This is a genomic window from Nocardia callitridis (assembly GCF_039543305.1).
In the GTDB taxonomy this organism is placed as follows: Bacteria; Actinomycetota; Actinomycetes; order Mycobacteriales; family Mycobacteriaceae; genus Nocardia; species Nocardia callitridis.
On sequence record NZ_BAABJM010000003.1, the window covers coordinates 520,665 to 573,545 of the forward strand.

General features: G+C 66.9%; 46 protein-coding genes. 34 read left to right on the top strand and 12 right to left on the bottom strand.

What is annotated here, in order from left to right; all coding sequences use genetic code 11:
- Nucleotides 1-139 precede the first annotated feature (139 nt).
- Complete coding sequence (locus ABEA50_RS20065) at nucleotides 140-2,500, bottom strand: MFS transporter (protein ID WP_345497088.1); 2,361 nt, start codon at nucleotides 2,498-2,500, stop codon at nucleotides 140-142.
- A 591-nt stretch (nucleotides 2,501-3,091) separates the two neighbouring features.
- Here ABEA50_RS20065 and pheS point away from each other — a divergent pair.
- The 9 genes from pheS to ABEA50_RS20110 all read left to right on the top strand — a co-directional run bounded on the left by pheS (nucleotide 3,092) and on the right by ABEA50_RS20110 (nucleotide 15,769).
- Nucleotides 3,092-4,159, top strand: a complete 1,068-nt coding sequence (pheS, locus tag ABEA50_RS20070; protein ID WP_345497089.1) for a phenylalanine--tRNA ligase subunit alpha — start codon at nucleotides 3,092-3,094, stop codon at nucleotides 4,157-4,159.
- A 33-nt stretch (nucleotides 4,160-4,192) separates the two neighbouring features.
- Nucleotides 4,193-6,694 carry a phenylalanine--tRNA ligase subunit beta gene (pheT, locus tag ABEA50_RS20075; RefSeq protein ID WP_345497090.1) on the top strand — a complete coding sequence of 834 codons (2,502 nt, stop codon included), beginning with the start codon at nucleotides 4,193-4,195 and terminating at the stop codon, nucleotides 6,692-6,694.
- 786 nt (nucleotides 6,695-7,480) lie between these two features.
- The gene (locus ABEA50_RS20080; protein ID WP_345497091.1) at nucleotides 7,481-8,263 is read left to right on the top strand and encodes an alpha/beta hydrolase; all 783 of its coding nucleotides are present in this window, start codon (nucleotides 7,481-7,483) and stop codon (nucleotides 8,261-8,263) included.
- Between the two features lie 32 nt (nucleotides 8,264-8,295).
- The gene (locus ABEA50_RS20085) at nucleotides 8,296-8,796 is read left to right on the top strand and encodes a PspA/IM30 family protein (RefSeq protein ID WP_345497092.1); all 501 of its coding nucleotides are present in this window, start codon (nucleotides 8,296-8,298) and stop codon (nucleotides 8,794-8,796) included.
- Nucleotides 8,780-9,865, top strand: coding sequence for a hypothetical protein (locus ABEA50_RS20090; protein WP_345497093.1), 1,086 nt, complete (start codon nucleotides 8,780-8,782; stop codon nucleotides 9,863-9,865). The genes ABEA50_RS20085 and ABEA50_RS20090 overlap by 17 nt, the downstream gene beginning before the upstream one ends.
- Before the next feature lie 235 nt (nucleotides 9,866-10,100).
- A complete protein-coding gene (locus ABEA50_RS20095) occupies nucleotides 10,101-10,517 on the top strand; it encodes a DoxX family protein (protein ID WP_345497094.1) in 417 nt (138 codons plus the stop codon).
- Between the two features lie 61 nt (nucleotides 10,518-10,578).
- Nucleotides 10,579-11,136 carry a sugar O-acetyltransferase gene (locus ABEA50_RS20100; protein ID WP_345497095.1) on the top strand — a complete coding sequence of 186 codons (558 nt, stop codon included), beginning with the start codon at nucleotides 10,579-10,581 and terminating at the stop codon, nucleotides 11,134-11,136.
- A gap of 69 nt (nucleotides 11,137-11,205) precedes the next feature.
- Entirely contained in the window at nucleotides 11,206-13,977 is a 2,772-nt protein-coding gene (ppc, locus tag ABEA50_RS20105) for a phosphoenolpyruvate carboxylase (RefSeq protein WP_345497096.1), read from the top strand.
- Between the two features lie 502 nt (nucleotides 13,978-14,479).
- Nucleotides 14,480-15,769, top strand: coding sequence for an alanine racemase (locus ABEA50_RS20110; protein ID WP_345497097.1), 1,290 nt, complete (start codon nucleotides 14,480-14,482; stop codon nucleotides 15,767-15,769).
- A gap of 311 nt (nucleotides 15,770-16,080) precedes the next feature.
- Here the strand turns inward: ABEA50_RS20110 and ABEA50_RS20115 are convergent, their stop codons facing one another.
- The gene (locus tag ABEA50_RS20115; protein ID WP_345497098.1) at nucleotides 16,081-16,740 is read right to left on the bottom strand and encodes a response regulator transcription factor; all 660 of its coding nucleotides are present in this window, start codon (nucleotides 16,738-16,740) and stop codon (nucleotides 16,081-16,083) included.
- A complete protein-coding gene (locus tag ABEA50_RS20120; protein WP_345497099.1) occupies nucleotides 16,737-17,750 on the bottom strand; it encodes a HAMP domain-containing sensor histidine kinase in 1,014 nt (337 codons plus the stop codon). Before ABEA50_RS20120 ends, ABEA50_RS20115 begins: the two co-directional genes overlap by 4 nt.
- Nucleotides 17,751-17,928: 178 nt before the next feature.
- Between ABEA50_RS20120 and ABEA50_RS20125 the strand changes: the two genes are divergently transcribed.
- The 3 genes from ABEA50_RS20125 to ABEA50_RS20135 are packed head-to-tail and all read left to right on the top strand — an operon-like array spanning nucleotide 17,929 to nucleotide 20,010.
- A complete protein-coding gene (locus tag ABEA50_RS20125; RefSeq protein WP_345497100.1) occupies nucleotides 17,929-18,201 on the top strand; it encodes a hypothetical protein in 273 nt (90 codons plus the stop codon).
- Nucleotides 18,201-18,698, top strand: a complete 498-nt coding sequence (locus ABEA50_RS20130) for a CBS domain-containing protein (protein ID WP_345497101.1) — start codon at nucleotides 18,201-18,203, stop codon at nucleotides 18,696-18,698. Before ABEA50_RS20125 ends, ABEA50_RS20130 begins: the two co-directional genes overlap by 1 nt.
- Before the next feature lie 28 nt (nucleotides 18,699-18,726).
- A complete protein-coding gene (locus tag ABEA50_RS20135) occupies nucleotides 18,727-20,010 on the top strand; it encodes an ArsB/NhaD family transporter (protein WP_345497102.1) in 1,284 nt (427 codons plus the stop codon).
- Here the strand turns inward: ABEA50_RS20135 and ABEA50_RS20140 are convergent.
- Nucleotides 19,986-21,005: a helix-turn-helix transcriptional regulator gene (locus ABEA50_RS20140; protein ID WP_345497103.1), complete on the bottom strand. Its 1,020-nt coding sequence runs from the start codon at nucleotides 21,003-21,005 to the stop codon at nucleotides 19,986-19,988. The genes ABEA50_RS20135 and ABEA50_RS20140 overlap by 25 nt on opposite strands.
- 63 nt (nucleotides 21,006-21,068) lie before the next feature.
- On the opposite strand from ABEA50_RS20140, the gene ABEA50_RS20145 reads away from it, so the two are divergent.
- On the top strand, nucleotides 21,069-21,560 hold the full coding sequence (locus tag ABEA50_RS20145) for a pyridoxamine 5'-phosphate oxidase family protein (protein WP_345497104.1): 492 nt from the start codon (nucleotides 21,069-21,071) through the stop codon (nucleotides 21,558-21,560).
- A gap of 95 nt (nucleotides 21,561-21,655) precedes the next feature.
- On the opposite strand, the gene ABEA50_RS20150 is transcribed toward ABEA50_RS20145, so the two are convergent.
- The gene (locus tag ABEA50_RS20150) at nucleotides 21,656-23,164 is read right to left on the bottom strand and encodes an FAD-dependent oxidoreductase (protein ID WP_345497105.1); all 1,509 of its coding nucleotides are present in this window, start codon (nucleotides 23,162-23,164) and stop codon (nucleotides 21,656-21,658) included.
- Nucleotides 23,165-23,258: 94 nt separating this feature from the next.
- Here ABEA50_RS20150 and ABEA50_RS20155 point away from each other — a divergent pair, with 94 nt between their 5' ends.
- The 14 genes from ABEA50_RS20155 (at nucleotide 23,259) to ABEA50_RS20220 (ending at nucleotide 37,137) form a co-directional block, all read left to right on the top strand.
- Complete coding sequence (locus ABEA50_RS20155; RefSeq protein ID WP_345497106.1) at nucleotides 23,259-23,912, top strand: TetR/AcrR family transcriptional regulator C-terminal domain-containing protein; 654 nt, start codon at nucleotides 23,259-23,261, stop codon at nucleotides 23,910-23,912.
- Nucleotides 23,913-24,027: 115 nt separating this feature from the next.
- A complete protein-coding gene (gene argC / locus ABEA50_RS20160) occupies nucleotides 24,028-25,086 on the top strand; it encodes an N-acetyl-gamma-glutamyl-phosphate reductase (protein ID WP_345497107.1) in 1,059 nt (352 codons plus the stop codon).
- A complete protein-coding gene (gene argJ, locus ABEA50_RS20165) occupies nucleotides 25,083-26,300 on the top strand; it encodes a bifunctional glutamate N-acetyltransferase/amino-acid acetyltransferase ArgJ (protein WP_345497108.1) in 1,218 nt (405 codons plus the stop codon). The genes argC and argJ overlap by 4 nt, the downstream gene beginning before the upstream one ends.
- Nucleotides 26,297-27,220: an acetylglutamate kinase gene (gene argB, locus ABEA50_RS20170; protein ID WP_345497109.1), complete on the top strand. Its 924-nt coding sequence runs from the start codon at nucleotides 26,297-26,299 to the stop codon at nucleotides 27,218-27,220. The genes argJ and argB overlap by 4 nt, the downstream gene beginning before the upstream one ends.
- A complete protein-coding gene (locus tag ABEA50_RS20175; RefSeq protein ID WP_345497110.1) occupies nucleotides 27,217-28,428 on the top strand; it encodes an acetylornithine transaminase in 1,212 nt (403 codons plus the stop codon). Before argB ends, ABEA50_RS20175 begins: the two co-directional genes overlap by 4 nt.
- Nucleotides 28,425-29,378: an ornithine carbamoyltransferase gene (gene argF, locus ABEA50_RS20180; protein WP_345497111.1), complete on the top strand. Its 954-nt coding sequence runs from the start codon at nucleotides 28,425-28,427 to the stop codon at nucleotides 29,376-29,378. Before ABEA50_RS20175 ends, argF begins: the two co-directional genes overlap by 4 nt.
- 79 nt (nucleotides 29,379-29,457) lie before the next feature.
- Nucleotides 29,458-29,973, top strand: a complete 516-nt coding sequence (locus ABEA50_RS20185) for an arginine repressor (RefSeq protein WP_345497112.1) — start codon at nucleotides 29,458-29,460, stop codon at nucleotides 29,971-29,973.
- Nucleotides 29,974-30,147: 174 nt separating this feature from the next.
- Nucleotides 30,148-31,350, top strand: coding sequence for an argininosuccinate synthase (locus ABEA50_RS20190; RefSeq protein ID WP_345497113.1), 1,203 nt, complete (start codon nucleotides 30,148-30,150; stop codon nucleotides 31,348-31,350).
- Between the two features lie 62 nt (nucleotides 31,351-31,412).
- Nucleotides 31,413-32,333: an SAM-dependent methyltransferase gene (locus ABEA50_RS20195; RefSeq protein ID WP_345497114.1), complete on the top strand. Its 921-nt coding sequence runs from the start codon at nucleotides 31,413-31,415 to the stop codon at nucleotides 32,331-32,333.
- The gene (gene argH, locus ABEA50_RS20200; protein ID WP_345497115.1) at nucleotides 32,330-33,751 is read left to right on the top strand and encodes an argininosuccinate lyase; all 1,422 of its coding nucleotides are present in this window, start codon (nucleotides 32,330-32,332) and stop codon (nucleotides 33,749-33,751) included. The genes ABEA50_RS20195 and argH overlap by 4 nt, the downstream gene beginning before the upstream one ends.
- A 16-nt stretch (nucleotides 33,752-33,767) precedes the next feature.
- On the top strand, nucleotides 33,768-34,094 hold the full coding sequence (locus ABEA50_RS20205; RefSeq protein ID WP_425577667.1) for a DMT family transporter: 327 nt from the start codon (nucleotides 33,768-33,770) through the stop codon (nucleotides 34,092-34,094).
- A 160-nt stretch (nucleotides 34,095-34,254) separates the two neighbouring features.
- Nucleotides 34,255-35,061 (top strand): ATP-binding cassette domain-containing protein, encoded by an 807-nt coding sequence (locus ABEA50_RS20210; RefSeq protein WP_345497117.1) that lies wholly within the window; start codon nucleotides 34,255-34,257, stop codon nucleotides 35,059-35,061.
- Entirely contained in the window at nucleotides 35,058-36,098 is a 1,041-nt protein-coding gene (locus ABEA50_RS20215) for an ABC transporter permease (protein ID WP_345497118.1), read from the top strand. The genes ABEA50_RS20210 and ABEA50_RS20215 overlap by 4 nt, the downstream gene beginning before the upstream one ends.
- A gap of 64 nt (nucleotides 36,099-36,162) precedes the next feature.
- Complete coding sequence (locus tag ABEA50_RS20220; RefSeq protein WP_345497119.1) at nucleotides 36,163-37,137, top strand: ABC transporter substrate-binding protein; 975 nt, start codon at nucleotides 36,163-36,165, stop codon at nucleotides 37,135-37,137.
- Nucleotides 37,138-37,204: 67 nt separating this feature from the next.
- Here the strand turns inward: ABEA50_RS20220 and ABEA50_RS20225 are convergent, their stop codons facing one another.
- Nucleotides 37,205-37,555, bottom strand: coding sequence for a hypothetical protein (locus tag ABEA50_RS20225; RefSeq protein ID WP_345497120.1), 351 nt, complete (start codon nucleotides 37,553-37,555; stop codon nucleotides 37,205-37,207).
- Nucleotides 37,556-37,754: 199 nt separating this feature from the next.
- The gene (gene idi / locus ABEA50_RS20230) at nucleotides 37,755-38,315 is read right to left on the bottom strand and encodes an isopentenyl-diphosphate Delta-isomerase (RefSeq protein WP_345497121.1); all 561 of its coding nucleotides are present in this window, start codon (nucleotides 38,313-38,315) and stop codon (nucleotides 37,755-37,757) included.
- 221 nt (nucleotides 38,316-38,536) lie between these two features.
- Here idi and ABEA50_RS20235 point away from each other — a divergent pair, with 221 nt between their 5' ends.
- Nucleotides 38,537-41,488: an AMP-binding protein gene (locus tag ABEA50_RS20235; RefSeq protein WP_345497122.1), complete on the top strand. Its 2,952-nt coding sequence runs from the start codon at nucleotides 38,537-38,539 to the stop codon at nucleotides 41,486-41,488.
- Between the two features lie 509 nt (nucleotides 41,489-41,997).
- On the opposite strand, the gene rffA is transcribed toward ABEA50_RS20235, so the two are convergent.
- A complete protein-coding gene (rffA, locus tag ABEA50_RS20245) occupies nucleotides 41,998-43,137 on the bottom strand; it encodes a dTDP-4-amino-4,6-dideoxygalactose transaminase (protein ID WP_345497123.1) in 1,140 nt (379 codons plus the stop codon).
- Nucleotides 43,134-44,261 (bottom strand): glycosyltransferase, encoded by a 1,128-nt coding sequence (locus ABEA50_RS20250; RefSeq protein WP_345497124.1) that lies wholly within the window; start codon nucleotides 44,259-44,261, stop codon nucleotides 43,134-43,136. The genes rffA and ABEA50_RS20250 overlap by 4 nt, the downstream gene beginning before the upstream one ends.
- 181 nt (nucleotides 44,262-44,442) lie before the next feature.
- Here ABEA50_RS20250 and ABEA50_RS20255 point away from each other — a divergent pair, with 181 nt between their 5' ends.
- The 3 genes from ABEA50_RS20255 to ABEA50_RS20265 are packed head-to-tail and all read left to right on the top strand — an operon-like array spanning nucleotide 44,443 to nucleotide 47,421.
- Nucleotides 44,443-46,683, top strand: a complete 2,241-nt coding sequence (locus ABEA50_RS20255) for a hypothetical protein (RefSeq protein WP_425577677.1) — start codon at nucleotides 44,443-44,445, stop codon at nucleotides 46,681-46,683.
- Entirely contained in the window at nucleotides 46,680-47,180 is a 501-nt protein-coding gene (locus ABEA50_RS20260) for a GtrA family protein (RefSeq protein ID WP_345497126.1), read from the top strand. Before ABEA50_RS20255 ends, ABEA50_RS20260 begins: the two co-directional genes overlap by 4 nt.
- Nucleotides 47,181-47,190: 10 nt before the next feature.
- The gene (locus ABEA50_RS20265; protein WP_345497127.1) at nucleotides 47,191-47,421 is read left to right on the top strand and encodes a Trm112 family protein; all 231 of its coding nucleotides are present in this window, start codon (nucleotides 47,191-47,193) and stop codon (nucleotides 47,419-47,421) included.
- On the opposite strand, the gene ABEA50_RS20270 is transcribed toward ABEA50_RS20265, so the two are convergent.
- From ABEA50_RS20270 to ABEA50_RS20280, 3 genes are read right to left on the bottom strand one after another with little or no spacing between them, the layout of a single operon-like run.
- Nucleotides 47,422-48,063, bottom strand: a complete 642-nt coding sequence (locus tag ABEA50_RS20270; protein WP_345497128.1) for a TetR/AcrR family transcriptional regulator — start codon at nucleotides 48,061-48,063, stop codon at nucleotides 47,422-47,424. It lies immediately after the preceding gene.
- On the bottom strand, nucleotides 48,060-48,848 hold the full coding sequence (locus tag ABEA50_RS20275; protein ID WP_345497129.1) for an ABC transporter permease: 789 nt from the start codon (nucleotides 48,846-48,848) through the stop codon (nucleotides 48,060-48,062). Before ABEA50_RS20275 ends, ABEA50_RS20270 begins: the two co-directional genes overlap by 4 nt.
- On the bottom strand, nucleotides 48,845-49,570 hold the full coding sequence (locus tag ABEA50_RS20280) for an ABC transporter ATP-binding protein (RefSeq protein ID WP_345497130.1): 726 nt from the start codon (nucleotides 49,568-49,570) through the stop codon (nucleotides 48,845-48,847). The genes ABEA50_RS20275 and ABEA50_RS20280 overlap by 4 nt, the downstream gene beginning before the upstream one ends.
- Before the next feature lie 209 nt (nucleotides 49,571-49,779).
- On the opposite strand from ABEA50_RS20280, the gene ABEA50_RS20285 reads away from it, so the two are divergent.
- The 3 genes from ABEA50_RS20285 (at nucleotide 49,780) to tyrS (ending at nucleotide 52,365) form a co-directional block, all read left to right on the top strand.
- Nucleotides 49,780-50,409, top strand: coding sequence for a DNA-3-methyladenine glycosylase (locus ABEA50_RS20285; protein WP_425577678.1), 630 nt, complete (start codon nucleotides 49,780-49,782; stop codon nucleotides 50,407-50,409).
- A gap of 88 nt (nucleotides 50,410-50,497) precedes the next feature.
- Nucleotides 50,498-50,917, top strand: coding sequence for a DoxX family protein (locus ABEA50_RS20290; protein ID WP_345497131.1), 420 nt, complete (start codon nucleotides 50,498-50,500; stop codon nucleotides 50,915-50,917).
- Between the two features lie 152 nt (nucleotides 50,918-51,069).
- A complete protein-coding gene (gene tyrS / locus ABEA50_RS20295) occupies nucleotides 51,070-52,365 on the top strand; it encodes a tyrosine--tRNA ligase (RefSeq protein WP_345497132.1) in 1,296 nt (431 codons plus the stop codon).
- Nucleotides 52,366-52,881: the final 516 nt, after the last annotated feature.

The window sequence follows — 52,881 nt, forward strand, 5'->3', positions numbered from 1 at the left end:
GAGTCCACTGTGGGTCATGACCAGCTCTCGGCGGTGAAGTCAAGGTGGCAGGTGCTCTGACCGGTATCGGAGCGGGTGCTGCGAATCGTGGGCGCCGGGATGACCCCGGCGCCCACGATTCGTCTACTCGCTCGATTACCTACTCGTCCGTGTGCGTCAATTCGATGACGTGATCGTCGGTCGGTTCGGTTCCCAGGCTGACCGCGGTGGTCTTCGCCGGGTAGCCGGAGGCGATCACGGTGTAGTCGCCGATACCGAGGTCGGCGAACGCGTAGGCGCCGTCGTCGCCGGTGAGGGTGCTGTCGACGACCGTTCCGGAGGAATCGACGAGTGTGACGCGGGCATCTTGGAGCGGACCGTAGGGGGTACGGACCATGCCGCGTAGTCGTGCGCTGCGGGGTAGCCGCACGTCCAGGTGGGTGACGCCGTTGCCGTTGATCTCGGTGGGCAGCGCCACCGGCTGGTAACCGGCGGCATTGACGGCCACCGTCACCGGGCCGGGGATCAGCTCGGTCAGCGCGTATTCGCCATTGCTCTTGGAGGCGCCCGCGGCGAGAACGTCACCGCGGCTGTCGGTGACGATCACCAGGGCATCCGCGACGGGTGTGCGGTCGTCGGCGCGCACCGTTCCCGCCAGCCCGCTCATCCCGCTGAGCTGGATATCGTGCGCCAGCGGTTGCGCGCCGACGGTAACCGGCGCGGCCTGTGGCTGGAACCCTTCCGCGGAGGCGATGAGCACGTACGCGCCGGGGTTCGGTGCGTCCAGGGCGTATCGGCCGTCCGGGCGTGCGATGGCCCTGCCGATCTGTCGACCCGCGGGTGAGATCAGGGTGAGTGCGGCGCGGGGGACGGGCGCGCCCGCCGACCGCACGTGTCCGTGCACCATGATTCCCTCGGCCACGAATTCCTCCGGTATCAGTCCCGAGGCGTCTTCGGCCAAGGCCGCCCGCGAAATCGCCGGGGTCACAACGGGATCGAGTGTCGATTCTGCCACCGGTGTCTCGTCGGTAGACAACGAGGTGCGCAGGGCAACCTCCTTGATGAACAGCGTCAACAGGAAGCCGAGCAGGGCGATCGGGGCCGCGATCAGGAAGATATCGGCAACGCCGTGCCCGTAGGCGCTCTCGACGATGGTGCGCACCGGTCCAGGAAGGGCCGCGACGTCGGGGATACCGCCACCACCGAGGCTCTTCGCGGCATCGGGACCGAGCCGGCCGATGTCCTCGCTGATGTGGTTCTGCACCCGCGTCGCCATGACCGCGCCGAGCGCGGAGACGCCGATCGCGCCGCCGAGGCTGCGGAAGAACGTGACCAGCGAGCTGGCCGCGCCGAGATCGCTCGGTGGTACCTGATTCTGCGTGCAGAGCACCAGGTTCTGCATCGTCATACCGATGCCGAGGCCCATCAGCGCCATGAAGATCGCGACGTGCCAGTACGGGGTGTCGTAGCGAATGGTGCCGAGCAGGCCGAGCCCGGCGGTCACCAGTGCGGTGCCACCGACCAGCCAGCTCTTCCAGCGACCGGTACGGGTGATGATCTGCCCGGAGACCGTGGAGGAGATGAACAGTCCACCGATCATCGGGATCGTCATGAACCCGGACATCGTCGGGGACTGTCCGCGAGCCAGCTGGAAGTACTGGCTGAAGAACACGGTGCCGCTGAACATCGCCACACCGACGAACAGCGAGGCCGCCGAGGCGAGGCTGATGGTGCGGTTGGCGAACAGCCGCATCGGCACGATGGGTTCGGCGGCACGGAGTTCGACGAGGACGAACGAGACGGCAAGCACGACGGTGCCGACCAGCATGACGGCGGTCTGCCAGGAGATCCACTCGTATTTGTCGCCGGCGAAGGTGACCCAGAGCAGGAGCAGACATACCGAGGCGGTGACCAGGAACGAGCCGAGCCAGTCGATCTTCACCTCACGCTTGATCACCGGCAGTCGCAACGTCTTCTGCAAGACGACCAGCGCGATGAGCGCGAACGGCACGCCGACGTAGAAGCACCAGCGCCAGCCGAGCCAGCTGGTATCGGTGATGACGCCGCCGAGCAGCGGTCCGCCCACGGTGGCGACGGCGAACACGGCGCCGAGGTAGCCGCTGTAGCGGCCGCGTTCGCGCGGCGCGATCATGGCCGCCATCACGATCTGTGCCAGCGCGGACAGGCCGCCGACGCCGATGCCCTGGACGACGCGGCAGGCGATGAGCATCCCGGCGTTCTGGGAAAGGCCCGCCACGATCGAGCCGGCCATGTAGATGACCAGCGCGATCTGGACGAGGGCCTTCTTGCTGTAGAGGTCGGCGAGCTTTCCCCAGATCGGGGTCGCGGCCGTCATGGCGAGCAGCGTGGCGGTGACGACCCAGGTGTAGGCCGATTGTCCGCCGCCGAGCGTGCCGATGATCTTCGGCAGCGCGTTGGTCACGATGGTCGAGGAGAGGATCGCGACGAACATGCCGAGCAGCAGGCCGGAGAGTGCCTCCATGATTTGCCGGTGTGTCATCGGGGCAGCCTCGGCTGCCGCCTCCGGTGCCCGCGAGCTCTCGTTCGCAGTGATTGTCATTGGTCTCTTTCTGGGGGCGGCGTCCGGTGGTGGGGGTCAGCGGCGCTGTGGCCGCGTCCGGACGGCGCTAGGGATAATTACAAAGTAAGTTGGTTAACGAAACTAACTATAACGCCGAGATATTTCCGCGTGCAGGCGTAGCGCCGGTGCGCTCGGTCACAGACGTGCATACGGCGGGCGGTTCGGGGAAACTCGGCCGTGCCGAATATGTGCGGTATGCCCCACGGTGGAAGCGGGTTCTCGGCTCCGCGCGGAGTCGTGACCCCCGGTTCGGGAGGACCGGGTGCTGCTGTCGGAGTCCAGGTCTGCGCGGCGTGCGGGGTTGTGGTCGGTGTTAATCGAGGTGAATCGGCCCTGCCACATCCCATAGGATTCGTACTGTTCGGTGAACACATGCGATATTGCGTACAGAACACCGTGGTGTCCGCCGCCGTGAACACGGTCGGCCGGGCATCACGAGCAGCCCATTCCTAGAACGCTGTGGGTCGATCCTCATCGGCCCTCGAATCGAACAGGGAGCGACGAACCATCGTGGCCGACGACAAGGAAACCGCCGCTGTCGAGCAGACCTCCGCGCCGACCGAGGAGGCACTCGCGGCCGCCGCGGGCGCCGCCGAGAAGGCGTTTGCCGCCGCCGAGGACCTCGATGCGCTCGCTGTCGCCAAGACCGAGCACCTCGGTGGCAAGGCGCCGATCGCCTTGGCGCAACGGTCGCTGGGCAGTTTGCCCAAGGCGGAGAAGGCCGACGCGGGTAAGCGGGTGAACGTCGCGCGGTCGCGGGTGTCGGAGGCATTCGACGCGCGCCGCGCCGCGCTGCTTGCCGAGCGGGACGCGGCGGTGCTGGTCGCGGAGGCCATCGACGTGACGTTGCCCGCCCACCGGGCGCCCGTCGGTGCGCGCCACCCGCTCACGGTGCTGTCCGAGCAGGTCGCCGACGTGTTCGTCGCGATGGGCTGGGAGGTCGCTGAAGGTCCCGAGGTGGAGACCGAGCACTTCAACTTCGACGCGCTGAACTTCCTGCCCGATCACCCCGCGCGCACCATGCAGGACACCTTCCACATCGCCCCGGAGGGTTCGCGCCAGGTGCTGCGCACCCACACTTCGCCGGTGCAGGTGCGTTCGTTGCTGGCACGTGAGCTGCCTATTTACGTGGTGTGCCCCGGGCGCACGTTCCGCACCGACGAGCTGGACGCCACCCACACGCCGGTGTTCTCCCAGGTGGAAGGCTTGGCCGTGGACAAGGGGCTCACCATGGCGAACCTGCGCGGCACCCTGGACGCGTTCGCGCGGGCGCTGTTCGGCCCGGAGACCCGAACCCGTATGCGGCCCAACTATTTCCCGTTCACCGAGCCGTCGGCCGAGGTCGACGTGTGGTTCCCGGACAAGAAGGGCGGCGCGGGCTGGGTCGAGTGGGGCGGCTGCGGCATGGTGAATCCGAAGGTGCTGATCGCCAGCGGGATCGATCCCGAGGCGTACAGCGGGTTCGCGTTCGGTATGGGTATCGAGCGGACGTTGCAGTTCCGCAATGGCATCCCGGACATGCGCGACATCATGGAAGGCGACGTTCGTTTCACGTTGCCCTTCGGCATCCGGTCCTGACCTCACCCTTCGAGCGAGAGAGCGAAACGTCAAGTGCGAGTAGCGCAGTCCTGGCTGACCGAGAGCATCCAGCGCACCACACCGGGGTGGTCGGTGACCGCCGAGGAACTCGACGCGGGATTCGTCCGCGTCGGGCTAGAGGTCGAGGAAGTCGAGAAGCTGGCGCGCGTCGGCGGCGACATCGAGAAGCCGTTGGTGGTGGGCAGGGTCGCCGAGATCACCGAGCTGACCGAGTTCAAGAAGCCGATCCGGTTCTGCAAGGTCGACGTCGGTAATCCCGAGCCGCAGGAAATCGTCTGCGGCGCCACCAATTTCGCCGTCGGCGACCTCGTGGTGGTGGTGTTGCCCGGTGGTGTGCTGCCCGGCGGGTTCGCGATCTCCTCGCGCAAGACCTACGGGCACGTGTCCAACGGGATGATCTGCTCGGTCGCCGAACTCGGCATCGGCAAGGACCATTCCGGCATCCTCGTGCTGGAACCGGGCGCCGCCGAGCCGGGCGCGGACGCGAACGAGCTGCTCGGCCTCGACGACACGATCATCGAGCTGAACATCACCCCGGACCGGGGCTACTGCTTCTCGGTGCGCGGATTGACCCGCGAGCTGGCGTGCGGATTCGACCTCGACTACGCCGACCCCGCAGTACGCACCTTGCCCGACGACGAGCAGGACGCATGGTCGGTCCGGGTGGACGACAGCGCGCAGTGCACGCGGTTCGGTGCGCGCAGGGTCACCGGGATCGATCCGAAGGCGGTGAGTCCGTGGTGGTTGCAGCGCAGGCTGTTGCTGGCCGGGGTGCGACCGATCTCGCCCGCCGTCGACGTCACCAATTACGTGATGCTCGAACTCGGTCAGCCGTTGCACGCCTTCGACGCCGCCAAGCTCAGCGGTGACCTGGTGGTGCGCACTGCCGAAAAGGGGGAGACGCTGCGGACGCTCGACGACACCGAGCGTCGGCTCGACGTCGAGGACGTGGTGATCGCCGACGACTCCGGCGTGGTCTCGCTGGCGGGCGTGATGGGTGGTGCGAGCACCGAGGTCGGTGCCGAGACCACCGATATCGTGCTAGAGGCGGCCGTGTGGAACCCGCTGCGGGTGTATCGGACCTCGCGGCGACACAGGCTGTCTTCGGAGGCGGGACGACGTTACGAGCGGGTGGTCGACCCCGAGATCAATGTGGCCGCGCTGGACCGTGCCGCCACCCTGCTCGCCGAGATCGCCGGTGGCACAGTGGCTTCGGCATTGACCGACATTCGTGCGCAACTGCCGCCGACCCCCGCGATCCGCATGGACATCGACCTGGCCGACCGGGTGGCCGGCGTGGTCTACCCGACCGGCACCTCGGCGCGACGGCTGTCGCAGATCGGGTGTTCGGTCGAGGTCGCGGTGAGCGACAGCGGGCACGCGCAGCTCGAGGTCACCCCGCCGAGCTGGCGTCCCGATCTCGCGCAGCCCGCGGACCTGGTGGAGGAAGTGCTGCGGTTGGAGGGGCTGGAGCAGATCCCCTCGGTGCTGCCCACCGCACCGGCCGGACGCGGTTTGAGTGCTGAGCAGCGGCGCCGCCGCGCGGTGAGCCGGGCGCTGGCCTTCGCCGGTGGGGTGGAAGTGCCGCCGCCGGTGTTCCTGCCGCCGGGCGTGTTCGACACCTGGGGTCTGGACGCCGACGATCCGCGCCGCGTCACCACCCGTGTGCTCAACCCGCTCGATTCCGAACGTCCCGAGCTGGCCACGACCTTGCTGCCCGGTCTGTTGGAGGTGGCGGGCCGCAATATCTCGCGTGGCGCGCGTGATCTCACCCTCTACGGCGTCGCACAGGTGGTGCTGCCGGGACCGAATGTGCGTCCGGTAGCGGAGTTGCCGGTGGATCGGCGGCCGACCGACGAGCAGATCGCGGAACTGGTCGATTCGTTGCCCGCGCAGCCGGTGCATGTCGCCGCTGTGCTCACCGGTCGCCACGAGCCGCGCGGACCGTGGGGGCAGGGGCGCCAGGTCGAGGCCGCCGACGCCTTCGCGCTCGCCGACGATGTCGCCGCCGCCGCGGGCGTGGTGCTCGAACGCCGCGCCGCCGCGTACCTGCCGTGGCATCCCGGCCGTTGCGCCGAACTCGTCGTCGACGGCGCTGTCGTCGGTTACGCGGGTGAGCTGCATCCCGCGGTGTTGGAGCGCTCCGGTCTTCCGCCGCGTACCTGCGCGGTCGAGCTCGACCTCGACGCCTTGCCGTTGCGGGAACCGCGTTTGTCGCCGACGGTGTCGCCGTTCCCCGCGGTCTTGCAGGACGTGTCGGTGAGCGTCGAGCATTCGGTGCCCGCCGTCTCGGTGGAGCAGGCGCTGCGCTCGGGTGGCGGCGACCTGCTGGAAGACATCGCACTGTTCGACGTCTACGAGGGCGCGCAGGCAGGTGAGGGACGTAAATCCCTCACCTACGCCCTGCGTTTCCGCGCCCCCGACCGCACACTCACCGAGGACGAGGCCAGCAGCGCACGCGACGCCGCGGTCGCCGCCGCTTCCGATGCGGTAGGTGCGGTACTGCGCGGATAGCTCACGCGGACAAGGCATTCGAGCCTGCTCGGTATCTCCGGGTGGGCTCGATGTTTCGTCGCCCGCCGTTCGGCTGAGATGCCGGTCAGTCGTGCGCGCGATGCTGCGGGTGATAAGCGGGGGCTAGGAACTCCTCGCTGTGTTTTTCGCGGCTGGCGCCGCGTGGTTCGGCCGGAGAGTCCCGTTGCCCGAGTACCTATTTCTTGCTCCTGCGTCGCCTACGAAACGGGCACTCAGCAGCGAGACAGCCGCGAATTTACCGTGCCGGTCTCGCTTCGCTCGGAACAAGTGTTTGGGCGGCTCGGATGTTTGGTGTGGTGGGGCGGTGACGGTTTCACCGCGGCAGGGCGGCGATGGGCCGGGGGATCTGGCGCGGTGCGAGTTCGCGTACGGATTCGAGACGCCCACGGTGTCCTCGGGTGTCGGCATGACGTGGACCAGGATGAGCCTGGTGGCCCACGACAAGAATGTGCGAGCACGCTGGCCGATCGACAAGTGGATTCGAGGCCGTTACCCTCCGCTGGCGCGGCCTGTGCCACGCCGCAGCAGTGATCCGAGGCGACACCTGGTCCGGCGGATGCTTCGAGCTGTGAACGTTCGATTCGTGGCGCGGTGCGATCATCATCGCCGGTGAGCTCGCCGAGCTCTCCCCGTACAGCTGTCGCGCGTGCTCCCATCCAGCGCATCGCACTCGTGCATCCGGAGCGCGAGCTCCGACCACGGTGGATCGGGCGGTCGCACGACCGGCAACGTGCGATGACCGCTACCAGCGGGTAGAACAATGTCATGCGACACCCTGCCGCTCCGATTCTGAACGCGCTGGCCTATCTCCCCGAGCGGCAGCTCACCCAGACGCCCGCGTCGCTCGGCCTCGACTACACCGAGCTGTCGATCGATACCGACGACGGGGAAACGTTGCACGGCTGGTGGGTTCGGGCACCGCGTTCGATCGGGCACATCCTGTTCACGCACGGCAACGGCGGCAATATCGGTGATCGGATCGTGCTGTACGCGCTGCTCACCAAGGCCGGGTTCGACGTACTCACCTTCGACTACCGCGGCTACGGGCGCAGCACCGGACGGCCGAGCGAACACGGCACCTATCGCGACGCTCGTGCGGCCCGACGGGCACTGCTCGACCAGCAGGGGGTGGACCCGGATCGTGTGCTGTACCTGGGTAAGTCACTCGGCGGTGGGGTGGCCTTGGAATTGGCGCAGGAGTACCCGCCCGCCGGGTTGATGCTGATGTCCACCTTCACCGGTATTCGCGACGCGGCGCGCTCGATCTATCCGTTCCTGCCCGCACCGCTCGTGCCGAACGCCTATCCCAGCGAGCGCAGGATTCGCGCACTGCACGTGCCGGTGCTGATCATGCACGGCGATCAGGACGACCTGCTACCGCTGCGGCACGCGCAACGGTTGTTCGCGGCGGCCAACGAGCCCAAGCGGCTGGTGGTGTTCCCCGGCGCCACGCACAACGACGTGATCATGGTCGGTGGCAACACGTGGTTCGAACTGGTGCGGGACTGGGCTTCCGACGTGTTGCGCGGCGTGCGGCGACAGTCATGACCGGCACCCGCGATGCTGCGTAGCCTGGCGGTATGACGGAAAGCAGCGGGATCGGGGGACAGCTCGCGGGGCTGACGGACGGGGAACTGGTGGCGGTGCTGCTCGCGGCGACGGCGGGACGTCCCACCTTCGCCCCGGTGCGTACGGCCCTACTCGGGCTCGCCGAGGTCGGTGATGCGGTGCCCGGCGACATTGTGACTCCGGACACCAACCCGGTCGTGCGAGAAGTGCCGCCGCCATCGACAGCGGTATCCGGGCAGGTCGACGCGGCTACGCCGGTGCCGGGATCGCTGTCCGACGGCGCGGTGCCCACGGATTTCTCCCCTTCCGGCGTTCCTACTTTCGAGTCAGTTCGCGATAAGGTCGGACAGCGTTTCGGCACCGCGCAAGGGATGGACGAACTCGACCGGCAGACCAGGGCGGGCCGCAGCGTCGATGAACAATGGGAGGCGCGCGAGCAAGCCGCGCGCGAGCGCCTGGATCGGATACGGAAATCGTTGCGCGACGACGAATCCGGTGATCACCGACGGTGAATTCGCGCCGGGCGCCCCGCACTACGAACGCGATGGGTGGACGGCGATGGGTCAGGCGCAGGAGATCGCCGAGCGATTACTCGATGCTCAGGTGCGATTCGTGCTGGCGGAGGTGAGTGGTGACCGACTCACCGAGGTAGTGGCGCGCGATACCGAAGCCGTTCTCGCGGTTGCCGATACCTTGGTCTTCGGCGAGATCGTGCGGGTCGAGCAGGCCAAGCAGACCGTGACGGTGATCGTCGATCTGATCGGCGGCAGTCCGGTATTCGCGGATATGGCCGGGGTGTTCGCCGACGCGATCTACGACCGTATCGCCGCCGACAACGACTACCGCCTCGGCGACGTGGTCGACCGCGAGCCGGTGGAGGCCCTGCTGGAGAAGATTCTCGGCATGCACCAGGCCCAGGAGCGCATTCTGGATCGGCTCACCGAGAGTCCGTTGGTGGCGACGGTCGCGTCGAAATTCGTCGACAAGTTGCTCAACGATTTCGTGCAGGCCAATCGGGAACGTGCCGAGAAGATACCCGGTGTTTCCTCGCTGATGTCGATCGGACAGTCCGCTGCCAACCGCGCGAAGAAGGCCGCCGACGGCACTTTTGTCGGCGACCTCGCGGGCAAGGGGGCGATGTTCGCGCTCAAGCGCACCAACAACGCGATTCGCGAGATGCTGCGCGACGCGCCGGTACACGCCGCGGCGATGGAATTCTGGGACTTGCACGCCGACGAGCCGGTCAGCGGGCTTCGCGATTATCTGAGCGGCAAAGACCTCAACGAACTGGTTCTGCTCTGCTACGAAATCGCTGTCACCACAAGGGAAAAGGAATACTTCGGCGTACTGCTGGACGAGTGCGTCGAGGTGTTCTTCCACAAGTACGGCGAGTACACGCTCGCGGCACTGCTGCCAGAACTCGGTCTCACCGGCGACGATATCGGCGCCGAAATTCTGCGCTACGGTCCTGCGGTGATCGAGGGTGCCAAACGCAACGGTGTGCTCGCCGGATTGATCCGCGAACGTCTCGAGCCGTTCTTCCTTTCCGAGGAAGTCCTCGGGATTCTGGCCGCCGAGTAAATATCGGCGACCGCGGCGAATCGGCGGCACGGGTGCGCCCGGCTGTCGGTCACCAGAACAACTCCGGCTATAGCGCGCGCGATCGGCCCACCGATCTCAGGAACACCGGATACGCGAGGGTGTCGACTGGTGTGGCGTCGGCTCACCGGCGTCGAAGGGAACGCTCACGGAATGAGTGCTGACGTTCCCGTCGTGGTGTCGCCATCGCGCTCGCCGTCGTGCCTAGGCTGACGGCATGGGTATCCGTGAACTCGAAACTCCGCCGAGCACACCTGCACGGACCGTGGCGCGCTACCTGCTGTCGGCCGTGCTGGTGTTCGCCGGTGCGAGCCATTTGTGCTGGGCGCGTGCGGCCTTTCAGGCGCAGGTGCCGGATTGGGTGCCGTTGGACAAGGACGGCGTCGTGATGGCCTCCGGTGGGGTCGAGATCATGCTCGGCGCCGGGCTCGCCGGTGTTCGCCGCGACCGGGTGCTGCTCGGCCGGATCGCCGCCCTGTTCTTCGTCGCGGTCTTTCCGGGAAATTTCGCGCAGTGGCAAGGGCAGCGGTCGGCGTTCGGGTTGGATACCGATCGAAAGCGTTTCGTTCGGCTGCTCTTTCAGCCGGTGTTGGTGGCGTGGGCGCTGAAATCCACGGGCGTGCCGAGGAAATAGCGCACCCGGACCCGCCGTCGCGCCTGGGCGATACGAAGAACCCGGCCACTAATCTCGTGCTATGAGTGTCGACAAGGAGCGAATGCTGGCGGGCGAGCTGTATCGGGACAATGCCGGCGACCTGATCGCGGAGCGTCATCGCGCCCAGCGATTGTGCGCGGAGTTCAATCAGAGCGACCCGGAGGCCACCGAGCGGCGCACGGCACTGCTGCGCGAGTTGCTCGGCGGGCTGGGGGAGGGGTCGTGGATCATGCCCCGCTTCCAGTGCGATTACGGCTATCTCATCGAGATCGGCGCGAACTCCTTCCTCAATTATGACGCGATCCTGCTCGACTGCGCGCCGATCGTGATCGGCGACGACGTATCGATCGGCCCGCGCTGTCAGTTGCTCACCGCGTTGCATCCGCTGGCCGAGCACGAGTTGCGCAGGCAGCGGTGGGAATCGGCCGCGCCGATTCGGATCGGTGACAACGTCTGGTTCGGCGGGGGCGTGATCGTGTGCCCCGGGGTGACGGTCGGCGAGGACACGGTGGTGGGTGCGGGCAGCGTGGTGACCCGTGACCTACCCGCGCGGGTGTTCGCGGCGGGCAATCCGGCGCGGGTGATCCGCGAAATCTGAGCCCGCGCCGCGACACGGTGTGTTCGGTGTCGCATACCCATGTGGGCTCGGCGGCAATACTGTCTGATCATGGGCGAATCGACGAGCGAGACGCAACAAGAGGCCATTCGACCGCTGCGCGACGATATTCGGTTTCTCGGCGGTGTGCTCGGCGAGGCCATCCGTGATCATGAGGGTCCCGAGGTGTTCGACCTGATCGAGCGGGTGCGCATCGAGGCGTTCCGGGTGCGGCGCGAAGAGGTCGACCGCAGTGCCGTCGCGGAGATTCTCGACGGGATCGACATCACCACGGCGCTGCCGCTGATCCGTGCGTTCAGTTATTTTGTCCTGCTGGCCAACCTCGCGGAGGATCTCCAGCGCGACCGTCGGCGCGCCGCGCACGAGGCCGCGGGTGAACCGCCGCAGGATTCGTCGCTCGCGGCGACCTATCGCAAGCTGGATGCCGCGGAGTTGGCGGACACGGAGGTGGCCGAGTTGCTCACCGACGCCTTGGTGTCGCCGGTGATCACCGCGCACCCGACCGAGACCCGACGCAGGACGGTGTTCGACGGCCAGACGAGGATTACCGAGCTGATGCGGTTACGTCAGCATTATGGCGAAAACGACCGTGCGCGCGCCGACCTGGAGTCACAGATCCGTCGACAGGTGCTCGGGCTGTGGCGGACCGCGTTGATCCGGTTGGCGCGCTTGCGTATTCAGGACGAGATCTCGGTCGGCTTGCGGTACTACGAGATCACCCTGTTCGAGGTGATCCCGGCGATCAACGCGCAGGTACGCGCCGCGCTGCGATCGCGATGGCCGGGCGCGCGATTGTTGCCGCGCCCCATCCTGCGACCCGGCTCCTGGATCGGCGGCGACCGCGACGGAAACCCGTATGTGACCGCGGAGGTGGTGGGCCTGGCGACCCGGCAAGCGGCCGGCGTCGCATTCGGACGATACCTGCGCGAATTGGTGGAGTTGGAGAAGACACTCGCCTTGTCGTCGCGGCTCGTCGCGGTGACACCGCAGGTGACCGCGTTGGCCGAGGCCGACTATCTCGATCCCACCGCGCACCCCGACGAGCCGTATCGGCGTGCGTTGCAGGCTGTTCGGGCGCGGCTGTCGGCGACGGCGGCGCAGGCGCTCGGCGAAGCGATACCGCACACACTCGACCTGAATGCCGCGCCGTATCCGACGCCGCAGGCGGTGCTGGACGATCTCGACGCGGTGGATGCCTCGTTGCGCGCCAGCGGCGACGATCTGCTCGCCGACGATCGCCTCGCGTCCTTGCGCTACGCGGTGGAGACCTTCGGTTTCCATCTCCAGGGTCTGGACATGCGGCAGAACTCCGAGGTGCACGAGCAGGTGGTCGCGGAACTGCTCGCATGGGCGGACGTGCATCCCGACTACGCGAGCCTGCCGGAGGACGAGCGGGTGCGGCTGCTCTCGGCCGAACTCGGCACGCGGCGCCCGCTGCTCGGCCCACACGCGCGCCTCGGCGAGACCGCGAGCAAGGAACTCGACATCGTCCGTGCCGCACGGGACGCGGTGCAGACCTTCGGCGCCGAGGCGGTGCCGAACTACATCATCAGCATGTGTACCTCGGTCAGCGACATGTTGGAGGCCGCGCTGCTGCTGAAGGAGGGTGGTCTGCTCGATCCCGGTGCGCCCGAAGGCGGTCCGAGTTGTTCGGTCGCGGTGGTGCCGTTGTTCGAGACGATCGAGGATCTGGCCGCGGGTGCGTCGACTTTGGCCGCGGCACTGCGGGTTCCGGTGTATCAGCAGTTGGTGGCCGCGCAGGGGATGCGGCAGGAAGTGATGCTCGGGTACTCCGATTCCAACAAGGACGGCGGCTACCTCACCGCGAACTGGGCGTTGTATCGGGCGGAGCTGGAGCTGGTGGACGTCGCGCGCGCGGCGGGAATTCGGCTGCGGCTGTTCCATGGTCGCGGCGGCACCGTCGGTCGTGGCGGTGGGCGCAGTTACGACGCGATCCTCGCGCAGCCGGTGGGTGCGGTGCGCGGTGCGCTGCGGTTGACCGAGCAGGGTGAGGTGATCGCCGCCAAGTACGCCGAACCCGGTGCGGCACACCGTAATCTGGAATCACTGATCGCCGGTACCTTGGAATCGACATTGCTCGACGTCGAAGGGCTCGGCCCCGATGCGGACGCCTCCTACGAATTGATGGACGAGTTGTCGAGGCGCGCGCGTGCCGCGTACTCCCAGTTGGTGCACGAGACACCGGGTTTCGTCGAATACTTCCGGCAGTCGACGCCGGTCGCTGAGGTCGGCGACCTGAATATCGGTAGTCGGCCCGCCTCGCGGAAGCCGACGAATTCGGTCGGTGACCTGCGCGCCATCCCGTGGGTGATGTCGTGGAGTCAGGCGCGGGTGATGCTGCCCGGCTGGTACGGCACCGGCACCGCGTTGCAGGAGTGGGTCGGTGGTGACGCCGACCGACTCGCGACCCTGACCGAGCTCTACCACCGGTGGCCGTTCTTCCGTACGGTGCTGTCGAACCTCGCCCAGGTGATGGCCAAGAGCGACCTCGACATCGCCGCCCGGTACGCCGACCTGGTCGAGGACACGGCGTTGCGGGACACGATCTTCGGGATGATCCGCGCCGAACACGAACGCACCGCGCGCATGCACGCGGCGATCACCGGCAACGATCAGCTACTCGCCGACAACCCCTCACTGGCCGAGTCGATCCACAACCGGTTCCCGTATCTGGAGCCGTTGAACCAGATGCAGGTCGCGTTGCTGCGCAGATTGCGTGGTGGCGACGACTCGGAACTGGTGAAACGCGGAATCCTGTTGACCATGAACGGTTTGGCGACGGCCCTGCGCAACTCCGGGTAGTTCGCGGACGCACGCTGGGCGGAGTTGATCGCACACGCTCACGGATGCGACCCTGCTGGACGCGCTGTGGGGGAGTTGATCGCGCGCGCTTTGGGACACACGACTCTGCCGGACTCGCCGCCTGATCAGCGTGTTTCTCGAACCGGCTGGTTTGCTCCGCCGCTGCGGGAGTGCGGGCGTGCGAACCGCGCTTGCGGATGCGCGTGCGTGCGGGGGCGACTCATGGGCGCCGTGTTCTGGTGTCGCGCACGCTGTTCGGGCACCGCACCCGGTTTCGGCGCAGGTTCCCGGCCCGTCGAAGTCGAATTCCGTGGCGGCTCGGCCGCGCGACACCGTCGAACCCCTTCGCGTGGCCAGAACGAAGGGTGCGGGTCGCCGCTCGGCCACCCGCCGATGATCGACACCGACCTGCGCTGCGACCGCACCGCCGACCAAAAGCTCGATGACCGACGGGCGAGGTGCATGCTGGTGTGGCAGTCGATGAGCACGGGAAAGGTACACGGTGATCGATCACGACGCGGTGGCGGCATTGGCGGAGCGTGGCATCGGGCCGGAACACAAGAGTGTGCCACCGCGGGCTTGGGGGCTGACGATCCGTGAATTCCTGGACACCGCACCGCTTTTAGCCGAGTTCCAGACGCCGGTGCTCACCCTCGACCGCGCGGCGCTCGAGTCGAATCTGCATGCGATGGCGGGGTGGGCCAGCGCGGCGGGTGTGGCGTTGGCGCCGCACGGCAAAACCAGCATGGCGCCCGCGCTGTGGGCACGACAATTGGCGGCGGGTGCGTGGGGGATCACCGTGGCGACGGTGTGGCAGGCGCAGGTGGCGCGCGCGTTCGGGGTGCGTCGGATTTTGCTGGCCAACGAGGTGGTGGATCCGGTCGCCTTGGGGTGGGTGGCGGCGCAGGCGGCGCGCGACCCGGAGTTCGACCTCGTGTGCTGGGCCGACAGCGTCGAAACGGTCGAGACGATGGATCGGCACCTGGCCGCGGCACCGGGCGATCACCGGGTCGGCGTGCTGGTCGAACTCGGTGGCTCGCCGGGGCGCACGGGTGCCCGCACGGTCGGGCAAGGCCACGGCGTCGCCGCGGCGATCGGTCGGTCGCGGCGGCTGCGGTTGGCGGGCGTCGGCGGGTACGAAGGTGTGCTCGCGCACGATCGGATGGCATCGTCGCTCACGACAGTGCGGGACTACCTCGCCGACCTCGCCCGCCTGCATCGTGAATTATGCGCTGCGGGAGCGTATTCCGAGGAAGCGATCGTCACCGCGGGTGGCAGTTCCTTCCCCGACCTCGTCGTCGAGCATCTCGGCGAGCTCACGAAAGAACAAGGTGCGCAAGGCATGACGACCACCGTAGTGCTTCGTTCGGGCGCCTATCTGATTCACGACGACGGCTTCTACGCCGAGACCTCCCCGCTGTCGACCTCGCGGCGGTGGCCGCTGCGCTCGGCGATGCACGGGTGGGCACGCGTCGTGTCCCGGCCGGAGCCCGAACTGGCGTTACTGGACGCGGGCAAACGCGACGTTCCCTATGACTATGACCTTCCGACTCCGCAGCGCGCGGACGGCCGAGCACTCGGCGCGCCCGCCTCGATCGCCGCGCTCAACGATCAGCATGCCTATCTCCGACTGCCGCACGCGGAACCGACGGAGCTACCGGTCGGCGCCGTGGTGCGCCTCGGACTGTCGCATCCGTGTACCGCCTTCGACAAGTGGCGGCTGATCCCGGTGATCGACGACGCCGACGCGCCGTCGCCGCGCGTTGTCGACCTGGTACACACCTTCTTCTGAGCGAGGCGGCGAACGCGGTCGTGCACCGCCTCGACCCGAAGCCTCGCTAGGACACGCGGTCTGGGTCGTTGTCGACCGTGTCGGCGCTCGAGTCGGGGTCTCGGCAGGGCCTGCCGCGGTCGATGATCCGCTCGCAGGTCGACGCCGGGCACCCGTGCTCAGGAAGTCGCGCGTGACGGACGCGACGGATCGACATCGGCTTCCTTGCGAACGGGCACGCTCGCGATTTCGGGCGCGAAATCGCGAAATAGCCGGTGCGAGAAGACTCCCCGCGAATGCCGGTGCGGGGATGCGGCCGCGGGCCGAGCCGGTCAGGGTTCGATCAAACCCGCCCGAATCGCGAAGCGCGTCAAGGCGAGTCGGTCGCGTAAACCCAACTTCTGCAACACATTCGCCCGATGACGGTCCACGGTCTTGATGCTGATCACCAGGTCGGCGGCGATTTCCTTGGACGAGTGGCCCTCGGCGACCAGTTTCACGATCTCCTCCTCGCGCGGAGTCAACACGTTGGGCGGCAGCGGGTCACCGTGGCGGGCCCGCTGTAACCAATCCCGGATCAACGAGTTGACCGCGCCGGGATAGAGATAGGACCGCCCGTTCAACGTCGCGCGGCATGCTTCGAGCAGGTCGCGGTCGGCCACCGACTTGAGCACATATCCGGACGCGCCGACGCGCAGCGATTCGAAGAAATACTGTTCGTTGTCGTACATCGACAGCATCAGGATCCGCACGTCCGGGTGGTCGCGGTTGATTTCGCGCGCCGCCTGGATACCGGTCATCCTCGGCATGGCGATATCGAGGATGGCCAGGTCGACGGCGGTGTCGGCCAGTTGCTGCACCGCCTCGTGGCCGTTGGCGGCTTCGGCGACGACGGTCAGATCGGGTTCGGCGTCGATGATCATGCGTAGGCCCGAACGGACGAGGGCGTGATCGTCGGCCAGCAGGATGCGGGCGGGTGCCGCACTTGTCACGGAATGCTCCCTGGGTCGCGCTGCGGGATGGTCAAACAGATGTCGGTGCCGTGGCCGGGTGGGGAGCGGATCACCAGGGTGGCATCGACCAGCAGCGCGCGCTCGCGCATGCCACGGATCCCCGCGCCGTCATCGCTGACGCCGCCGCGACCGTCGTCGCGTACCCGCAGCAGCAACATGTCGGCGTGCGCACGCAGGGTCAGCACGACCTGGCTGGCCTCGGCGTGCCGAATGATGTTGGTCAGTCCCTCCTGCGCGACGCGGTAGCAGACCAACTCGACCTCGGGTGCCAACCGAGGCAGGTTCCGATCGACCTCGCGGGTCACGGGAATCCCTGTGGTACTGGAGAACTCGCTGCACAGCGCGCTCAGCGCGCTGAACAATCCGAGATCATCGAGCACGTCGGGGCGCAGCCGTCGCGCGATCACCCGCACCTCGTCGAGGCATCCACGCACCGTTTCCTGGGCGTCGTGCAGCACGTCGGCGACGTCCTCGGGCGCGCGGTCGGCGACCCGTTTCATCGACAGCAACGCCACCGTGAGACTTTGGCCGATCTCGTCGTGGAGTTCGCGCGCGATGCGGCGGCGCTCGCCCTCCTGCGCGGCCAACGCCGACGCGCTCGCCGCGGTGCGCTCGGAGGCCAGGCGGTCGACCATCGCGTTGAACGTATCGATCAGTCGGGCCAGGTCACCGTTGCCGCGTCCGGTGAGGCGACCGCTGCGCCGCAGCGGGTCGACGCGATGCATCGAGGCGATCAGCTCGTCCAACGGCGCAAGGCTCGACCGCAACAGCAGCGCGTTCGCGGCGAGGATGACCGCGAGACCGACCAGCAGGACCGGTATCTCGGTGACCCGTACCCGCGACGACACGGTCGCGGGGGACACCGCGAGGACCAGGGTGCCCAGGGTGAACACGAGCCCGTTGATGAGGAAGATCCGAAGGAACAGCGCATCGGCCGGCGTCCGCGCGTGTCGCCGGAACAGGCCGATGCCACTCGCGGGACGGTCCATCCCCTCAGTCTGACTGTTTCCCCCGGTCGAGTCCATGGGGCCTGTCACCCATTCTGTGACCCGTCCACTACATAGTGCGTGCCCTCGGAGATGGGTATTCGCGCCGATAGTAAGGAACGCCCGCGACGCCAAGACTGGGAAGCGACAGCGGATGGCTGCTGCGGGAGGAGTACACGGCATGGAAATCAACCGGACGACAGTGCCCGGCACAGCCGAGGTGCACCATCTCCTCGCCCGTGGTGGCGCCAGGCTCGCCGTGGTCACCGCGCGCGACGGCGACAAGCAGATCCTCGTCTACGACCGCGGACACGACGAACCGAGCCGGACGATTGTCCTGGAGCAGGACGAGGCCGATCAGCTGGCCCAAATCCTGCACAGCGCACCGATGTCCGACCGGGTCGCGCGGCTGGAGCGTCGCGTCCACCAACTCGCCGGCGAAGGGAGCCGGTGATGACAACCACCCGACAGCAGGCCCAACAGGACCGAGACATGCAAGCACGCGAGATCGCGATCCAACTGCCGACGGTGCACATCGGCGACCCCGTGGCCAAGGCCATGCGTTTGATGGTGGTGAATCGGCTACCCGGCATGATCGTCGTCGACGACAGAGACCGCCCGCTGGCGGTGCTGCCTGGCACGCAGGTCCTGCGGCTGGCCATCCCGAGTTCGTACCAGAACGATCCCGCGTTGGTGCGCACCATCGATGAACTCCACGCGGAGCTGTTCTGGTACGAGCCGGGCCGGATGACGGTGGGCGATTGCCTGCCGGATCTCACCGCTAAACCCACCACCGTGCGCCCGGATGCCACGTTGCTGGAGCTCGCCACGGTGATGTCGCAGCGCCACAGCCCGCTCGTCGCGGTTGTCGACGAGAATCGGGTGCTGCTCGGTGCGGTCACCCTGGAGCGATTGTTGATCAGTTTGGCGGTGGTGGGACTAGAGGACTGATCGCCAGCGGTACACGGCGTCGGAACTGATGAATCAAATACTTGCCCTGGCCATTTTCGTCGGCGCGTTCTTCCTGATTGCCACAGAACGCGCCAACAAAGTAAAAGTCGTCCTGATCGCCGCAGCGCTCATGATGGTGCTCGGCTTCGCCCCGGGCGAGGACGTCTTCTACTCCGCCCACAAAGGCATCGACTGGAACGTCATCTTCCTGCTGCTCGGGATGATGATCATCGTCGGTGTCATCAAGCAGACCGGATTGTTCGACTTCCTCGCCATCTGGGCGGCCAAGCGATCCAAAGGAAACCCGTTCCGCCTGATGGTGATGCTGATGGTGATCACCGGCGTCGCGTCACCGCTGCTGGACAATGTCACGATCATCATGCTGGTAGCGCCGGTCACCCTCGTGATCTGCGACCGGCTCGGCCTTGCCGCGCAACCCTTCCTCATCGCCGAGGTGCTCGCCTCGAATATCGGTGGCGCGGCCACACTGGTCGGCGATCCGCCGAACATCATCATCGGTAGCCGAGCGGGCCTGAGCTTCAACGACTTCCTGATCAATATGGCGCCCGCGGTCGCGGCGATCTTCGTCCTGTTCGTGATCAGCACGCGCTGGTTGTTCCGTGCGCATCTGCGGCACAATTCCGAGCAGGTGCACACGGTGATGGCGTTGCAGGAACGTCGAGCCATCACCGATCCGAGGCTGCTCACCCGGTCGTTGTTGGTACTCGGCGCGGTCGTCACCGGCTTCGGGCTGCATTCGTTGCTGCATATCGCGCCCTCGATCATCGCGTTGCTCGGTGCCGGTGCGATGGTGCTCGTGTCGGATCTGGACATCGGTGAGGTCCTACGCGAGGTGGAATGGGCGACGCTGGTCTTCTTCATGGGCCTGTTCGTCATGGTGTCGGGACTGGTGCACACCGGCGTGATCGATCGGCTCGGCGCAGCCGCGGTCTCGGCCTTCGGTGACAATCCGCTATTCGCCGCGGCCACCTTGGTATTCGGTTCGGCCGTGGTCGCCGCGTTCATCGACAACATTCCCTATACGACAACGATGGCACCCGTCGTCGAGGGTCTCGTCGAGCAGACCGCGGACCCGGGCCAGGGCAAGGCGCTGTGGTGGTCGTTCGCCTTCGGCGCCGACTTCAGCGGCAATGGCACCGCGGTCGCCGCGAGCGCCAATGTCGTCGCGCTCGATATCGCGAAGCGAGCGGGTCATCGAATCACGTTCTGGCAGTTCACCAAGTACGGCATCATCGTCACCGCTTTCAGCAGCGTCCTGGCCTTCGCCTACGTGTGGCTGCGGTATTTCTGAGCGCTCGGGTGCGGGTGGTCGGGGTGGCCCTGCGCGTATCGCGCGTGCATGGCCGCGGCGGTGGCGGCCAGCTGGGCGCGCAGCTCGGCCGGGGCCAGTACCTCGATGAACTCACCGAGCGGGAGGATCGCGGTGGTCAGGACCTCGTAGGACTCCGAGGGCACGGTGAGTTCGACCCAGCCGTGCTCGTCGGGTTCGGTCGCGGAGTCCATCGCCTCGGCGACGGCGGCGGGGTCGAGTGTGATCCGCAGGAGCCGAAGGTGCGAGGTGGCGACGCGACAGCGCGCGCGGACCAGGAGCATGGCCCGGGCGAATTCGTCCGCCGCGTGTTGCCAATGCGATGTCAGGTCGAAATCGCCTGGGCGGTGGAAGGTTTCGCCGGTCGACTCGACGGAGAGAATGCGTCCGGCACGGTAGGAGCGGATGCTCGTGCCGTCGCGAGCGACGAGATACCAGGTGCCCGCCTTCAGTACCAGGCCGAGTGGATCGAGTGTTCGCTCGACGATCTTGTCGCGGCGGTCGTAGCGCAGACGCAGCGTGCGGTCGTGCCACAGTGCCTGCGCGACCGCGGCGAGGGCAGGTGTCTCGTCGGGTCGGCGAAACCAGCCCGGTGCGTCGAGGTGCACCCGCTCGGCGATCCTGGTCGCCCGACCGCGCAATTCCGGCGGCAAGGCCGCGAGCACCTTGAGTTGCGCCGTGGCCAGCACGGTACCGAGTCCGAGATCGGCGGCGGCAGCGGGTAATCCGCCGAGGAGAACAGCATCGGCTTCCGCCGTGGTCATGCCGGTCAGGCGAGTGCGATACCCGTCGACGAGTCGGATACCGCCCGCATGACCCGGCGCGCTGTAGATCGGAACACCCGCCGCCGACAGTGCCTCCACGTCCCGGTACACCGTGCGCACCGACACCTCGAGCTGTCGCGCGAGCTCGGGTCCGGTGCTGTTGCCGCGCGTCTGCAACAGCAACAGCAACTGCACCAATCGACTCGCACGCACATTTCGAAGGCTAGCCGTGGAACCTGACAGAAGGTGGCAGGTTTTGCTTCTACCGTCGTTCCCATGACCTCTTGGAGTCGATTCACCGAAGAAGCGCCCAGCGTCGCCACCGTCTTCACCCGCAGGCATCGGGCGGCCGGGAATCTCTGCCTACTCGCTACCTTGCGCGCCGACGGGTCACCCCGCATCAGCCCGGTCGAGCCGATGATTTTCGACGGCGCGTTACTGATCGTCGGCATGCCGCACACGCGGAAGTTCGACGACCTCGCCCGCGACCACCGCTTCTGCCTACACACCGCGACGGTCGACACGCAGGTCGGTGACGGCGACGCCAAACTCTTCGGCACCGTCACCGATGTCACCGACAAGCGCGTCCACGACCAGTTCACCCACAAGCTGTTCGAGGAACGGGGTTTGGACTTCCGCGAGGAGGAATTCGACCACTTCTTCGTCGCCGACCTCACCGGCGCCTCCAGCGTGGAGGTCGCCGACGGGCACATGGATGTCACGGTCTGGAAGCCGGGCGAGGGAGAACGGGTGGTGCGCAAACACTGACCATCGCCTGGTCCCCGCCGCGCACCGCCTGCGCGGCGGAAAACCGTGAACAGCCGCACGGTGTTCCGTTCCGAACGAGTCCGATCAGTGCTGGTTCAGGCGATCGCGCGGTCGCGAACCGCCGTGGCGGCCGGTCCGAACCACCTGGTCAGCAGGTCGGTCAGGTCGGTGGTGACCTCGTCGTTCGTCGCCCAGGCGACGTAACCGTCGGGGCGGATGAGCACCGCACGGGGCTGCGGGATGTCTCCGAGGTCGGGGATCGTCCAATGCTCGGTCTCGGTCTCGGCGTGCCTGACGTCGAGGCGATCGGTCCACCCACGAACCGAGGGGGCATCGGTGTCACCGAGGACGAGCAAGACCGGGCGAGCGTGTCGCAAGAGCGCGTGCACCGTGGTGTCGCCCTCGTCCGTGCTGAGATCGGCGTCGGGCACGCGGCGCCCGGCAAGTGGGTGCTCGCTTTCGGTGGGGTAACGGATATCGAGGGCGGTGACCATCAGGCCGAGATGGTGGCGCACCTGGTCCACCTCGAGCAGTTCGCGCATGGTGTCGCGCAGGGCGTCGGTGTGCACGCCGGGGCGCATCAACGCGGTCTGTGCGCGGGTGTTGTGCAGCACCCGCGTGGCGACCGGATAGCGTTCGGCCGCATAGGACTCCAGGAGAGCATCGGCGGCGTCGGCACGGAGCGCAGCCGCCAGTTTCCAGCCGAGATTCACCGCGTCCTGCACGCCGAGGTTCAGGCCCTGACCGCCGGCGGGGAAGTGGATGTGCGCGGCGTCGCCCGCGAGGAAGACGCGGCCTTCGCGATAGCGGTCGGCCTGGCGGGCGGCGTCGCCGAAGTGCGATACCCAGCGCGGGCTGTGCATACCGAAGTCGGTGCCCGCGACCTCGGTGAAGTGGTCACGGAAGGCCGCGAAGGTCAGTTCGGTGTTCCGGTCGAGAACGAGGTCGTGGCGTTGCACGAGCAGTCGATACCAGCCGGGTTGGAACTGGATGGCGGAGAAATCACCTGGCCCGTTGCGCTGGGCGAAGATCCTGTCGGTGGGCGGATCGGCGAGTTCGACGTCGGCGAGCATGCCGGTCATGGTCGCGTCGGTGCCGTCGAATCCGATGCCGACGAGCTTGCGGACGGTGCTGCGCCCACCGTCGCAGCCGACGAGATATGCGGCGCGGATGCGGCGGGTTCCGTGCGGTTGTTCGACGGTCACCTCGACCCCGTCGGTGTCCTGCTCGACTGCGACGACCGGTGAGCTCCATGCCACGTCGACACCCAATTCCGTGACACTGCTTTCCAATTCGGCCTCGAGGACGGATTGCAGCACGGTCAGTGCGTAGGGGCGGCGGGTGGCGAGGTCGCTGAAGTCCATCCGCAGCCCGCCGAAGTGTCCCGCCGGTAGGGGGTTGCCGCGTTCATGGATGCGGTCGAGGAGTCCGCGCTGGTCGAGCACCTCCATGGTGCGTGCGTGAATGCCGCCCGCCCGGGACTCGCCGGTTCGGCCGGGCAACCGGTCCAGCAGTGTCACGCGAATTCCGGCGGTGCGCAGTTCGTAGGCCAGCATCAGCCCGGTCGGACCGGCGCCCGCGATCACCACATCGGTTGTTTCCATGTCCATCCCCTTAACGATGTTCTATTCAATTTAACAGTGTTAAGTGCAGCAGAACGTTGTTAAGGTGTCAAGGTCTCGAACTGGAGAGGTGACGATGAAGCTCGATGCCGACGCCATCGCCGAGGCCGCCCTCGGCTTGTTGGACGAGGTCGGCCTGGACGGCCTGACCATGCGCAAGGTGGCCGCCGTGCTGAACGTGCAGGCACCCGCGCTGTACTGGCACGTCAAGAACAAGCGGGAACTACTCGATGTGATGGCTCGCGCGCTCTTCGTCGCCGCGATGGCCGACGTGGAGGCGCCCAGGCGCGACGAGGACTGGCGGGAGTGGATGTGTGCCATCGCCGCGCGGCTGCGTCGCGCGATGCTGCGGTATCGAGACGGCGCGCGGGTGCTGGCGGGCACCTACGTGAATGAAGAAGTGGTATGGCGGTCAATAGAATTGACCCTGCGCACGATGGAAGACGCCGGTTTCACGACCGAGCAGGCGGCGCGGGTTTTCCCGATCACGCTGCACTACACCATCGGTTTCGTCATCGAGGAGCAGACGCGTGGCGGCGAAGAATATCCCGACGGCAACCCCTATGTGCCCGAACGCATCGCGGCGCGGGTCGACGGTGTGCGTTTCCCGCGCGCCGCGCGCCTGTCCACGAACCTGTCCACCCTCGCGGACTTCGACGGCGAATTCGACTACGGGTTGCGGGTGATCATGGCCGGTATCGTCGCTACCAGGGGTGACGACGTGGAGTGATCGGAGCGAATCGAGCCTCGTCCACGGGACTACTTCGCCGGTCGGGGTCGGAGGTGTCGGCGCGAATCACCCCCGACCTATGAATGAGATTGCACAGTCATGCATAATAAATCGCATGGTTGATTCCTCGAACGAGACGACCGTGCGGGTCGCGGTGGCAGGTGCCAGCGGGTACGCGGGCGGTGAGGTATTGCGTCTGCTGTTGGGGCATCCGGCGTACCGAACCGGGCGCCTCGTCATCGGGGCGCTCACCGCGGGGTCGAACGCGGGTAGCACGCTGGGTGCGGTCCAGCCGCAATTGCTGCCGTTGGCGGATCGAGTGCTCGGGCCGACGACCGTCGAGGAACTGGCGGGACACGACGTCGTCTTCCTCGGCCTGCCACACGGGCAGTCCGCCGCGCTGGCTCGCGAACTGCCCGAGTCGACGGTGATCGTCGACTGCGGCGCCGACTTCCGGCTGACCGACGCCGAGGCATGGCAGAAGTACTACGGCGGCACGCACGCGGGCAGTTGGCCCTACGGTCTGCCCGAGTTGCCCGGTGCGCGCGAACGGTTGCGTGGCGCGCGGCGCATCGCGGTGCCCGGCTGCTACCCGACCGTCGCCAGCCTCGCGCTCGCCCCGGCGGTGGCCGCGGGCATCGTCGAACCGAAGGTGAACGTGGTAGCGGTCACCGGCACCTCGGGCGCCGGACGCAAACTCGATGTCGGATTGCTCGGTTCCGAGGTGATGGGCTCGGTGCGTGCCTACAACATCGCGGGTGCGCACCGACACACCCCCGAGATCGCCCAGAATTTGAAAGCCATAGGCGGACAGGACGTCTCGGTGTCGTTCACGCCGGTCCTCGCGCCGATGCCGCGCGGCATCCTGGCCACATGCACCGCGCCGACAACGGTCGATTCCGCGCAGGCGAGGGCGGTGTACGAAAAGGCGTACGCCGACGAGCCGTTCGTGCACCTGCTGCCGGAAGGCGTACTGCCGCAAACCGGTTCGGTCGTCGGCTCGAACGCGGTGACCTTGCAGGTCGCGGTGGACAGCGACGCCGGGCAACTCGTGGCGATCGGCGCGATCGACAACCTCACCAAGGGCACCGCGGGTGCCGCGATCCAATCGATGAACCTGGCCATCGGATTCGACGAGGCCGCAGGACTTTCCACCGTAGGAGTGGCACCGTGACGACAACCGAGACCAACGGCGGCAACCTGGTGCGCAACCAAGGCGTGACCGGACCCCTCGGCTTCCGTGCCGCCGGCGTCGCCGCCGGGATCAAGGCCAGCGGAAAGCTCGATCTGGCACTGGTTTTCAACGAGGGCCCGGAATACGCCGCCGCGGGTGTGTTCACCCGCAACAAGGTGAAGGCCGCTCCAGTGCTGTGGTCACAGCAGGTACTCACCGGACAACGACTGCGCGCGGTCGTCCTCAATTCCGGCGGCGCGAACGCGTGCACCGGGCCCGCGGGATTCCAGGACACCCACGAAACCGCCGAGAAACTCGCCGCCGAGCTGAGTAACTGGGGCACCGAGACCGGTGCCGGTGAGGTCGCGGTCTGCTCCACCGGGCTGATCGGTGACCGACTGCCGATGGACAAGCTGCGCGCGGGCATCACCGAGATCGTGCACGACATGGGCGGCGGGCTGTCCGGTGGCCTCGATGCCGCGCACGCCATCATGACCACCGATACCGTGCCCAAAGAGGCCGCGTTCCACCACAAGAACAAATGGAACGTCGGGGGCATGGCCAAGGGGGCTGGCATGCTCGCGCCGTCGCTGGCCACCATGCTCGTCGTGCTCACCACCGACGCGCTGGTCACCCCCGACCAACTGGATCAGGCACTGCGCAAGGCGACGAGCCGGACCTTCGACCGCCTCGACGTCGACGGTTCCTGCTCCACCAACGACACCGTGCTCTTGCTGGCCAACGGCGCCAGCGAGGTCACCCCGAGCCAGGCCGAATTCGACGCCGCCGTCTTCGCCGTGTGCGACGACCTCGCCGCGCAGTTGATGGCCGATGCCGAAGGCGTCACCAAGCGGGTGCTGATCACCGTTACCGGCGCGCTGGACGAGGACGAGGCGCTGGCCGCCGCACGCACCGTCGCTCGTGACAGCCTGGTCAAGACCGCGCTGTTCGGCTCCGACCCCAACTGGGGCCGGGTGCTGGCCGCGGTGGGCATGGCGCCGGTCTCGCTCGAGCCGAACCGAATCTCGGTGTCGTTCAACGGTCATCCGGTCTGTGTCGACGGTGTCGGCCTGCCGGAGGCGCGTGCGATCGACCTGTCCGGTGCCGATATCGAGGTGCGGGTCGACCTGGCCGTCGGCACTGCGACGGCGACCATCCGCACCACCGATCTCTCGCACGGATACGTCGAAGAGAATTCGGCCTACAGCTCATGACCCACCAACTCGCACAAGAACTCTCGGCACTGGACAAGGCGCACGTGCTGGCCGACGCACTGCCGTGGCTGCAACGATTCCGCGACACGATCGTCGTGGTGAAGTACGGCGGCAACGCCATGATCGACCCGGAACTCAAGCGCGCCTTCGCCGCCGACATGGCGTTCCTGCGCACCGTCGGCGTGCATCCCGTTGTGGTGCACGGTGGCGGACCGCAGATCAGCGCCATGCTGAAGAAGCTCGGCATGGAAGGTGAGTTCCGCGGTGGTTTCCGCGTCACCACCCCCGAGGTGCTCGATGTGGTGCGCATGGTGCTGTTCGGTCAGGTCGGTCGCGAGTTGGTCGGTCTGATCAACGCGCACGGCCCGTACGCCGTCGGCACGACCGGCGAGGACGCGGGGCTGTTCACCGCGACCCGGCGCACGGTCGACGTCGACGGTGCGCCGACCGATATCGGCCTGGTCGGGGACGTCACCGCGGTGAACCCCGCCGCGGTGCTCGACCTGATCGGCGCGGGCAGGATCCCCGTGGTATCGACCATCGCCCCCGACGTCGACGGCGTGGTGCACAACATCAACGCCGACACCGCCGCCGCCGCACTGGCCGCGGAGATCGGCGCGGAGAAGCTGGTCGTGCTCACCGACGTCGAGGGCTTGTACACCGACTGGCCGGATCGTTCGTCGCTGGCCAGCAGGATCGACACCGACGCACTCGCGAAGTTGCTGCCGAGCCTGGATACGGGCATGGTGCCCAAGATGGAAGCCTGCCTGCGTGCCGTGCTCGGCGGGGTCCCGACCGCGCACGTGATCGACGGTCGGGTGCCGCACGCGGTGTTGCTGGAACTGTTCACCGGAGAAGGGATCGGAACGATGGTGACGCCCGCCCCGATCCCCGAGACACGGAACGGAACGAAACAATGAGCTCAGTCGAACAACTGCGGCAGCGGTGGACGGCCGCGATGATGAACAACTACGGCACCCCCACGCTCGCCCTGGTGCGCGGCGCCGGTGCGGTCGTCTACGACGCCGACGAGAACCGCTATGTCGATTTCCTCGGTGGCATCGCCGTCAACAGTCTCGGCCACGCCCACCCCGCGGTGCTCGAGGCGGTCACCCAACAGTTGGGGACGCTCGGGCACGTGTCGAACCTGTATGTCAGCGAACCGACGGTCGAGCTGGCCGAGCGGTTGCTCGCGCATTTCGGCGACGGGGACGACACCGGCCGCGCGTTCTTCTGCAATTCCGGCACCGAGGCCGTGGAGGCCGCGTTCAAGATCGCGCGACTGACCGGTCGGCGCAAGATCATCGCCTGCTCGGACGCCTTCCACGGTCGCACGATGGGTGCGCTGGCGCTCACCGGCCAGGAACCGAAGCGGGCGCCGTTCGAGCCGCTGCCCGCCGGTGTCGTGCACGTCCCCTACGGCGATGCCGAGGCGCTGGCCGCTGCGGTGGACGAGGACACCGCAGCGGTGTTCCTCGAGCCGATGATGGGCGAAAGTGGCGTCGTCGTCCCGCCTTTCGACTACCTCGCCAAGGCCAGGGAGATCACCACCCGCCACGGCGCGCTGTTGATCCTCGACGAGGTGCAGACCGGTATCGGGCGGACGGGAACGTTCTACGCGCACCAGGCTTCCGGCATCGTGCCGGACGCGATCACCCTGGCCAAGGGGCTCGGTGGCGGCCTGCCGATCGGCGCCGTCCTCGCCAACGGCCACGCCGCGCAACTGTTGCAACCCGGCCTGCACGGCACCACCTTCGGCGGCAATCCGGTCTGCGCGGCGGCCGCGCTCGCCGTGCTGCGCACGATCGACGAGCAAGATCTGCTCGCGCACGTCGAGTCGGTCGGCAAGCGGCTGGCCGACGGTATCGAGTTGTTGGAGCACCCGTTGGTCGATCACGTGCGCGGTGCCGGCCTGCTGCTGGGCGTCGTGCTCACCGACGACGTCGCACCTCGGGTGGAGGCGCGGGCGCGTGCGGCGGGTTACCTGGTGAACCCGGCCAAGCCCCACGTGATTCGACTCGCCCCACCCCTGATTCTCACCGAGACCCAGGCCGACAACTTCGTCAACGATCTGCCGGAGATCCTCGACGGCGCGGCCGACGACGCGAAGGAGGCCGCGGCACAATGACGTCCGCATCGCCACTACGGCATTTCCTGCGGGACGACGATGTCACCCCCGCCGAGCAGGCCGAAATCCTCGCCCTGGCAGCCGAACTCAAGCGTGCTCCGTTCTCGCACCGCCCGTTGGCCGGTCCGCGCGGGGTCGGGGTGATCTTCGAGAAGAACTCCACCCGCACCAGGTTCTCCTTCGAACTCGGCATCGCCCAGTTGGGCGGCCACGCGGTGGTGGTGGACGGCCGCAACACCCAACTCGGCCGCGAAGAAACCCTCGGCGATACCGGGCGGGTGCTCTCGCGCTACGTCGATGCCGTCGTGTGGCGCACCTTCGAACAGCATCGGCTCGACGAGATGGCGGCTGCCGCCACGGTTCCCGTCGTCAACGCGCTGTCCAACGAGTTCCATCCGTGCCAGGTGCTCGCCGATCTGCAGACGCTCACCGAGCGGCTCGGCGACCTGTCCGGGCGGGCACTGAGCTACTTCGGCGACGGCGCGAACAATATGGCGCATTCGTTGCTGCTCGGCGGCGTCACCGCGGGAATGAATGTCACCATCGCCGCGCCACCGGGTTTCGAGCCGCTGCCGTGGGTGGTGGAGGCGGCCCGCAAGCGTGCCGCCGAGACCGGTGCCACCGTGCTGTTCACCGACGATCCGGTCGCGGCGGCCACGGGCGCCGATGCGCTGGTCACCGACACCTGGACCTCGATGGGTCAGGAAGGCGACGGCCTCGACCGCGTCGGCCCGTTCCGTCCGTTCCGGTTGAACGCCGAGCTCGTGTCCCATGCTCGCCCGGAAGTGGTTGTGCTGCATTGCCTTCCCGCGCACCGTGGTGAGGAGATCACCGACGAGGTGCTCGACGGCCCGCGCAGCGCGGTGTGGGACGAGGCGGAGAACCGGCTGCACGCGCAGAAAGCTCTGCTGGCGTGGTTGCTGGGCGCGCGGGCGGGAGACAGCGCATGACCCCGTTGTTCGCGGCGCGGACCACGCGGCGTCGCGGCGATGCCGCGCAGGCCCGATCGCGACGAACGCTGGTGCGACGATGAGTGTCACGCGTGCGGACACCGAGAAGACCGGTCCCGCCATCGCCCGCACCCGTGCGGGCCGACAGTCGCGCATCGTGCAGTTGTTGTCCGCCAACGCGGTTCGCAGTCAGACCGAATTGGGCACCCTGCTCGCGTCCGAGGGCATCGAGACGACCCAGGCCACGCTGTCGCGCGATCTGGACGAGTTGGGCGCGGTGAAGCTGCGCGCGGCCGACGGTGGCGCGGGAGTCTATGTGGTGCCCGAGGACGGCAGTCCCGTGCGCGGGGTCACCGGCGGCACCGACCGGTTGTCCAAGCTGCTCGGTGATCTCTTGGTCTCCACCGACGCCAGCGGCAATATCGCGGTCCTGCGCACCCCGCCCGGCGCGGCGCACTACCTCGCCAGCGCGTTGGACCGTGCCGCGCTGCCGTTCGTCGTCGGCACTATCGCGGGTGACGACACCATCGCCGTCATCGCGCGTGAACCACTGACCGGCCTGCAACTGGCCGCGAAGATCGAAGAGCTCGCCTGAGGTGCTGACCGAGCCGCGGCACCGCGAGCGACCCCGGTATGAATGAGCTTGCATCATCGTGCATAATCATTTGTAGATAGGCTCGCGGCCGCACAGTGGTCTACCCACACACCACAGTGGCCTACCCACAACAACGACCTACCCACAAGAACGAAACCCGAGGAGCACCCCAACATGTCCGAGCGCGTCGTACTCGCCTACTCCGGTGGGCTGGATACCTCCGTCGCGATCAGCTGGATCGGCAAGGAGACCGGCGCCGAGGTGGTGGCCGTCGCCATCGACCTCGGCCAGGGTGGCGAGGACATGAACGTGGTGCGCCAGCGAGCACTGGACTGCGGCGCGGTCGAGGCCGTCGTGGTGGACGCGCGCGACGAGTTCGCCGACGAGTACTGCCTGCCCACCGTGCAGGCCAACGCGATGTACATGGGCCGCTACCCGCTGGTGTCGGCCATCAGCCGCCCGCTGATCGTCAAGCACCTCGTCGAGGCGGCGAAGTTCCACGGCGCGAGCACCGTCGCGCACGGCTGCACCGGTAAGGGCAACGATCAGGTGCGTTTCGAGGTCGGCATCGGCGCGCTCGCCCCCGACCTGAGCGTGATCGCCCCGGTTCGTGACTACGCGTGGACCAGGGAGAAGGCCATCGCCTTCGCCGAGGAGAACGCGCTGCCGATCAATGTCACCAAGAAGTCGCCGTTCTCGATCGACCAGAACGTGTGGGGCCGCGCGGTGGAGACCGGGTTCCTCGAGGACCTGTGGAACGCGCCCACCAAGGACGTCTACGACTACACCGCCGATCCCACGGTGAACTTCGAGGCGCCCGACGAGCTGATCATCACCTTCGACAAGGGCGTTCCGGTCGCGATCGACGGCCGTCCGGTGACCGTGCTCGAGGCGATCATCGAACTGAACAAGCGGGCGGGTCGCCAGGGTGTGGGTCGGCTCGACATGGTGGAGGACCGCCTCGTCGGCATCAAGAGCCGGGAGATCTACGAGGCGCCGGGCGCGATCGCGCTGATCACCGCGCACCAGGAGCTGGAGGCGGTTACCGTCGAACGGGAGCTGGGTCGGTACAAGCGTCAGGTCGAACAGCGTTGGGGCGAGCTGGTTTACGACGGCCTGTGGTTCTCCCCGCTCAAGCGCGCGCTGGACGCCTTTGTCGCCGAGAGCCAGGAACACGTCAGCGGTGAGATCAGGATGGTGCTGCACGGTGGCTCCGCGGTGGTCAACGGGCGGCGTTCGGAGCGTTCGCTCTACGACTTCAACCTCGCGACCTACGACGAGGGCGATTCGTTCGACCAGTCGTTGGCCAAGGGCTTCGTGCAGATCCACGGTCTGTCCTCGAAGGTCGCCGCCCGCAGGGACTTGAACCAGAAGTAGGCGTCGGCCCCGCGCCGAACGTAGTCTCGGACGGGTTGAACGACCGACCCGAAGGGAGCCCCATGCGGACCGACAGCGACGGCTGGGACATCGTGAACAGCGTCGGTGCCACCGCACTCGGTGTCGCGGCCTTGCGGGCGGGGGAGACCAGACGCTCGGATGCCTTGTTCCGTGATCCCTACGCCGCCCTGCTGGTCGAGGCGGTCGGGGTGCCGGGGTGGACGAGACTCGTTCGGGGGCAGGTCGATTTCGAGACCGGTGCCGCGCCGTCCCTCGGTCCGCTCGGGGACATGCTGGTGGCGCGCACCTGCTATTTCGACGCGTATTTCGCGATGGCGGTGAACGCGGGGATCCGGCAGGTCGTCATTCTCGGTGCCGGTCTCGACGTGCGTGCGTTTCGACTCGAATGGGCAATGGACACTGTGCTGTTCGAGTTGGATCAGCCGAAGGTACTGGAGTTCAAGGCCTCGGTGTTCGACGAGCACGGCATCTTCGCCTCGGTGGATCGGCGTGAGGTGGCGGTGGATCTGCGTCGTGGCTTTTCGAACGAGTTGCGCGACAGCGGTTTCGACCCCACCCAGCCGACCGCGTGGTTGGCCGAGGGGCTACTACGGTATGTCCCCGCGGGCGCGCAGAACCGCATGTTCATCGCCATCGCGGAACTCAGCGCGCCGGGAAGCCAGGTGGCACTCACCCTGGAGGCCGACCCCGCCCAGGACGGCGAGCACAACGAGGAGATGCGCGACCGGATGCTGGCCGAGCTGGGTATCTCGCTCGATATGGGTTCGTTGCTGTACCCGAACGAAGGTCGCAGCGACCCGGTCGACTGGTTCCGCTCGCGCGGCTGGACGGGGATACGCACCGACCCGTCCACCGTCCTGAGTAGTCGAGGGCGCAAGGTTCCCCCTGCGGTGGCCGATCAGTTACGGAAGAACATCTTGATGACAGCGACCAAACCCGGAGAAGGAGTTAGCAGACGATGACGAGCAGCGGCGGGACCAACCAGGGTGCGCTCTGGGGCGGACGATTCGCGTCGGGACCCGCCGAGGCGATGGCCGCGCTCAGTAAGTCGACGCATTTCGATTGGGCGTTGGCCCCCTACGACATTCGCGCCTCGAAGGCGCACGCGCGCGTGCTGAACAAGGCGGGGCTGTTGTCGCAGGCCGATCTCGACGGCCTGCTCGCGGGGTTGGAGCAGCTCGCGGTGGAGGTCGCCTCGGGCGCGTTCGCGCCGCTGGAGTCCGACGAGGACGTGCACGGTGCGCTGGAACGCGGGTTGATCGACCGGGTCGGTACCGAACTCGGCGGCAGGCTGCGTGCGGGCCGCTCGCGTAATGACCAGGTGGCCACCCTGTTTCGGATGTGGCTGCGCGACGGTGTCCGCGCGGTCGCGGCCGGACTGCTCGAGGTGGTCGACGCGTTGGTCGGTCAGGCGCGGGCCCATCCCGACGCGGTGATGCCGGGCAAGACACACCTGCAAGCCGCGCAGCCGGTGTTGTTGGCGCATCATCTGCTGGCGCACGCGCATCCGCTGCTGCGCGATATCGACAGGTTGCGTGATTTCGACAAGCGGGCCGCGGTGTCGCCCTACGGGTCCGGCGCGTTGGCGGGGTCTTCGCTCGGGCTCGATCCGGACGCGATCGCCGCCGAATTGGGTTTCGACCGCGCCGCATCCAATTCCATCGACGCCACCTCCTCGCGGGACTTCGCCGCGGAGGCCGCGTTCGTGCTCGCGATGGTCGGCGTCGACCTCAGCAGGATGGCCGAGGAGATCATCCTGTGGAGCACAACGGAATTCGGTTACGTCACCCTGGCCGACGCGTGGTCGACGGGTTCGTCGATCATGCCGCAGAAGAAGAATCCCGACGTGTCGGAGTTGACCAGGGGTAAGTCCGGCAGGCTGATCGGCAATCTGACCGGCTTGCTGGCGACGCTCAAAGCCCAGCCGCTGGCCTACAACCGCGACCTGCAGGAGGACAAGGAGCCGGTGTTCGATTCGGTCGCGCAGCTGGAACTGCTGCTGCCCGCGATCGCCGGTCTGGTCGGCACGCTCACCTTCCACACCGATCGGATGGCCGAGCTCGCGCCCGCGGGCTTCACCCTCGCCACCGATATCGCGGAATGGCTTGTTCGCCAGGGTGTTCCGTTCCGCTCCGCGCACGAGGCCGCGGGTGGTTGTGTGCGCGCGGCCGAGGCCGGGGGAGTGGGACTCGACGAGCTCACCGACGCCGAGTTCGCCGCCATCGATCCCGCGTTGACACCCGGCGTGCGGGAAGTGTTGACCGTCGCGGGCTCGATCGCTTCCCGCGACGCGCGCGGCGGTACCGCGGCGAGCCAGGTCGCGGTTCAGCTCGACGAGATCGGTTCCTCGGTACGGGCGCAGCGCGACTGGCTCGGCTGAGCGCGGCTACGCTGCGTTGATGACGCTGCTGTTTCTCGCGCTGGCCATCGTTTCCGAAGTGACGGCGACCGTCTCGCTGAAGCTGTCGGAGGGTTTCTCCAAGCTGGTGCCCTCGATCGTGGTGGTGCTCGGTTACGGCGCCGCGTTCCTGTTTCTGTCGCAGGCGCTGAAGCGCGGTATGGCGATCGGTGTCGCCTATGGCATCTGGTCGGCGGTGGGTGTCGCCGCGATCGCGTTGATCGGCGCGCTGTTTCTGGGTGAGCGACTGAATCTGGTGCAGGTGGGTGGAATCGGACTGGTGATTCTCGGCGTGTTGGCACTGGAACTCGGCGGCGCGCACTGAGTTCGGCGACGGCGTTTAGTTCGTTGTTTTCGCATCGAATTCCGCTGTCGGCGTTGCGTCCATTGGCTTTTGCCGAACGGGCCTGCGAATCGAGTGCTCGGACGTAGCATCGCCCCATGGACTGGACGCTTGCTCAACAGAGTCCACGCGGATGTGCGCTGTGACCTCGAACGAAACCCCGATACCTGCTTCCACCGGTGCGAGTTCCCCCGTGCTGCGGGCCGAAGTGCTGGTCAAACGCTACGGCGGCGTGACGGCTCTGCGGGGTGCGAACTTCGAGGTCGGTGCCGGCGAAGTCGTCGCGTTGATCGGCGACAACGGCGCGGGGAAATCGACTCTGGTGAAATGTCTTTCGGGTGCCGAACAACCCGACGAAGGTCGAATCCTGTTGGCCGGTAATTCGGTGGTGTTGAATTCCCCGACGGCCGCGCGCAAGCTCGGCATCGAAACGGTATACCAGGATCTCGCGGTCGCCCCCGATCTCGATCCTGCGGCGAATTTGTTCCTCGGTCGCGAGCTTGTGCGCAAAGGAGTGGCGGGCAGGCTCGGAATGCTCGACAAGTCCGCGATGAAATCGCGTGCGGTGGAACATTTCCGTCGGCTCGGCGTCTCGTTGCAGAACGCGGATGTTCCGATCGGCGCGCTTTCGGGCGGTCAACGCCAGAGCGTCGCCGTCGCGCGGGCGGTCATGTGGGCCAGCGAGGTCGTCTTCATGGATGAGCCGACCGCCGCACTCGGTGTGCTGCAGCGTGAACGCGTGCTCGACGTGATCCGGAGGGTGCGCGACGAGGGTATCGGCGTGGTGCTGATCAGTCACAACATGCCAGAGGTGTTGTCGGTGGCCGACCGGGTCGAGGTGCTGCGTCTGGGGCGCAGGGTGGCCAGATTCACCGCGGCCGACGCGACACTGGAACATCTGGTCGCGGCGATGACCGGCGCGATGTCGACCGAGGAAGATGCCGCATGAGCAGTACGGACGTCGCCGACGGCGGCAGCATCGAACCCTCGGAACGCAGTCTGGCGCAACGGTTCTTCGGTGCGAGCACGGTGTGGATCGGCGTCGTACTCGTCGGGCTGTGCGTGGTGTTCAGCGTGGTGCGACCCGACGCCTTCCCGACCGTGTTCACCCTGCAGACCCTGCTCATCGAAACCTCGGTGCTGCTGGTGCTTTCGGTGGGGATGACCTTCATCATCATCACCTCGGGGATCGACCTCTCGGTCGGCAGCGTGCTCATCTTCGCGGGGGTGCTCGGCGCCAAGACGATGGAGTGGCTCAGTCCCGGTCAGGACGCCAGCGGTGCGGGCTGGGGTCTGATCGGCCTCGGTTTCCTGGTTTCGGTGCTCGGCGGCGGCCTGTGGGGAGGGCTCAACGGCCTGCTGGTGGCCAAGGCGAAGATTCCGCCGCTGATCGTGACGCTGGGCAGCTTCGGTGCCGCCCTCGGCGCGGCGCAACTGATCACCGGCGGCGTCGACACCAGGACGGTGCCCGAGAACCTTCGTGACTCACTGGGTTTCGGTACCTCGCTCGGCGGCGTGCCGAACCTGGTCCTGGTCGCGACGGTGGTGACGGTCGTGGCCGCGGTCGTATTGCGTACCACCCGTTTCGGCCGCTACACCTATGCCATCGGTTCCAGCCAGGAGGCCGCGCGGCGTGCGGGTATTCCGGTGACCAGGCACCTGATCGCGGTGTATCTGCTCACCGGATTGTTGGCCGGGCTCGCGGGTTTCATGAACCTCGCCTACTTCGGCACCACCACGATCGGTGGGCACGGCACCGACAATCTCGACGCGATCGCGGGGGTGGTGATCGGCGGCACCAGTCTCTTCGGTGGCGTCGGTTCGATCGTCGGCACGGTGATCGGCGTATTCATCCCCTCGGTGTTGAAGAAGGGATTCGTCATCGCGCAGGTGCCGGTGTTCTGGCAGCCGATCGCGGTGAGCATCGTGCTCGTGGCCGCGGTCTGGTTCGACCAGCTGCGCCGCAAGGCGCGTGACCGGAAATAAGAAGTACAGGATCCGGGTCGAGCCGATCCGGATCGAACAACGTGAGTTCGCGGAGGTAGGCCGGATGAGGGTGGCGAAACGGACCGCTGTGCTGTTGGGCACGGTGGTCACGGTGAGTGCGATGTTGGTGTCGTGTAGTGGGCAGGTGGGCAATACCGGTGCGGGCGACGCGAAGAAACTGGTGCTGATCCCCGGCGCGGCCGACGAACCGTTCTACATCTCGATGCAGTGCGGTGCGCAGGCCGAGGCGCAGCGGCTCGGCTACGACTTCGACACCCAGGCGCCCACGAAATTCGATGCGGGCGTGCAGACTCCGGTACTCACCGGCGTGGTCGCGAACAAGCCGGGCGCGATTCTGATCGCACCAACACACGCGACCGCGATGGCGAATCCGATGAAGCAGGCCAAGGACGCGGGAATCAAGATCGTCGAGGTCGATACCGCCTTGGACGACACCTCGATCGCGGAGTCCTCGATCGCCTCGGACAACAGCAAGGGGGGCGAGCTCGCCGCGGACACCCTGGCGAAGCTGGTCGGCGATAAGGGCCCCGTGCTGGTGATCAACACCAAGGCGGGCACCTCGACCACCGACGCGCGTGCCAAGGGATTCATCGACGCGTTGTCCGACCACCCCGGCATGACCTCGCTCGGCGTCCAGTACAACAACAACGAGGCGGCGCAGGCGGCCTCGATCATTACCGCCACCCTCGCCGCGCACCCCGATCTCGCCGGTGTCTTCGCGACGAACCTCAGCTCCGCCGAAGGTGCGGCGACCGGTCTGCGCAACGCGAACAAGCTCGGACAGGTGAAGCTGATCGGTTTCGACGCCAGCCCGAAGCAGGTCGAGGACCTGAAGGCCGGTACCGTGCAGGCACTGATCGCTCAAGATCCGGCGGGCATCGGTGCGAAGGGCGTCGACGAGGCGGCGGCCGCACTGGAGGGTAAGCAGGTCACGCGGACCATACAGACCGACATGATCGCGATTACCCAGGCCGATATGGACGCGAACGAACGGTATTTCTACAAGCGCGAGTGCTGATTCGCGCTGCGGCCACGCGCGTCGGGGGTGGGGCCGCGCCCACACCGGCCTCGTCCGGTGTGGGTTGTCACGCGGCGCGTGAGTGCGCGAGCGTCCGTAGGGCGGCATCCGGATCGGCGACATCGACCACGAGCCGGGTCAGGTCATGGCCCGTCAGCTCGATGCTGAGGCCGTTGCCGTCGAATCGGGTGTCCCAGAATTCCTTTCGGCCCTTGCCGCGAAAGGTGCCCGCCGCGATCACGCCGGGGAAGAAGGTGCCGGGCGCCCGCACCCACGGGGGACGCTCGTCGATCAGCGCCGGGCCGACCCCGGTGACGCTCGACAGCGGAAAGGTGACCTGATCGCGCAGGGCAAGCAACTGGTGCGCGCCACGCACGTGCACCGTCACCGTTGTTCCCGTGACCTCGATCTCGACCATCGCGCACCTCGTTTCACCGCAGGACACTTCCGAGATCCAGAATGCTGGACAGTCCTGTTCGTAGCCTGAGGCGTTGCTATGAGTTCTCTCAGCTTTCTGAGACAGATACATGCCACTACTCAGATATGCGCATCTAGCTATGTGATTGAGGTGCGGCGCCCGGAGAACCGGGAGCCGACCGTCGACTATTGGAGAAAGCTCAGGACGGGGTGGGGTCCACGGCGACGTCGAGGACCCCGGACAACCACGGCGTGTACAAGCCGGGATCGGAACCGAGCGCGGCACGCAACGCCTCCGGCGTCACCCACGCGTAGTCGGCGACCTCGGCGGGATCGGGGCGCGGCGACCCGGCCTCCAGCCGTCCGACCAGCACGTGGTCCCACTCGAATTCGACGCGGCCGGTGCGGGAATCGTCGGCGTGGTAGCGGTAGACGCCGACCTCGGTGAGCTCGGTAGCCAACCCCATCTCCTCGGCCAGGCGAACGGCCGCCGCCGCGGCCACCGGTTCGCCGGGCGCGGGATGCCCGCAGCAGGTATTGGCCCACAGGGCCGGGAATCGAGTCTTCGCGGCGGCCCGCTGCTGCAATAGCACCCGGCCCGATTCGTCGAATAGCAGCACCGAGAACGCGCGATGCAACATTCCGGGGGACTGGTGCGCTTGCGACACCGGACAGGTGCCGACCGCGTGACCGGCCTCGTCGACGAGCTCGACGGGCAGTGCTTCGCGGTCGGTGATCGGCTGAACGAGGGAGTCGGTCACCAAACCAGCGTAACCGTGCCAGCGGTCGCCGGGTGATAGCGAGGTGGCGCCACAAGGTCGCGATTCGATCGAGGTCGGCCCGAACGCACCCGTCAAGGGTCCATGATGGAACATGTCACTACAGGCGATACCGGCGTCGAAGGCGGGTACTCACCTGAACGTCGGCGTGAGATGTGTGCCGTGCGAGCGGTAGGGGTCCAGCGGTAGGTCCAGGAGCGGTCGTGAAGTTCAGTGCGCAGGGTGTGGTCGGATCGGTGCGACGTTTGATGTCGACCGCGCAGAACGGCCTGGAGGTGGTCCGCTTCGGCGGCTTGACCCAGGACGTGGAGTCCTCACCGTTCGAAGTAGCGGAACGGCGCAGGGTTTATCGGTTGCGGCACTATTTCCCCGAGCGCGCGGTACCCGGCAGTCCGGTCGCCCTGCTGTTGCCACCGCTGATGGTGAACGCCGACATCTGGGACGTGAACGCAGAAGGCGGCGCTGTCGGCATTCTCACCAAGGGTGGAATTGATTGCTGGGTAGTCGATTTCGGTTCACCCGCCACCGAGGAAGGCGGATGGGAACGCGACCTGGCCGACCATGTGCTCGCGGTGCACAGCGCGATCGACACGGTGACCGAGGCGACCGGCAGTGACGTACACCTGATGGGATACTCCCAGGGTGGCATGTTCGCCTATCAGGCCGCGGCCTACCGTGCGGGCAAAGGGGTGGCGAGCATCGTCACCTTCGGCAGCCCGGTCGATATCGTCGCGGGGATCCCGTTCGGGTTGCCCTACGGGATGGTTTCCGAGGTGGCCGATTTCGTGGCCGATCACGTCGTGAACCGGCTGCCGATCACCGATTCGATGGTCCGCATCGGTTTCCAGCTGCTCGACCCGGTGAAGACCGCGAAATCCAGGATCGACTTCCTGCGCCAGCTGCACGACCGGGAGGCGTTGCTGCCCAAGGAACGTCAGCGCCGGTTCCTCAACAGCGAAGGCTGGGTCGGTTACTCGGGTCCCGCCGCCGCCGACCTGCTCAAACAATTCGTGGTGCACAACAGGATGATGCTCGGCGGCTTCGTGATTCGCGATCATCCCGTCTCGTTGGCCGATCTGACCTGCCCGATCCTCGCGTTTGTCGGCGAGGTGGACGATATCGGCCAGCCCGCCGCCGTCCGGGGGATCGTGCGCGCGGCGCCGAACGCCGAGGTCTACGAATCCACGCTGGTGGCAGGACATTTCGGTTTGGTCGCGGGTAGTGCGGCGACCAGGCAGACCTGGCCGCTGGTGCGCGAGTGGGTCGACTGGATGAACGGTGAGGTCGAATTGCCCGGCGAGATCGTCCCGATGAGCGAACACGTCCCGAGCAACCGTCCGCGCTCGGCGATCACCCGGGTCGCGCACACGGCGGCGACAATGGCCGAGGCAGGCACCGGTGTCGGCAAGATACTGGAGACATTGGCCAACAACACCGTGCGCAGTTCGAGGGAGTTGGCGGGCGAAGCCGCTCGAGCGCTGCCCAGGCTCACCCGGCTCGGCATGATCCAGCCGCACACCAGGATCTCGCTGGGCAGACTGCTCGCCGAGCAGGCGCGGCGCGCGCCGAGGAAAGATCTGTTCCTGTTCGACGACCGGGTGCATACCAACGCCGCGGTGAACATCCGCATCGACAATGTGGTGCGCGGACTCATCTCCGTGGGCATTCGGCCCGCGATGCGGGTGGGCGTCGTGATGGAGACGCGGCCGAGCGCGCTGGCGACCGTGGCCGCGTTGTCGCGGTTGGGTGCGGTCGCGGTGCTGCTCGCGCCGGGAGGTGAACTGCGCTCGGCCCTGGAGCAGACCGGTGTCGACACCATCGTCGCCGATCCGGAGAACCTGCGTAGCGCCACGGCGAGCGGCGCGCGGGTGCTCGTACTCGGTGGCGGCGACGCGCGTCGGCTCGATATTCCGCTGAGCGACAAGGTGATCGATCTCGAGCGCATCGACCCCACCGACGTGCGGCTGCCCGCCTGGTATCGACCCGACCCCGGGTTGGCGCGCGAGCTGGCCTTCGTACTCGTCACCGGGGTCGGCAACCGGTTGGAGATCAAATACATCACCAACCACCGGTGGGCGCTTTCGGCCTTCGGCACCGCGACCTCCGCCGACCTCGACAACAAGGACACGGTGTACTGCCTTGCGCCGCTGCACCACTCGTCCGGTCTGCTGGTGAGCCTCGGTGGTGCGATCGCGGGCGGCAGTCGGATCGCGTTGGCGAGGTCGCTGGATCCGGCGCGCTTCGCCGAAGAGGTGCACCGCTACGGCGTCACCGTGGTCACCTACACCTGGACCATGCTGCGCGACATCCTGGACGCCGAACCCTTCCGCAACGGCCACCGGTACCCCATCCGGTTGTTCATCGGCTCCGGCATGCCGGTCGGCCTGTGGCGGCGGACCGTCGAACAGTTCGCCCCCGCACGGGTGCTCGAGTTCTACGCCTCTATCGAGGGCGATGTGGTGCTGGCGAATGTGACCGGTGCGAAACCCGGTGCCAAGGGCAGGCCGGTCCCCGGCACGGCACGGGTCGAATTGGTCGCCTACGACCCGATGACCGCTCGGGTCGAGGTCGACGAGTCCGGCTTCGCGCGCCGCTGCGCGGACAACGAGGTCGGCCTGCTGCTCGGCAAGGCGACCGAGAGCATCGACATCTCCGCGGGCGGAATGCGCGGTGTCTTCGCGGCGGGCGATTCGTGGATGCCGACGGAAAACCTGTTCCGCCGTGACAGCGACGGCGACTACTGGCTGGTCGACCGCAAGGACACCGCCATCAGGACCGCGCGCGGACCCGTGTACGGCGGTCCGATCATCGACTGCCTCAACGACATCGCGGCCGTCGACATGGAAGTGGCCTACGGTCTGGAATTCGGCGACCGCAGGATCGCGGTGGGCGCGGTCAGTGTTCGTGCGGGCTTCGAGCTGGACCCCGGGGACGTCACCGAAGCCCTGCGCGCGTTGGACCCGGACAAGCGCCCGGACCTGGTCCACGTGGTGGACGACATTCCGCGCAGCGCCTCCTACCGCCCCTCCGTTCGTGCCGTCCGCGCCGCCGGTGACCCGAAGCCGGGCCCGAACACCTGGTGGTACCACCGGGAGTCGGATACCTACGAGGTGCTCACCGATGCCGCTGCGCGCGAGGTGTACGGCCTACCCTGACCTCGGGTCCGAGCACATGTCGGCCAAGCCCCCGTGCCGGTCGGTCGAGACCTCGTCCGCCCTCGGTGCTCAGCGCCCGCGTCACGGCCGACGAAGACCGCGTCGACACCTTCCTCCCGGACGTAGCCGGTGACCGCCGAGACCATCCCCGATGCCGACCGTTCCTCGGCTGCCGACCCCGACGCGCGTCTGCTGTGTTCGCGAGTCTGCTGTGTTCGCGAGAGCGATGTCGCCGCCGTATCGCCATGCGGTCGGCGAACGCGGAGCGCCGCCCCGCACCGTGCGCAGCGGCGAGCACCATCGACCTCGACTGTTGTGCGGTCACCGAATTATCGTGTACTCCACGGGCTCCGACACGGTCACTGGCCTACTACCGACGCGAGCTCCCGCGTTCGCGGTGCCCTCGGAATGCGCCCGCGACGACCTTGTGTTTCGCGGCCTCCGTGGACGAAAGCCGCCCCGTGAGGGCGAGCGCGGTACGCGTCGCACGACAGGAGAGTGTCCGAGCCTCAGACCCGAAACGCGGTCACGGCGTCGACGACGCGATCGAGCTGCTCGGCGGTCAGCATCGGGTACAGCGGCAGCCGCAGAATGGTCGCGGAGAACTGCGCGCTGCGGGTGCAGGGCACCGGGGTCCGACCGTATTTCAGTCCGGCGGGGCTGGAATCCAGCGGAACGTAGTGGAACGGCGCCACCACGCCGTGCGCGGCCAGATGGGCGATCATTCTGTCGCGACTGTCCTCGGTCGGCATGCGCAGATAGAACAGGTGCGCGGTGTGCGCGCGGTCCTCGGGGACCGTCATCGGTCGAACATCCTGCCCGAGCGCCCATTCCGGCAGCCGCTGTGCGTAGGTGTCCCACACGCGGTGGCGCGCACGCTGAATCGTGGCGAACTCGTCGAGCTGTGCGTCGAGTACCGCCGCGTTCAATTCGCTGGGCAGGTAGCTGGAACCGACGTCCTGCCAGGAGTATTTGTCGACCTGCCCGCGCAAGAACCTGGCACGGTCGGTGCCCTTCTCACGCATGATCTCCGCGCGTGCCATCAGGATTTCGTCGGAAAGCAGCAACGCGCCGCCCTCACCGCAGTGCAGGTTCTTGGTGTCGTGGAAACTCTGGGTTCCCATCGTGCCGATGGTGCCGAGTTGGCGCCCACGCCAGCTCCCGCCGAGGCCGTGCGCGTTGTCCTCGATGAGCGCGATGCCGTGGTGATTCGCCAGCGCGAGCAGCGGCTCCATATCGGCGCCGACGCCGCCGTAGTGCATCACCAGGATCGCCTTGGTGTGCGCAGTGATCGCGTCCGAGGCGGCGGCGGGGTCGATATTGCCGCTCTCGGTATCGATGTCGACGAATACGCAGGTCGCGCCGCGCAGCGCCACCGAGGTCGCCGCGGAGGTGAACGCGAAACTCGGCACGATGACCTCGTCGGCGGGGCCGAGTTCCAACAGCAGCGCGGCCAGTTCCAGTGCGTGCGTGCACGAGGTGGTGAGCAACGCGTGCGGCGCGCCGGTGATCGCACGCAACTTGTCGGTGGCCGACTTGGTGAACTGCCCGTCGCCGTGGCTGTGATCGGAACCGAGGACGGCCTCGAGGTTCGCCAATTCGCGTGCGGCCCGAAATGGTTTGCTGAAAATGATGCGTTCGGTGCTCAAGCCCCGTGTTCCTCCCGGGTCACGGCGGGCGCCGCGGCCTCGATTCGTTCGATCGCCGACTTTTCGATGGTGTCCGGGCGCGGGGTGGGGGTGGCCACGGTGAGATAGAGCGGCTTGCCGACCAGAATGTGGAGTGCCACACCGAGATACTCGGCGATCAAGCCGAGCGAGAACAGAATCGCGCCCGAACACAACAGCATGACGACAATCATCGACGCCCAGCCCTCGGGATCGTTGTTGTCGCCGAACAGCGCGCGCCAGATCACCACCGCCGCGAGCACACCGCCGCCCGCGGCCAGCGTGACACCGAGCATGCTCACCACGCGCAGACCGCGAGTGCCGCTGCACAGCACCATCTTCCAGAACAGCGAGAACAAGCGACGATAGTTGTAACCGGATTCGTCGCGGCCCTCCGCGCGCAGGGTCACCGGCACGGTGACCGTGGTGCCGACCACCCAGGTCAGGGCAACATCGAGATAGGCGCCGTTCGCGGCGACCTCGGCGAGTTGTCGACCGATATCGCCGCGGATCAACCGGAAGCTCTCGAACCTGGTCGAATCGGGAAAGGCGAAGACCGTCGCGAGCACGATCTTGGCGCCGCGCGAGGTGACATTGCGCAGCAGCCCGTGCGGTCGGGTGTTGCTCGGCTTCGAGTACACGAGGTCGGCGCGTTCGAGCAACGCCGCGTCGAGAAATGCCGCGATGAACGTCGGATCATGCTGTCCGTCTTCGTCCATCGTGATAATCCAGTCGCCATTGGCCGCGGCCATGCCCGCGATGGTCGCGGCGTCCTGACCGAAGTTGCGGCTGAGCCACACCACGCGCACGCGCGCGTACCTGGTCTGCAGATCCTGCAGGATCACATCGGAGCGGTCGGGGCCGTTGTCGTGCACCAGGATGATCTCGTCGACCGCGAACCGCGTGCCGTCCGGGGTGTCGCCGGGGTCGGCGTAGCGATCGAGTTCCTCGACGAGTGCGGCGATCGTCCGCTCGCCGCGATAGATCGGAATGACCACCGACACCGAATGGACGCGGTCGGCTCCGCGACCCGCCGCCTGCGGCGATGGCGCGACGCTGGTTGTCGCCGGGGCGGATCGGCGGGTACGTGCGGGAGGAATCGGCATTGGCGAGATCGACTTTCGATGACGGTGCGTCCTTTGCTCGTCGCCGAGGGCTGAATCGAGCCGTCGTGAACTTTAACACGCACCGATCGCCGAGCCGGGACCTGCGGCGGGACCGCAATTTACGGTCGCACTGTAGGGTCTGGAACTCGTGGTGGAAAGTAGCGCAGTCGCTCGCCGCGACGTGTACCTGTGGGGCACTATCACCGCGATCGGTGTAATTGCCGGATATGTCGCGGTCTTGTTCGCGAATATCCGTCATTTCTACACCGACGACACCGAATCCCAGTACGCGCCACTATGGGTCATGCTCGGCAGACGCATGCGCGACGGCGAGTTCCCCGCCTTAGTGCCGCAGCATTGGATGGCGGGCAATTACTCGATCGAAGAGGCGGGTCTGCTCAACCCGCCGCAACTGCTGATCGATCTGATCGCGCCCTCGGTCGACAATCTCGCGATCTACGCGACCGTCGTCAAGCTGATCTTCGCCATCATTCTCGCGCTCGGTGTCTACCGGATCTGCCTGGAATACGGCGCGAAGGCTCCATGGGCGGCGCTTGCGGGAGTGAGCATTCCGTTCTCCGGCTTCCTGCTCTTCTTCGACGAGGCGAGCTGGTTCACCGCATTGTCGGGGACCGCGTGGATGGTGCACGCGTGGGCGTCGTCGGTGCGCTACGCCCGTGGACGCGGCGGACCGATCCCGGTCTTCATCTATCTCTACCTCGCCATCTCGGTGCAATACATTTTTCCCGCGGTGGAAGCCGGGCTGATGATCGCCGCGGTCGCCGTTGGTGAGGTGATCTACCAGCGCGCGTGGCAGCCGTCGCTGCGGTTGCTGATCGTCTCGGCCTGCGCGGCACTGGCCGGGCTGCTGACCTACCTGCCGAGCGCGTTGTCGGCCACGGTGACCTGGCGCGGCAATTCGCAGATCAACAACGACCAGTTCCTCACCGTCCCGTGGTCGGAATCGCTCAACGCCAGCCTGCCCAGCACGCTGCCCGCGTTCACGTCATGGTGGGGCTATGTCCAACCCCTTCCGCTGGTCTACATCGCGTGGTTCCTGATTCCCGCGCTGGCGTTCATCGATTGGCGCAAGGCCACCGGGGCGGCACGAGAATTGAGCGCGGTCGGCCTCTTCGCGATCATGATGCTGATGTGGACCGCCGGTCCCGGCACCATCGGACCGTTGCGCTGGCCGATGCGCGTGCTGCCCATGGTGGCGCTCGGCCTTTTGCTGCTGGTGTGTGTGCTGCTCGGTCGTTACGTCACGTTCCAGGGGTGGCGACGCCGCGGCATCGCGGCGGGTGTGTTGTTGGCGCTGCTGCTGGCGCGATCGTTCTCGGCGGCGCCCCGTGAGATCGTGTCCCACCTGCTCGCGGTGGTGGCGGTCGCGGCACTCGGTGCGGCGACGGTGTGGCTGGGCCGCAACCGAGGGGCGGCCGCCGCGTGCGGGTTGGCCATCGTCGCGGTGTTCCCGATCGCGTTCGTCCAGGTCGCCGCCGCACAGCCGACGCCGATGAGCTGGAACCTGCCGGAAAAGCGCTCGGACATGATCGCCGCGTTCCCGAAATTCACCGGAACCACTCTGCAACTCGGTGATCGCGCGCTGATTCAGCCGGGCGAGAAAACTCTCCAGGGTGCCTATGGCTCGCTGGTGTTCGGCAACTACGCCAAGAACCTCGACCAGGACTACGTAGCTGGCTACACCCCCAACGGTCATTTCTGGTTCGGTGAAATGCTGTGCATGCGTTGGGATGTCAGCGTCTGTCCGGATGCCTATCGGCGCGCGTTCGCGGTCGAGCCATCGACCGGACGCACGGTTGTCGACCTGATGAAGATCGACAGGGTGGTGCTCCAGCGCGCGCTGTATCCGGACGCGCGCAACCAACCGGCGCCACCGGGGTGGGAGTGGGTCGAATATCCGGGGCACGAGAACGTCATCTCGGTCCTGGAGCGTGCGGGCGGTCCGATCTCGACCAGCAATGGTTTGGTCGCCGATACCGCAGGGGTCAGTGCGGTCTCGACCTCGGAGTCGGGGATGACGAGTCGAGTACGGGTGAGTTCGCCCGACGGCGGTCAGATCGTGTTCGCCCGCCTCGGCTGGCCCGGCTACCGGGTGCGTCTCGACGGTCGTGAGCTGCCGTGGCATCTGGTCGACAAAACCTTTGTGGCGGTGGATATTCCGGCGGGCACCAACAACGGTGATCTCCAGGTGACATGGCGTCCGCCCGGCTGGAAGATCGGCGCACTTACCGCGCTGATCGGCCTGCTCGGGGTCGCGGTGTTGCAGTGGGTCTTCGTCCGAAGCAAGCGACGCGACAGTGACACCGACGACGACGGCGCGGACGAGGACACCCCGACCACCCCGACACCCACCGATACCGCCGCCGCGGCCGATCCCGATCTGGCAGGCGTGCGGCCGTGACCACGCGGGGCGACTCCACACACGCCGAGGAAGATCAGCCGAAGCCGGGCCCGCTAGTGCGGCTCGCGCGTCGGCAGGAGGTCGCCTTCGCCTTGGTCGGCGGGTTCAATACCGCGCTCGGCATGGTGATGACCGTGGTGTGGCTGGCCGTCTTCGGCGATGGTGTGCCGCCGTCGGTATCGGTCGCCGCCGCGTACGCGGTGAGCGCCGTCGTCGCCTTCGCGCTGCACCGTTCGCTGGTGTTTCGGGTGCACGGCCACGTGATACGCGATTTCCTCCGGTTCCTCGCGGTGAATTCCGGTGGCATGCTGCTGAATATGCTGCTGCTGGAGCTGGCGGTCTCGGTATGGCATCTCCCGGAGCGACCGTCGGTGGTTGTGGTGATGGGGTTGGTCGCGATCGTGAGTTTCTTCGGTCATCGACACATTTCGTTCCGCCGACGCCCCGCCGAGCGCCAACCTACCGTGCCCTCGGAACCGGTGGAGCCGCTCGGGTAGGTTCTCGACCATGTCGGACGAAACCACCCTGGACCCCACCCTGTTGAGTTTGCTGGCCTGCCCGCAGGACAAAGGCCCGCTGCTGCTGGTTCACACCGCCGACGGTGCTGCGCTCTACAACGCCAGGTTGCGCGTGGCCTACCCGATCGATGACGGTATCCCGGTCCTGCTCACCGACGAGGCGCGCGCGGTGAGCGACGCCGAGCACGCCGCGTTCACCTCGGCGAACCCCGACGACTGATCACGGGGAAGCCGCTGCGGGAGAGCCGATCTCACCGGTGAGATAACGCTGCACGGTCGGGCCGATGGTGGCGACGAGCGTGTCGGCGTCGGCGTGCTCGATCGGATCCAACTGGATCACCTTCCTGGTGAGCAGCAGGCCCGACATCTGCGCGGCGACGAGTCCGACGCGCAGCCGCCCGTCGTCCTCCGGCGTCGCGATCCGTACGCGCACCCGCTCCATGACGATTTCCAGCAGAAAAGCCCTGGCGAGAGCGATTTCTCCGCCGCCGATAATGCGACGCGCCATGGCCACGATGCCCGCGCCCGCGGGGGAGTCCCAGACGAGCAGCAGTGCGCGCACCAGGGTCTCGCCGAGCTGCGGCACCGGCACCGCGTCGATCGCGCGCAGCGTGGTCTCCGGGTCGACAGGAAACTCCACCACCGCGGCGAACAGCTGCTGCTTGGTGCCGAAGTAGTGGTGCACCAGCGCAGGATCTACCCCGGCATCGGTGGCCACGGCACGGATCGATGTCTTGTCGAATCCCTGCTCGGAGAAGCGGATTCGCGCCGCCCGCAGGATTTTCTCGCGTGCTCCCGATTGGCCGGGTCTGCGCCCGGTCCGTGCGCGGGGTTGCTCGGCGTTGCCTTTCTTCGGGGTCAAGCGGTCCTCCTGCGTAGCGTCGCCGCGGCCAGACACAGTGCGACAACCGCGAATCCGGCGACGACCGCCAGATCGCGCCACATCGCCCCGGTGGCCGTCGGGTGGGTGGCGACCTGATTCAGTGCGTCGACGGCGTAGCTGAGCGGCAGCACATTGCTGATCGCCTCCAACCATCCTGGTAGTTCGCCGCGGGGAACGAGCAACCCGCACAGGAACAGCTGCGGGGCGACGATCACCGGCATGAATTGCACGGCTTGGAATTCGGTGCGCGCGAAGGCACTCGCCAACAGGCCGAGCGCGACGCCGCAAACCGCGTCGACGACCGCGATGAGTACCACCCAGCCGGGATTGCCCGCCGAATCGAGGTCGAGCAATCCGAATGCGATCAGGCACGCCACCCCGGCCTGTGCGGCGGCGGCCAGCGAGAACGCGCTGCCGTATCCGGCGAGTAGGTCGAGCTTCGCGATCGGGGTGGTGAGCAGCCGCTCCAGGGTGCCCGAGCTGCGTTCACGTTGCATGGCGATGGCGGTGATCAGGAACATCACGACGAACGGCAGGATACCGAGCATGCTCATGCCCACCCGATCGAAGAGGGTGAACGGTTGCGACGGGGGAGTGGGAGTGTCGGCGTAGATGAAATACAGCAACACCATCAGGACCGCGGGCACGACCAGGATCATCGCGATGGTCCTCGGGTCGTTGCGGAGTTGGCGCAGAATGCGTCCGGTGGTCGCGAAGTAGGGGCGCAATCGGGCGGCGGGGGCCGAGGCGGGGTGGGTGGTCATGCTGCTTGCTCCCTTGTGATCAGTGCGAGAAAGGCGTTCTCGAGGTTGCTTTCGCCGGTGCGTTCGCGCAGTTGGTCGGGTGTGAGCTGAGCCAGCAGGTAGCCCTCGCGCAGCAAAAGCAGCTGGTCGCAGTGTTCGGCTTCGTCCATGACGTGACTCGAGACGACGAGTGTCGTTCCCGCGGCGGCCAATTCGTGGAACTGCCGCCACAGTTCGACGCGCAGCACCGGGTCCAGTCCCACGGTCGGCTCGTCGAGCACCAGCAGATCCGGCTCGGCGACCAACGCGCAAGCCAGGGATACGCGCGTCTGCTGCCCGCCGGAGAGCTCGTCGCCGCGTTGTCGCGCGTGCTGCCCCAAGCCGACTGCTTCTATCGCGCGGTCGACGCTGGCGTTGCTACGCCGATAGAGCGCGGCGTAATAGCCGACGTTCTCGCGCACGCTGATGTCGGTGTAGATGCTCGGCGCCTGCGTCACGTATCCGACCTGGTGGCGCAGCTGCTTGGCGCCCGCCGGTAGTCCGAGCACGGTGATGTCACCGGACTCGAGCTGCTGCGTGCCGACGATGCTGCGGATCAGCGTCGTCTTTCCGCACCCCGACGGACCGAGTAGCCCCGTGATCGAGCCGCGCGGGATTGTCAGCGCGAGGTCGTGCAGCACCTCGCGCGCACCGCGTCGGACGGTCAGGGCCTGGATTTCTACTGCTGAGCTGGTATCGGACATGGGTTCCTCAATTCACCAAGTGTTGAATTCATTGTGTGATGAATTTACTGCGCGGCGGTAGAACTGGCAAGGGAAGTCGTCGGTCGGCGCAATACCCGGTGGTCTGCCTCGGTCCCGGCAGGAACCGGCGGCTCATGCGATGGCCGCGTCAGCGGGTGCTGGTCAACCGGAACGCCGGGACGGCGAGCCGGTCGAGCACAATGGCGAAGGTGTGTGTCGATCAGCTCGCCGTAGCACCGCCAGCGGCCGCCCGCCGTCTGCTCGGCGCCACCCTGTGGTCGGGGGCGGTGGGCGTACGCATCGTGGAGGTCGAGGCATACGGCGGCGAGCCGGACGGCCCGTGGCCCGACCCCGCTTCGCATTCGGGACGCGGGCCGACCAAGCGAAACGCGGTGATGTTCGGTCCGGCGGGGACGCTGTATGTGTATCTCAGTTACGGCATGCACACCTGCCTCAACGTGACGACGGGCGTAGACGGGAACGCTAGTGCGACGCTACTGCGCTCCGGCGAGGTGATCGCCGGGATCGAGGTGGCACGCGAACGCCGACGCGCCGCCAAATCCGACGCCGGTCTCGCGCGCGGTCCAGGCAATCTTGGCAGCGCGACCGGAATCACGTTGGGCGACTACGGAACTGATCTCTTCGACCCCTCGTCGCCGATCCGGCTCGAGCTGCACGCACCACCGCCGAAGCGCGAAATCGCCAGCGGGCCACGTGTCGGCGTCAGCGTCGCGGCGGAGGTGGCGTGGCGATTCTGGCTGCCCGCGTCCGCTGCCGTCTCCGCGTATCGGCGTAGCCCCCGCGCACCGCTGCCCGCGCCGGTCCGCCGATCGCGGTGAGTCGGCGCGATGAATTTTCGCGCTCGGCGCCGTCCTATCTGATAACGCGCTATCCGACCTCCGGCGCGACCGACAGAAGGACGACATCATGACCGCAACCCCTGCCACCCCCGCCGCGGCTTCGCCGAGCAAGACGAGGAACCGCGTGCTCTGGGTACTCCAGATCGTGTTCGGACTGTTCTTCATCTTCGTCTCCGCCCTGCCGAAACTCTTCGGCGTGCAGTCGGCGGTGGACAGCTTCGACGACATCGGCTTCGGTCAGTGGTTCCGGTATGTCACCGGAATCGTCGAACTGGCCGGTGGCATCGGCTTGCTGGTGCCGCGCCTGAGTGGACTCGCCGCCGCGGGTCTGTCGATCACCACTGTGCTCGCCGCCGCTACGCAGGCATTCCTGCTGGACGCGCCAGGGCTCGCGCCGTTCCCGCTGATACTCGCGGTGCTGTTCGCGTGGATCGCCTACGAGCGCCGCGACACGATCAGCGGCCTAGGAAACCTTGTGCGGCGCTGAACTATTCGACGATCGACGCGATCGACGGGGCTGCGCTCGTCGATCGCGTCGTCGGTGCGTCGCGGCCTGGACACCAACCCGAGCGGGACCGCCGACGCGCGAGGCCCGGCCGCGCACACCGCAGACGAAACCGTGCGGAATGATGGAACACCGTGAGTGGCGACATCGACATCATCGAGGAACTGACCTGGCGCGGCTTGATCGCGCAGTCCACCGACCTGGCGGCCATGCGCGCGGCGCTGGCCGAAGGCACATTGACGGTCTATGCCGGTTTCGACCCCACCGCGTCGAGCCTGCATGCCGGACACCTGGTTCCGCTACTCGCGCTGAAACGTCTCCAACAGGCGGGTCATCGTCCGATCGTGCTCGCGGGTGGCGCGACCGGCATGATCGGTGACCCGCGCGACGTCGGTGAGCGCAGCATGAACTCCGCCGACACGGTGGCGGAGTGGGCGCAACGCATCCGGTCGCAGCTGGAACGCTTCGTCGACCTGGACGATTCGCCGACCGGGGCGATGATCGTCGACAACATGGACTGGACTTCCCAGCTGTCGACCGTCGACTTTCTGCGCGACGTCGGCAAACACTTCTCGATCAACGTGATGCTCGCGCGCGAGACCGTGAAGCGGCGACTCGACACCGACGGCATGTCCTACACCGAGTTCAGCTACATGCTGTTGCAAGCCAACGACTACCTACAGCTGCGTCGAAACCACGGCTGCACACTGCAGGTCGGCGGGTCCGACCAGTGGGGCAACATCATCGCGGGCGTGGAACTGAACCGCCGCGTCGACGGTGCCGCGGTGCATGCGCTCACCGTGCCGCTGGTGACCTCGGCGGACGGCAAGAAATTCGGCAAGTCGACCGGTGGTGGAAGTCTCTGGCTCGATCCGGAGCTGACCAGCCCCTACGCCTGGTACCAGTACTTCGTGAACACCGCCGATGCCGACGTGGTGCGCTACCTGCGCTGGTTCACCTTCCTGTCCAAGGACGAGCTGGACGAACTCGAGCGCGAAACCCTCGAACGCCCGCACGCGCGAACGGCGCAACGCAGGCTGGCCGCCGAGATGACGACCTTGGTGCACGGTGCGGCGAATACCGAGGCGGTGCAGCTGGCCAGTCAGGCGTTGTTCGGCCGAGGCGAGCTCGCGGCGTTGGACGAATCGACACTCGGCGCCGCGCTGCGGGAGACCGCGGTCGACGCGACAGTGGCCACCATCGGTCCGGGTCAGCCGAGCACCATCGTGGATCTGCTGGTCGCGAGCGGGTTGTCCGAAAGCCGTGGTGCGGCGCGACGTGCGGTGAACGAGGGCGGCGCTTCGGTGAACAACACCAGGATCTCCGATGTCGAATGGACCCCGTCCGAGGGCGACTACCTGCACGGACGGTGGCTGGTGCTGCGGCGCGGCAAGAAGAACCTCGCGGGCGTGATGCGTGCGTCGGGATAAAGTTCGGGTGGCTTGAATCACATTCGTGTGATTCAAGCCGGCTTTCGAGTCCAGGCATGGCCGCTGACCTGCGGAAACACCCTCTCGTTCAGGCGATTTGACGCAGCGTTTTCCGCCGCGTAACTTTATCCAAGTCAGAGCGACACGGACACCGACCCGGAGCCGAGAGCGAAGCGGAAACGCCGAGCAGCAGGACCGGGAAACGAGGTAGTACGAGGAGCGCCTGGCCAAAGGCAAGAACGAAGATCTCAGGCAACTTGACTCTGCCTGATGTCTTGGCTAAGCTGGAAAATCTGCCTCGCAAGAAGATCCGAAGAATATTCAGGTCGGAAGCGTGTGCGTGTGTTCTTTGAGAACTCAATAGTGTGTCGATGAATGTCAGTGCCAAATTTTATTTGGTTCCGATGCTTTTGCACCCCCGTGTGAGGGTGTCGGACATTTTAGTCAACATTTTTTGTTGGCGTTTTGTTTTGCTAGGTTTTCGGACTCTAGTTTTTACTTCTGATTGCCCCTTTT

What these genes read in the sequence shown, in the direction of transcription:
- ABEA50_RS20120 (WP_345497099.1), bottom strand. Translation starts at nt 17,750, where the DNA reads ATGGACCGTCCCGCGAGTGGCATCGGCCTGTTCCGGCGACACGCGCGG.
- ABEA50_RS20225 (WP_345497120.1), bottom strand. Translation starts at nt 37,555, where the DNA reads ATGGTCGAGATCGAGGTCACGGGAACAACGGTGACGGTGCACGTGCGT.
- ABEA50_RS20095 (WP_345497094.1), top strand. Translation starts at nt 10,101, where the DNA reads ATGGGTATCCGTGAACTCGAAACTCCGCCGAGCACACCTGCACGGACC.
- ABEA50_RS20175 (WP_345497110.1), top strand. Translation starts at nt 27,217, where the DNA reads ATGAGCTCAGTCGAACAACTGCGGCAGCGGTGGACGGCCGCGATGATG.
- ABEA50_RS20275 (WP_345497129.1), bottom strand. Translation starts at nt 48,848, where the DNA reads ATGACCACCCACCCCGCCTCGGCCCCCGCCGCCCGATTGCGCCCCTAC.
- ABEA50_RS20145 (WP_345497104.1), top strand. Translation starts at nt 21,069, where the DNA reads ATGACCTCTTGGAGTCGATTCACCGAAGAAGCGCCCAGCGTCGCCACC.
- ABEA50_RS20290 (WP_345497131.1), top strand. Translation starts at nt 50,498, where the DNA reads ATGACCGCAACCCCTGCCACCCCCGCCGCGGCTTCGCCGAGCAAGACG.
- argH (WP_345497115.1), top strand. Translation starts at nt 32,330, where the DNA reads ATGACGAGCAGCGGCGGGACCAACCAGGGTGCGCTCTGGGGCGGACGA.
- ABEA50_RS20130 (WP_345497101.1), top strand. Translation starts at nt 18,201, where the DNA reads ATGACAACCACCCGACAGCAGGCCCAACAGGACCGAGACATGCAAGCA.
- ABEA50_RS20215 (WP_345497118.1), top strand. Translation starts at nt 35,058, where the DNA reads ATGAGCAGTACGGACGTCGCCGACGGCGGCAGCATCGAACCCTCGGAA.
- ABEA50_RS20185 (WP_345497112.1), top strand. Translation starts at nt 29,458, where the DNA reads ATGAGTGTCACGCGTGCGGACACCGAGAAGACCGGTCCCGCCATCGCC.
- argF (WP_345497111.1), top strand. Translation starts at nt 28,425, where the DNA reads ATGACGTCCGCATCGCCACTACGGCATTTCCTGCGGGACGACGATGTC.
- ABEA50_RS20265 (WP_345497127.1), top strand. Translation starts at nt 47,191, where the DNA reads ATGTCGGACGAAACCACCCTGGACCCCACCCTGTTGAGTTTGCTGGCC.
- ABEA50_RS20065 (WP_345497088.1), bottom strand. Translation starts at nt 2,500, where the DNA reads ATGACACACCGGCAAATCATGGAGGCACTCTCCGGCCTGCTGCTCGGC.
- ABEA50_RS20190 (WP_345497113.1), top strand. Translation starts at nt 30,148, where the DNA reads ATGTCCGAGCGCGTCGTACTCGCCTACTCCGGTGGGCTGGATACCTCC.
- argC (WP_345497107.1), top strand. Translation starts at nt 24,028, where the DNA reads ATGGTTGATTCCTCGAACGAGACGACCGTGCGGGTCGCGGTGGCAGGT.
- ABEA50_RS20250 (WP_345497124.1), bottom strand. Translation starts at nt 44,261, where the DNA reads ATGCCGATTCCTCCCGCACGTACCCGCCGATCCGCCCCGGCGACAACC.
- ABEA50_RS20220 (WP_345497119.1), top strand. Translation starts at nt 36,163, where the DNA reads ATGAGGGTGGCGAAACGGACCGCTGTGCTGTTGGGCACGGTGGTCACG.
- ABEA50_RS20280 (WP_345497130.1), bottom strand. Translation starts at nt 49,570, where the DNA reads ATGTCCGATACCAGCTCAGCAGTAGAAATCCAGGCCCTGACCGTCCGA.
- ABEA50_RS20150 (WP_345497105.1), bottom strand. Translation starts at nt 23,164, where the DNA reads ATGGAAACAACCGATGTGGTGATCGCGGGCGCCGGTCCGACCGGGCTG.
- ABEA50_RS20155 (WP_345497106.1), top strand. Translation starts at nt 23,259, where the DNA reads ATGAAGCTCGATGCCGACGCCATCGCCGAGGCCGCCCTCGGCTTGTTG.
- ABEA50_RS20100 (WP_345497095.1), top strand. Translation starts at nt 10,579, where the DNA reads ATGAGTGTCGACAAGGAGCGAATGCTGGCGGGCGAGCTGTATCGGGAC.
- ppc (WP_345497096.1), top strand. Translation starts at nt 11,206, where the DNA reads ATGGGCGAATCGACGAGCGAGACGCAACAAGAGGCCATTCGACCGCTG.
- argB (WP_345497109.1), top strand. Translation starts at nt 26,297, where the DNA reads ATGACCCACCAACTCGCACAAGAACTCTCGGCACTGGACAAGGCGCAC.
- ABEA50_RS20195 (WP_345497114.1), top strand. Translation starts at nt 31,413, where the DNA reads ATGCGGACCGACAGCGACGGCTGGGACATCGTGAACAGCGTCGGTGCC.
- ABEA50_RS20085 (WP_345497092.1), top strand. Translation starts at nt 8,296, where the DNA reads ATGACGGAAAGCAGCGGGATCGGGGGACAGCTCGCGGGGCTGACGGAC.
- ABEA50_RS20135 (WP_345497102.1), top strand. Translation starts at nt 18,727, where the DNA reads ATGAATCAAATACTTGCCCTGGCCATTTTCGTCGGCGCGTTCTTCCTG.
- ABEA50_RS20080 (WP_345497091.1), top strand. Translation starts at nt 7,481, where the DNA reads ATGCGACACCCTGCCGCTCCGATTCTGAACGCGCTGGCCTATCTCCCC.
- ABEA50_RS20125 (WP_345497100.1), top strand. Translation starts at nt 17,929, where the DNA reads ATGGAAATCAACCGGACGACAGTGCCCGGCACAGCCGAGGTGCACCAT.